The following is a 57671-nucleotide window of genomic DNA, read 5'->3' on the forward strand; positions in this document are numbered from 1 at the left end:
CGATTGTCCTTGAAGCCTTCCCTGGAGCTTTGGCCCATGCGTATCCGACTATCGACCTGTTTCGCCGTGCTTGCACTGGCGTTGTCCGCGATTCCCGCGGGCGCCGAGACGGTGCTGCGCTACGGCATCTCGATGGCGGACATCCCGCTGACGACCGGCCAGCCCGATCGAGGCGCCGGCGCCTATCAGTTCACGGCCTACACCATCTACGATCCGCTCGTGGCGTGGGAGATGGACGTCGCCGACCGCCCGGGAAAGCTGGTGCCGGGACTGGCCACCGAGTGGAAAGTCGATGACGAGAACAAGACCAAATGGCGCTTCACCTTGCGCAAGGGCGTGAAGTTTCACGACGGCAGCGAGTTCAACGCCGATGCCGTGATCTGGAATCTGGACAAGGTGCTCAACGACAAGGCGCCGCAATTCGACAAGCGCCAGAGTGCGCAGGTCAAGACCCGCCTGCCTTCGGTCGCGAGCTACGCCAAGATCGACGACTCCACGGTGGAGATCACCACCAAGACGGTCGATTCCTTCTTTCCCTATCAGATGTTGTGGTTCCTGGTCTCGAGCCCGACGCAGTACGAAAAGCTCGGCAAGGATTGGGACAAGTTCGCGAGCCAGCCTTCGGGGACCGGTCCTTTCAAATTGACCAAACTGGTGCCGCGCGAGCTCGCCGAGCTCACGAAGAATCCGGATTACTGGAACAAGAAGCGCATTCCCAAGGTCGACAAGCTCGTGCTGGTGCCGATGCCGGAAGCGCTGACGCGCACCAATGCGCTGCTCGCCGGACAAGTCGATCTGATCGAGACGCCGGCGCCGGATGCCGTGCCGCAGCTCAAGGCCGCCGGCATGAAGCTCGTCGACAACGTCACGCCGCATGTCTGGAATTATCATCTGAGCGTGCTGCCGGGTTCGCCCTGGACCGACATCCGTCTGCGCAAGGCGCTGAACCTCGCGATCGATCGTGAAGCCGTGGTGGGCCTGATGAACGGCCTCGCAAAACCCGCCAAGGGACAGGTCGATCCATCGAGCCCGTGGTTCGGCAAGCCGAGCTTCGAGCTGAAATACGATGTCGCCGCGGCGAAGAAGCTGGTCGAGGAAGCCGGCTACTCCAAGGCGAAGCCGCTGAAGGCGACCTTCATCATCGCGCAGGGCGGCACCGGCCAGATGCTGTCGCTGCCGATGAACGAATTCTTGCAGCAGAGCTTCAAGGAGATCGGCATCGACATCGATTTCAAGGTCGTCGAGCTCGAGACCCTCTACACGCATTGGCGCAAGGGCGCGGCCGACGAGATGAACGCCGGCATCACCGCCAACAACATCGCCTACGTCACTTCCGACCCGCTCTACGCCATCGTCCGCTTCTTCCATTCGAGCCAGATCGCGCCGGTCGGCGTCAACTGGGGTGGCTACAAGAATCCGAAGGTCGACGCGCTGATCGACGAGGCCAAGCAGACCTTCGACAGCACCAAGCAGGACGAGCTGCTGGCGCAGGCGCACGCGCTGATCGTCGACGACGCCACGCTGGTGTGGGTGGTGCACGACACCAACCCGCATGCGCTGTCGCCCAAGGTCAAGCAGTTCGTGCAGGCGCAGCACTGGTTCCAGGACCTCACGACGATCGGGGCGGAGTGAGGGTTGCGGCTCAACGCTCAGCGTCCGCAAACACCACTGTCGTCCTGGCGAAAGCCAGGACCCATAGCCACCGAATTTCGTTTGGCGAAGATTGGTGGTTGGCCGCTCGCCATAACAACTTCTCCCTGGGGTAATGGGTCCTGGCTTTCGCCAGGACGACAGCGAGAGTGTGGTTACGTTCAAACTGCGCATCTGCTCCGCTACTTCGTCAGCAGTGCATAGGCCCCGGTCCAGCCTTCCGGCGGCGGGTTGACCTGGAATTCCTTGATGCGCACTTCGTAGAGCTTGAACAGCTTTTCCAGCGTGTCGGCATCCTCGCTCCTGCGGCCGCGTTCGATCGCGTCCAGCGCGCCATGCCAGTCGCGGCTGCGATAGCAGGCGAGCATTTCGATGGTGACGTTGCGCAGGCGCTGGAACGCGCCCGAATGCATCACGTCCGCGCGGCCGGCGATCGCGTAGATCACTTCCGGCTCAGTCTTGCCCTTGACCATGATGAAGTCGAGCTCGAGAATCGCGAACTTGTCCTTGGCGGCGAGCGCGGTCCGGGAGCCAACGATGATGGGAAAGCCGTACTCCTTCGACTGGCCTTCCAGGCGCGACGCCAGGTTGACGCTGTCGCCGAGCACCGAATAGTTCTTCTTCAGGTCGGAGCCCATGTTGCCGACGACGCCGATGCCGGTGTTGAGACCGATACCGACGTTGAGCGGGATGTAGACGTGGCCGCCATCGACGGCTTCCTGCTCGCGCTCCTTATTAACGGCGTCGATCCTCTCCAGCATCTGGATCGCGGCCTCACAGGCGTTGACCTCGTGCTCGGCATCGTCGAGCGGCGCGTTCCAGAACGCCATGATGGCGTCGCCCATATATTTGTCGATATAGCCCTTCTGATCGATGATCACGTCGGTCAGCGGAGTCAGGAAACGGTTCATCAGCGCGATCAGGCCCTGCGGATCGTGCTTGTAGGTTTCCGAGATGGTGGTGAAGCCCCGCACGTCGGAGAACATGATCGTCATCTCGCGCTCCTCGCCGCCGAGGACGAGCTTTTCCGGTGACTGCGCGAGCTGCTCGACCAGCACCGGCGACATGTATTGCGCGAACATGCCGCGGATCTGCACGCGCTGCCGCTGCTCGCGCACGAAGCTGGCAAAGATCAGCGTCAGATAGATCGCGGTGGTCGACAGCAGCGGATAGGTGAAGTCGATGAGATAGCGGTGCTGCGCATAGAAGAACCAGGATACTCCGATCAGGATCGCGGCGAAGGTCGCGCCGGCAAGCACGAGACGGACCGGTCCAAGGTTCGGCGTGAAGATGATGACGAGCAGGCCGATGACAAGAGCTGCGAGCAGCTCGACGCCGAGTGCGTAGTTCGGCTGGGAGATCACCGCGCCGCTCAACACGCTCTCCAGCACCTGGGCGTGGATCTCGACGCCGGGCATGGTCGAGGACACCGGCGTGGTCTTGATGTCGTTGAGCCCAACAGCGGAGGTGCCGATCAGCACCAGCTTGCCGGCGATCTTGTTCGGCGGCACGGTGTTGTCGAGCACGTCGGCGGCCGAGACGTAGATCGAGGGATCCTGGCGGGCGTAATGCACCCAGAGCTGACCGTTCCTGTCGGTAGGGATCTCCACGCCCTTGAGACGCACGGCCCGCACGCCAGTCTTGTCGGTCCGAACCAGCAAGGTCGGCGTGCCCGTGACGACGCGCAAAATCTCGAGGCTGAGCGAGGGCATGACCATGCCCTGGGCGCGCATGATCATCGGTACGCGCCGGATCAGGCCGTCGCGCTCGGTCTTGATCGAGAACAGGCCGCGGCCGGCCGCGACCTTCTCGATCTCTGGCACGTTGCGCAACAGCCCGGGAAATTCGAACAGGAAGCGCTCAGCACCCTCCTCGCCGACCGTCGCGACGCCGGTAAAGGGCAGCGACTTGTCGACCTCGGACGAAATCGCCCGCTGCCCGGTCTCGCCCAGGATCACGCGCGAGCGCTTGATCGCTTCGGAGAGGATCTGGTCGTTGCTCGGCAGCTCGCGCAGCTTGGCGCGGGTGGCATCGTCGAGGTAACGCATCTGGCTCGCGACCAGATCCGGATTGAGCCGATCAGCCTCCGAGAACACCACGTCGAAGCCGATTGCGACCGCGCCGTGACTGGTGAGGTTCTGGATCAGGTCGGCGATCCGCGTCCGCGGCCACGGCCATTGGCCGAGCTTGGCGAGGCTCTTGTCGTCGATGTCGACGATCGTAACCGGCCGCGCCGCCTTGTGGCGCGGATCGATCAACTGAAACATGTCGAAGGTGCGCAGCCGCAGTTCCTGGATCGGCGGCGGATCCCAGAGGCGAGCGCCGGCAAACACGACCAGCAGCGCAAGGCACATCAGCCGCGCAAACCCCAACTTCCGCGCAAACCACCGCCGCAGGATCTTGAGACGTTTCATTCGGATCGGACTTCCTGCAAACCCGCTTCGGCCCGATCTTGGATCGCCATAGCGCAAATGGCCACTGCTTTGACGGCAAAGGACGGGGATTTTTCGCCGCGGTCAAAGCGAATTGAGAGCCGATTGCCCGACGGGCCGTCTAGCTCACATGGAGAATGAAGTCGCCGGCGTGGAGATTGCCGGCAATCGTGTTTTTCAGGAGGATCTTGTCGTTGGTATCGAGATTGAGCAGGGTATCGGCGCCCTGCTGCTCTGCGAGCCCGGATACCTGCGTCCACGACGTGATGCTGCCGAACTGTCGCAGGTCAATCTTGTCGAGGTTGATCTCGAAATCGTTCACGGTGTGCAGGACCGGATCCAGCGACGACGTCGGCGCGAACACGAATTGGTCCTTGGCGCCGCCGCCGACGAGCGTGTCACTCGACTCGCTCGCGAAGATGACGTCCTTGCCGGCTGCACCTGACAGGGTGATGCCCTGGCCGTCGGCACCTTCGACGAAGATGAAATTGACGGTGTCGAACAGGCCCGTGGTCTTGTCCGTCACCGTCAGTGTGATCTGGTCAGTCGCGGGCGGGGTGGCTCCTGGACTGTAGGTGACGCCGTCGGCGAGGACCGAGTTGATATCGTCGAGGTTGCCGCAAGCGGTCGCCGGATCGACGCTACTGTCCGGATCTTGCCCGGTTACGGCCGTCATCTTGAAGTCGTCCGTCGCGGCACCGGAATCGGTATCAACGACCGAGAGACCGGTGATGGAGTCGGTATTCGGCTCGTTGGTGTGCCAGACCTGGAAGTGATCGGTGTTGATGACAGGGCCGCTGGCGGGGGGCGCCGTCACTTTCGTATCGATAGTGGTGAGGTCGTGCGAGACAGGCGTCGTGCCGCCGGTGCCCGTCGCCGTAAGATCGATCGTCGCGGGCGACGAGGAATCGGTGATTGCACCGATATAGGTGTCGTCGAGGGCATGCACGCCCAACGCATCCGGCGTCCCGGTGAAGCCATCGGCCGGCACGAACCTGATCAGCGTATCCGTGCTCAGCACCAGCGCACTCGTGTTGCTGACCGCCCCGACATCAACCCATTGATCGGTGCCGACGAGCTCGTACTGCCAGACGCCCTGATCCGAGGTGGCACTATCCGCGCTAACCGCGATGGCCTGGAAGCTCGCGCCGTCGTCGGCGTCGTGGAACTTGCCGGCAAAGAGATGGCTGACTGTGGAGCCAGCTGGATCGCTGTTATCTCCACTGACCGAGGCCAGCGTCGCGTCATCCAGAGTCGGTGCATCGTTGCTGCCGGCGATGTTGATGGCGATCACGCCGTTACCGGCTCCGGTCGGCGTGTGGCCGTCGTTGGGCACGATCGTGTACTGCAGCGACAGCGTGTGGCCGGCGGCAAGGAAGTCGAAGGCCTCGCTGCCTGAATTGAAGTCCCACGTAAACGTGGCGTGGGTGGCGGAGCCATTGAGAATGTCCCCGGGCTGCACGGCCAGATAGTTGAGCAGCGTCGCGCTCGAGGGCTCGCCGACATAGCCGGTCTGGAGCACATCGTCCAAATAGATATCGAGATGACCGACCGCGACCGTCACGTGATCGGTAGTATCGGCATCCGAAACCGTCAGCGTACCATGCTTCACCAGTTGCGTATTCGTCTCGAGCAGGTCCGCGCCGGAATGGTCGTTCGTTTCCGCCGTGATCGCGGGTGCATCGTTCTTGCCCGTGATCGTGATCGTGACGTCGGTTGTGGCGGTATTGCCCTGGTGGTCATCAAGGGTGACGGTGGAGACTACCTTGGCGCTCTGGTTCTCGCCGAGGAAATCCAACGCGCCGTCGGCGATCGAATAGCTCCAGGTGGCCGTGCCGTTGTTCTTGCCGGTCTGCGGCAGAAGGGTCAGGGCGTGTTCGAGCGCAGCTTCCTGGCCCGTCAGCGTCAATGGAGTCGTGCCGTCGGTGTCGAGCCAGGTTACGGATTGGCTCGTGATCTCCGCGGTCGGTCGGTCGGTCAGGTCGACGTCCTTGAAATCGATCGAGCCGGTCGCGGCAGTGGGCGTGGGGTCGAGTGCCGAAGAGCCGGTGGTGCTCTCGCGTTCCGAGACCGTCGCGGTCAGCGTTGCCGTTGCCGTATCGAACAGCGGCTTGTCGTCATTCGGACTGATCGTGATCAGCGTGCCGCCATGGCCGTCGTCGCTGCCGGCGAAATGATAATTGCTGTAGTCGACGCCGGGGGCGAGTTTCAGCGTAATCGTATGATTGTGGGCGTCGCTCACGACGAGCTCGCCCGTCGCGGCGTTATAGGTCGCCGACGTGCCGTCGTCATAAACAATGCTCGACAGATCGATCGTATCGTGCGCGGACAACGCCGCGATCGATCCGCCGAAGGTCGACGCATCGATCTGAAGATGGGCGCCGTCGCCGTCGAGCGTGATCGTTTGCGTGGCCGTCACCGTGCCCTCGAGCTTCAGCAACGCGCCGGCGTCGACGGTGACCGAGCCCGAGCCCGAGCCCGACACCGAGCCGAACAGCGTCAGCGCCCCGTCATGGACCTCGATGCTGCCGGCATTGGCGATGGTACCCGTGATCGACGCTGTGCCCCAGCTGTCGATGGTCGCGTAATTCTCGACGCTCAGCCCGGTCCCGGAGATCGACGCGCCATGCAGGTCGATGGCACCGTGGTTGACGATGGACGACGCGTTGCCGAAGACGCCCGAGCCGGCGACCGTCCAGGTGCCGCCGGACTCGTTGTTGAACGTCGCGGTAGCAACCGAGATATTGCCGTTGATGTGGCCGGCATTGTTGATCGTGATGGCGCCGCCGGTCTCGACGATGGCGTAGGTCGCGGCGGTCACGGTCGAGGCGAGGGCAGGTCCTATCGTTCCGGTGGTGGAATTATCGATCTGCGCGGTGCCGGTCGCGTTCTCCTGGATGAAGATCGCCGCATGGGCGCTCGGGGCCACGATCGATCCGGTATTGGTGATATGGGTCGAGCCTGTCGCGCCCACTTCGTTCTGCGTCACGCTGATGCCGGCGAGGCTCGTGCTGGTGATACCACCGTGATTGACGATAGTGACGTCGCCGCTGCCGTTGGCGACGGCAGACACGCCTACTGCGCCGGTAGCGGAGCCATTATTGGTGACGCTGACGTCGCCGCCACCGTGATCGAAGGCGCCGATAGCGGTACCGGCGGCCGTAATCGAGGAGGTCGCCCCGGTCGTGACTGTGAGGTTGCCGACACCCCAGGTGAACGCCTCGATGCCGTAGCCCGCATCGGCGATAATCGTTGCATCGCTCGTGACGGTGACGTCGCCCTTGACTGCATTCGAGAACGTTCCGGCCCCGCCGGGCTTATAGCCGGCGATGATCCCGCCGGGAGTGGTGCCGTCGTTATTCGAGGTCGAGCCGGAGTGGATCGTGCCATGGGCCTCGACCGAGATCGTGCTGCCGACGCCATCAGCGATCGCAGTGGCGTAGTTGACCGCCACGATGCCGGTGCTGCCAGACGTGATGCTGTCGCCGTTCGCCATGGTAACGCTGACGTCGCCCGCATCGATGCTGTAAGCCCTGATGCCGTAGCTCGTCGCACCCGAGATCGTAACATTTGCGCCAAGCGTGACCGTCACGTGGCCAGTGCCGCCGCTCAATGCCGAGGCGTTGATACCGACGCTTTGGGTCCCGGAGACCGAAATCGTGGTGCCGGCGAAGCTGGTCACCCTGACGTCGCCATTGCCGTAATTGTAGGCGTCGATACCATAGCCCGCCGCGGCGTTGATGTTGGCGTGATTGCTGATGGTGACGGTGCCGTTAACGTTGGTATTGGCGGTCGATCCGGTCGTGGCACCGGTGTAACCGGCCTGGATGCCCGCCGGCGTGTTACCGCTCTGGTTTAGGCTGCTGCCGGAATTGATCGTGCCGTAGGTCGTGACGGTGATGGTGCTGCCGTCCGACGCGTCGATCGAATCTGCTCGATTGACCGCGATGATGGCCGAACTGCCCGACGTGACGACGCTGCCGGCCTCGGTCGTGACGGTCTCGCTGCCACTGCCGTAGCTGCGCGCACGGATACCGTAGACGGAGCTGCCGGTGATGGTACCGCCGGCGTCAATGGCAATGTCGCCGTCGCCCTGCGTGGTCGCGTCGATTCCGTATGCGCCACCAACAGCGCCGCCGAGCTGGGTGATCGAGATGCCGCCGGCGCTGGCGCTGTTCAAATTCTCGACAAGAACGCCGACCGAATTCGCGCCGGTGCCGGTCGCCTTGCCGGTGAGATTGTTGACAGTGATATCGCCAGCGCCGGTCGCGCTGTCGCGCAGCCAGATGCCGTGGCCAGCGAGGCCCTTGATGTCGCCGGTCGCCGTGAACGAGATATCGCCGGTACCGTTCTGAGTGACCGCGACGCCGTTGGCCGCGCCCGTCAGCGCACCGGTGGGCGTGAGAACGATGTTGGCGGGCGCTGCAGATGTGCCGCCCGATGCGGTGAAGTCGAGCGCATCGCCGCTCGATGTCGTGATATCGGCCGCGCCCTTGATCGTGAACGTGCCGGCTTTCGTCGACTGACCGGCAATGGTGCCGGTGAAGCTCTGGCCCGCCACCTTGTCGAGCTGGAGCGTATCGGCGCCGCCGGCAAAGGCAATGGTCTGCGCCGTCGCCCCGGCGAGTTCGAGCGTCGCGCCGTCGTCGATGATGACCGAGCCGACACCGCTGAGGCCGCCGGCGAGGTTGAGCGTGCCGGCCTGCACCTCGATGGTGCCGGTGTTCGTGACCATCGCCGAAACGGTGCTGGAGCCGGATACGCCGTAGAGATTGCCGGCATTGCTCAGGCTGCCGCCGTTGATCGAGACGTCGGTCAGATAGAGCTTGGAACTTGCGTCGACCGTGATCGTCCCGCCGGAATTGGTGACGATGACGGTCGCAAGCTTCAGCGTGCCGCCGTGGACCGCCTTGATATCGGCGGAGTTGACGATCAGGTCACCGGAAATATCGAGTTCACCACCATTCGCCTGAATCAGATTGTGGTTGGTGAGGGTGTGGAGGATGGCGGGATCAATCGTCAGCGTGCCGCTGGTCACCGTGATCGTGCCGGTGTTGGTGATGTCTGCGTTGTTGATGGCACTGGTGCCGGTCGATTCCAGCGTACCGGCAATCGTCACCGTACCGCCAACGATGGTCGCGCCCTGGAGATCGAGTGTCGAGCCGGACTCGACCGAGACATGACCGCTGCCGGTGTCGGTCACCGTCATGCCGATCAGCTTCAGTGTCCCGTGATTGATCGCCGCCAACGTGCCGGTGTTTGCGATGGCTTCGCCGTTGATGTCGAGCTCGGCGCCATTGGCCCGGAGGATGCCGTCATTCGCGATCGAGGTTGCGGAGCTCGTCGCCAGCAGCGTCAACGCGCCGAGAGTTGCCTCGATCAGATAGTTGTTCGAGATGTTGGCGTCGGTAATCGCAGTTGTGCCGGTCGAATTCAGCGTACCCGAAACAATGAGCGCACCGCCAGTCAGGCTTGCACCGTTCAATGTCAGCTTGCTGCTTGCATCGACCTTGACCGTGCCATGATTGGCTATTGCGGTGCCCGCAACAGTCACGTCATCCAGCGTCAGTATGACGCCGCTCTCAACCGTCACGGCAGAGCTGCTCAGCGTCGCGCCGCCATCGATCTTGCTGGCGCCGGTGACGTCGATCGTGCCGGGACCGTCGATCGTACCCCCGCTGATCGTCGCGCCGTTCACTGTCAGCTTGCCGTTGGCATCGATCGTGACGTTGCCGGCATTCGCAACCGTCGAGCCCTGGTCGATCGTCAGCGCGCCGTTCGCCAACACTTCGATCGTGCCGGTGCTCGCATTCGTGACCGTCTCGTGCTCGAGCGCATTGCCGGTGCCGCTGACCTTAAAGGCCGCGTTGTTGTTCAGGATGCCGCCGCTCAGCACCGCAGCGCCGGTCAGGTCGATCTCGCCGCTGCCCGTAACCGTACCGGTGCCGCTGATCGTAGCCCCGTTCACCGTCAGCTTGCCGGTGGCATCGACCGTGACGTTGCCGGTGTTGGCGACGGTTGAACCCTGGTCGATCGTCAGCGCGCCGTTCGCCAGCACTTCGATCGTGCCGGTGCTCGCGTTCGTGACCGTCTCGTGGTCGAGCGCATTGCCGGTGCCGCTGACCTTGAAGGCCGCGTTGTTGTTCAGGATGCCGCCGCTCAGCACCGCAGCGCCGGTCAGGTCGATCTCGCCGCTGCCCGTAACCGTACCGGTGCCGCTGATCGTGGCCCCGTTCACCGTCAGCTTGCCGGTGGCGTCCACCGTGACGTTGCCGGCATTCGCAACCGTCGAGCCCTGGTCGATCGTCAGCGCGCCGTTCGCCAGCACTTCGATCGTGCCGGTGCTCGCATTCGTGATCGTCTCGTGGTCCAGCGCGTTGCCGGCGCCGCTGACCTTGAAGGCCGCATTGTTGTCCAGGATGCCGCCGCTTAGCACCGCAGCGCCGGTCAGGTCGATCTCGCCGTTGTCCGTGACAGTGCCGGCACCATTGATTGTGGCGCCATTGACCGTCAGCTTGCCGGTGGCGTCCACCGTGACGTTGCCGGCATTCGCAACCGTCGAGCCCTGGTCGATCGTCAGCGCGCCGTTCGCCAGCACTTCGATCGTGCCGGTGCTCGCATTCGTGACCGTCTCGTGGTCCAGCGCATTGCCGGTGCCGCTGACCTTGAAGGCCGCATTGTTGTTCAGGATGCCGCCGCTCAGCACCGCAGCGCCGGTCAGGTCGATCTCGCCGTTGCCCGTAACCGTACCGGTGCCGCTAATCGTGGCCCCGTTCACTGTCAGCTTGCCAGCGGCATCGATCGTGACGTTGCCGGTATTGGCAACGGTCGAGCCCTGGTCGATCGTCAGCCAGCCATTCGCCAGCACCTTGATTGTGCCGCCGGACGTGTTTGCGACGGTCTCGTGGGCGAACTCCGCGGTGCCCTTGACGTTGACCGCTCCTGAATTGTTCAGCGTGCCGCCTTTGAGGACGCTGGTGCCGTCGAGCTCCAACGTGCCCAGAATGGTCACGGTGCCGCCATCGACCGTCGCGGTGTCGACGATCAGCGTCGTGCCGGCATCGGCCTTCAGCGTGCCACCGGCATTGTCAATTCCGGCCAACGTCGTCAGCGTGCCGCCGAACAGCTCGATCGTGCCGGAATTGGTGATCGTGGTGCTCTTGGCGAAATCGCCGCCGCCCTTGAGCGTCAGGTAGCCGGCGTTGGTGAGGACGCTACTGTCCAGGAACTCAGCCTTGCCACCAACCGAGATCGTGCTGGCCGTGAAATTGGTGAGCTTCGAATCGGCCTTGAGGCTAACCTCGCCCGCAATCATCAACGCACTCTTGTTGATGACTTCCGGTGCCGTGTGGCCGACCGTGGTGTCGTAGTCGTTCATCGTGATCGACTTGGCATAAGCAGCCGCGTCGATCGTCACCGGATAGGACGGCGTCAGCCCGTGCAATTGATCCGTGATGACGATGACGTCGTCATTGATGGTCGGGACCGTGCCGGTTTCCCAGTTGGCCGCGTCCTTCCAGAAGCCGCCGGAGGGCGCGCCGGCATGGTCGGTCGCGATCCACACCACGGCGGGAGCGTCGGTGCCGGTGATCGTGACGGTGATGGTCTGCTGCGAGGTGGCGCCTTGCGCGTCCCTGAGCGTCACGGTGTAGACCAGCGTCAGCACCTCACCCTTGGGGATGAAGTCGGCGAGATAGACCGGCAGGTCGGCCAGCGACCAGTTGATGGTGCCGGTGCCGTCCCCGGTGCTATCGGCGCCCGCCGCGATCGCGACCGACATCGCGCTCTGGAACGCAGCTAGCGGGCCCGGCGGAACGGTACCATCAGGCAGGGTCGCGCTGGTCAGCTTGACAGCGACCGTGTGGGTGTCGGTGAGGTCGACATCATTGAAGGTCAGCGTGCCCGAAGTCGGCACCTCGCTGGTGAGCGGGCCACCCGGCACGCTGGTGCCGCCTTCGAAGACGATGACCGGAACGCTGGTGGTGATCACCGGCTTGTCGTTGGTGCCGGTGATCGTGATGGTGATGTCGATGGTCGACGCTTCGGCATTGACCGAGAAATTATTGTTGACGCGGACCTTGTAGGTCAGCGTCAGCGTCTCACCCGCCGCGAGAAAGTCGAAGACGTGGTCGGGAATCGTGTAGGTCCAGACCGCCGAGCCGTGGTTGGTGTTGCCGCCATTGGCGACCACGTCGATGTTGATCAGCGTCGCAGCAATGTCCTGCTTCTGGAGCGCGGTGAGCGATCCGGTGACATCGTGCAGCCCGGCGTCCTTGTAGACGTAGTTGGGCGCGTCGGCGACGCTCATGCTCACAGTCGGCCGGTCGCCCAGGTTCTGGTCGTCGAAGGTGATCAGGCCGGAGATCGTGTCGGAATGCGTCGTGTCGCCGGTCGTATCCGCGCGCTCGGTCAGCGCGAACGCCTTCTGCACATTGCCGTTGAGATCAAGACTGCGCGCAAGGGGCGGGCCGGGAATGCGGGTGCTGGTCGCCGGATCATGGCCGGGCCCCGGCGATGTCGGCTCAGTGAGATGCGTGAAGGTCGCGGTCGCGGTGGCACCGGTATCCGTCTTGATGAAGACAATGTTGCCGGTCTGCGTGATCGAGTCGGTGAAGTTCTGGGTCAGCTTGGTGTTGCTGTTGTTGTCCGTGAACTTCAGCGTGAACACGTCCGTGATCAGCTTCTGGATGTCCGGCGACATCAGGGCATTGGAGATCGAGACGTTGCCGCCGCTGATCTGGATCATCTGGCCGGCCTGGTTGACCGTGGCGATCGGCAGCAGCGTGACCTTGTCGAACAGGATGTAGGAGCCCGTCGTGCCGTTCGGCTCGACCAGCACCTGGAAGCTCGCCTGCGGCTGCGGATCGCCGCCGCCGGCGGGAACGACGAAGTTGATCTGGCTCAGCACCGCCGTGCCGCGGATGCCCATGGTGGCGACCGGCGTGTCGACCTTCATGTCGCCGTGCTTGGCGGTCTCGCCGGCGACGAAGGTGATGGTGCCCGCGACCAGACTGAGCAGCGAGGAATTGTTCGACCCGTTGGGGTCGTAGACCATCTCGTTCAGCACCATCCGCGCATTGGAGGACAGGCCGAACACCGTGCCGTCGATGAACGTGATGCCGAGCGTCGAGTCGCCGCCGGTCGAGACCACGTCGCCCTTCTCGACATTGTCGCCGTTGTTCAGGATGACGGAGACGCCGTTACGGACCGCGGTCGCGCTGCCGGAAAGCTTGGTGACGTGGCCGATGACCTGGGCGGCTGCAATGCCGGAGGCGGCCTGCGCATATTGCACATGGCCGGTGAGTGCGTTGACGACGTCGCCGGTGAGGTGCGCGCCGTCGGGCGAGGCGATCGCCGCGCGCTTGTCGCCCCTGAAATAATCGTGAACGACGAAATCGTGCCCATCATGGGACAGCACGAGGTCGAGGCCGGCGCGCTTGAAATCGCCGTTGAAGATCAGATTCGGGTCGGGAACGACGAACGCGCCATCAGGCACGTGACCGTGCGCCTTGGCGGTAAAGGAATCGACATGGCCATCGGCGGGCGATCGGGAACCCAAGCCGTCCAAGGAAATCGCGGCGTCAAATTTGCCAGCGTAATTCAATCCGGGCACCAAAAAAGGGAGTTAAAATCTAAGTAAGTATCGCTCGCCTAAACTTGCATATCATTACCAAGTCCTTAGCGAAACCACCTATTGCTTGTGTGATTTGGCATCACCAAGCGGTCGATGCTCTCAGGCGGCTGGGCGTCCGCAGAGAAGCCAAAGTAATTTTTGAAATACTCATAAGTAAAGTAGCGCTTATTTTCGCGCATTTCCAGTAACCCCATGTATTCTATTGTAGAAATCATACAATAGATACTTATGTCATCTTTTGTTCGTGGATCCCCGCACCACCCTGCGGCAAATACGGGGCCAAATCTGTGATCCAACTAACAGAAGCTGTGAAATAGCGAGCCGTTAGCCATAAGGTGCAGAATCAGTTCCACGACAACTTGTGACTGCAATTGGTCGTTCTTCGCGGCAACTGCCGCCCTCCTAGCCGGCGAATCGTAAAATTTTACGCAATTTGAGCAGGCCCGTTTCAGCCTGTTGCCCGGTTTTGGGACCCCAGCCGGGCGCGTTAAGCAGAACAAAACCGGCCGCCTCGCACTATCTCCCCGAAAGCAACAAAGCCCGGCACGTGCAGGTCGAGGGGGACCTGGCGAAGCCGGAAGGGGATGTCAGATGGAGACCGCTGCTCGCTCGCGCGCTTGGCGCGTAATCGTTGTGCTGTGCGGATTGATCCTGCTCGGATCGGCCGCCGAGCTTCGCGCTGGAACGCTACTGTCGCCGGGGGCCGGCGTCCTCGTGCGCAAATCTGCCGAGCCGTTCGGCGTGTTCGCCTTCGCTATCTCCGCCGGCAGCCTGCAACAGAAATGGCTCGCGCTGAGGTCCAGGCTCGACGATGACATGGTGCAGCTCGCGCTGTGCGACGGCGACCGGGACAATTGCGCGTCGCCTGCTGCGCTGAAACTGCTCGCCATCGTCGACCAGGCCCGCAGCCGTGACGGCCGCGCTCTGCTGGGCGAAACCAATCGCGCCATCAACCTCGCCATCCGTGCCGCCGATGACGGTTCTGAGGACGTCTGGAGCTCGCCGCTCGCGACTTTCGCGCGTGGCGCCGGGGATTGCGAGGACTATGCCATTGCCAAGCTCGCCGCCCTTAAGCTTGCGGGCGTCGCCGCCGAAGATCTCCGCATCGTCGTCGTGCGCGACATCCGCGCCGGCGAAGAGCATACGGTTGCCGCTGCACGGCTCGACGGCCACTGGCTGATGCTCGACAACCGCCGCATGGCAATGGTCGAGGACGACGCTGCGCGGAGCTACCAGCCGTTGTTCGTCCTCTACCGGTCGGCCGTGCTGAAATATGTCGACGAACCCGTGCGGTTCTCGATGGTCGCCGCCGAGGCGCGTTGATTTTCTTGTAGCCGGGATGGAGCCACCGGGTCGGCGCACAGCGCCGCCCGATGACGGGCTCCGCGCAATCCGGGGCCGCTGCCGCCTGCCGCACGAATCCCGGATTGCGCTGCGCTCCATCCGGGCTACCAGCACAATGCGCGCTTACCCACAAACCCATTCCACAGTGCGATCCCGGACGCTAGCATGGCCGCGGCTATGCGGGGGCGACTGGAATGCGGTTCATCGTGCTGACTTTGCTTGCGCTGCTGGCCTTGCCGGCGGCTCCAGGCTTCGCGCAATCCAGCCCGACTGTCCGCTCCGTCGCCGACAGGCTGCCGCTGTTCGCCAGGAACAACTGCCAGCAGATCCGCGATCCCGGCAATCAATTGTTCTGCGGTGATGCCGAGCTTGCCGCCGCCGCCGAGAAGCTGAGCACGGGAATCGAGGCGCGGCTTGCCCGCCTGCCCGATCGCCTGCCCGGGATCGAGGAGAACGCGATCTGGATTCGCCAGCGCAATCTCGGCTGCGGCATCGTCGGCCAGACCGCGATCCGCACCGACGATTTTGACCGGGTGAAGGCATGTCTTCTGAAGGTGACCGATGAGCGCGCCGCGATCGTGCGCGATCCGGATTTCGACTGTCTCGCAGCCAACACCGCCGCGGGCGCGCTGATCTGCGCAGACCCGTCGCTGGCGCTTGCCGAGACCGAGTTGAACAGCCAGGTTCTCGGCCTGATCGGCAAGCTCGATCCGACCGCGGCCCGCTTTGCCTTCGCCGAATATGGCCGGTGGACGCGGGAGCGCGATCGCAAATGCAATCTGGTCGGCAAGGAGAATGTGCCGCTCGGGGAGCTCGAGTCCGCGGAGGACTGTCTCGCCGGCTATCTGAAGCACAAGGCCGACGAGATTGGCGCGGCGAAAGGCGATCCGAAGAAGGTGTTCGGCCGGCAGGTCGCAGCCCGGGCGCCCGACACCGATGCCGTCGACTTCTGCGCCGCGCGAATCCACGCGGCCAATTCCTGCGGCAACTTCCTCCGCATCAACCGCGTCTACGCACTCGACAGCCAGGTGGGCGAGCAGGAGGCGCAGGTCACGGGCGAGATCGAGATGGCCGTGCTGGCGCCCTTCGCCACCTGTAGCAAGATCGCCACGACGTGCACGGGCACCTGCTGGAACGCCACAACGGGTCGTCCGCAGCCTGGCGTCAGCAACAAGGAGCGCTCCGCAGACGCCTTCAACGTCACGCGCCGCCTCAGGATCCAGCGCACCTTTGCGTTCGTGAAGGCCGCCGACGGGTGGCGCTGCCGGGAAGACGAGTTGGCCCCGGTGAATTCAGGCACCGCGGGTGGGGGATCGTAGGGCTGTGTGCTCTCCCTCGCCCCGTTCTTACGGGGTCGCGACGAGCTTCGCTCGCGCTGAGAGGGTTGGGGTGAGGGGCTGCTTCAGCGAATCCCGTGACAGTTCGACTCGCGGAGAGCCCCTCACCCGGGATTTGCTGCGCAAATTCCGGCCTCTCCCCGCGTGCGGGGAGAGGCGAAGAAATCAAAACATCAGATTGTCCTTCACCAGAACCCAGCGGCCGCCCTTGACCTGCTGCACCTGGGTGATGGTGTTGGCGAGGTGGTCGGTCTTGGAGAATTTGGTCGGCGGCGAGTTGAAGATGTCGAGGAATTTGTCGCCCGATTCCAGCGCGTCCAGCATCTTCTGGCCGGTCAGATCCTTGCCTGCCTTGTTGGCGTAGAACGCAAACGTCGTGACCGCGTTATAGCCGATGATCGCCTGGGTGTTGGCATCGGTGTTGAACATCTTCTTGTAATTGATGAGCCAGTCGTGGACCTTGCCCTTGGCGGTGTCCTCATAGGGGATCTCGAAGCCGCTCGCCGCATAGAGGCCCTCGACGGCGTCCTTGCCGAGCGCCGGCACTTCCAGCACGTTGGTCGGCGTCGCCCCCAGGAAGGTGACGTCCCAGCCGAGCTTCTTCGCCTCCGTCATCGCGCCGATGGTCTCGCGGATCACGGTGCCGAGCACGACGAGATCGCAGCCGTCGGACTTCATTTTGGCGATCTGCGCGCTGAAATCGGAGGCGCCGCGCTTGTAGCTCGTCACCGACGCCGGCTGCAGCTTCATGGCCGTCAATTGCTGGGTGAAGCCGTCGAGCACGTTCTTTCCATACTCGTCATCCTGATGCATGATGCAGGGCTTCTGAAAGTTCTTCCACTCCACCATGTATTTCAGCGCGGCCCGTGTGCTCTCGACATAGGGCAAGAGGTTGTTGAACTTCAGCCGCTCCTGCGGCTTGGCCGGGTCGAATTTGAAGGTGAACTCGGCGGCGGTCAGCGGGAAGAGCTGGAGCACGCCGGCATCAAACAGGATGTCCTGCGCGGCGAGCGTCGGCGCTGATCCCATCGAGCCGATCATTGCAAATATCTTGTCGCGCTCGACCATCTTCTGGGACGCCAACACGCCCTTCTTCGGATCGTAGCCGTTATCCTCGAGGATCATCCTGATCTTGCGGCCATTGATGCCGCCGGCCGCGTTGATTTCCTCGACCGCCATCTTCATGCCGTTGGAGACCGGCACGCCCCAGACCTTGATCGGCCCCGACAGATCCTGATGGGTGCCGATGACGATCTCGGAGGCCGAGATGCCTTCATTGGTGACCTTGGTCTGCGCCGCGGCAGGCAAACAGGTAAGCACCACCGCGCCTGCCGCAAAGCCGAACGTTCTCAACGATCTCGACATTGACGTCTCCTCTCCTTGGGGCCCTTGTGATGCGAAGGGTGGGGCCATCACTCCTTCGCTGCTATTCAAACAGGATTGTTCAAGCCACCGCCCGCGTCGGATACATTGCGTCGATCTCGGCGGCATAGCGCTTGTTCACGAAGCCGCGCTTCAGCTTCATGGTCGGCGTCAGCTCCTCGTCCTCCGGAGTGAGTTGCCGTTCGATCAGATAGAATCTCTTGATGGTCTCGACGCGGGCGAAATTGGCATTGACCGCTTCGATCTCGCGCCAGATCAGGTCCTGGATCTCCGCCGCGCGGCACAGGCTGGCATAATTGGTGAAGGGGATGTCGTGGTCCTGCGCGAACTTCTCGACATTCTCCTGGTCGATCATCACGAGGCAGGTGAGGTATGGCCGCTTGTCGCCGATCACCACGGAATCCGAGATGTAGGGCGAGAATTTCAGCTGATTCTCGATCTCGGACGGCGTGATGTTCTTGCCGCCCGAGGTGATGATGATGTCCTTCATCCGGTCGGTGATGCGGACGAAGCCCTCATTGTCGATGGTGCCGACGTCGCCGGTATGCAGCCAGCCGCGATGGTCGATGGTCTCAGCTGTCCTCTCCGGCTGGTTCAGATAGCCCATGAACAGGAAGTCGCCCCTGATCAGGATCTCCCCGTCGGGCGACAGCGCCACTTCACCCCACGACACCGCCTTGCCGACCGAGCCGAGCTTGATCCGCTCCGCCGGCATCATGGTGGCGACCCCGCAATTCTCGGTCTGGCCGTAGAGCTCGTGGATATCGATGCCGAGCGCGAGATACCAGCGGATCAGCTCCGGTGCGATCGGCGCCGCGCCGGTGAAGGCGATGCGGCAACGGTCGAGCCCGATCATGCGCCGGATGTTGCGGAATGCGAGCCGGTAAGCGATGCCGTTCGCGATACGCAACGACAGCGGCGGCGGCTTCCCTTCGATCCTGCAATCGACCATGCGATAACCGGTATCGATGGCGCGGCGGTAGACCCATTGCTGCAGCGGCGTCGCGTCCTTTAGGGCGATAGTGATCGCGGAATAGAATTTCTCCCAGATGCGCGGCACCGCGAGGAAGATGGTCGGCTGCACCTCGCGCAGATTATCCGGCACGGTCTCCGGGCTCTCGGCAAAATTCATCACCGAGCCGAGCGCGACCGAGATGTAGTAGCCGCCGATCCGTTCGGCGACGTGGCAGAGCGGCAGGAAGATCAGCCGGTCCTCGTTCTCGCGCGCCGGAATGAAATCGTTGGCGTGCCGCATCTGGTGCGTGACGCTGCGGTTGGCGTGCATGGCGCCCTTGGGCGGGCCCGTAGTGCCGGATGTATAGACGAGGACCGCGAGATCGCTCGCGCTGCGACTGTCGATCATCTCCTGCCACAGCGCCTCACGGCCGGCCATGTGGTTGCGCCCGAGCGCACGGAACTCGTCGAGGGACATCACCATCTCATCGGAGAAGCCGCTGAGGCCCTCCATGTCGAACACGATGATCTTTCGCAGAGACGGACAGCGTGCGCGGCAGGCCAGGATCTTGTCGAGCTGCTCCTCGTCCTCGGCGAAGATCACTTTCGTCCGGGAATCGTTGACGAGATATTCGACCTGGGATGAGGCATCGGTCGGATAGATCCCGGAAGAGACGCCGCCGGCGCACAGAATGCCCATGTCGACATGGACCCATTCCGGCACGGCGTTGGCGATGATGGAAGCAACGTCGCCGGGCCTGAAGTCGATGGCGTGCAGCGCGTAGGCGATCTCCTTCGAGATCTCCAACCATTCGCGCCAGCTGGTCGGCTGCCAAATCCCGAATTTCTTCTCGCGTATAGCCGGCCTGTCGCCCCGCGTCTCCGCGGCGCGCAAAAAGCTCTTCGCGATCGTGTCAGCGACCGTCAGCTCCGCCGGTCGGGCCATGCACGTCTCCTCCTTGTCGCGTTCCCCTCCGCTGCCTGCCTTGCCGGCGGTCTATTGTTTCGGACGGTTCTCCCGATCTAACGCCAATTCTTCCTTCAATGCCAAGTCTTGCTTCAACGCCAAGTCTTCTTCTTTTTCCAGCGCCGCTCGCCTCGTGCGCCCGCTTCCTTGGCGCCAAGATAGAATTCCTGGATGTCCTTCGAATGCATCAAACGGTCGCAGCTGTCGTTCATCACGATCCGGCCGATCTCCAGCACATAGCCATAATGCGCCGTCTCCAGCGCCACCTTGGCGTTCTGCTCGACCAGCAGGATCGACATGCCCTGCTCCTCGTTGACGCGACGGATGATGGCGAAGATCTCCTTCACCAGCAGCGGCGACAGCCCGAGCGAGGGCTCGTCGAGCAGCAACAGCGTCGGCCGGTTCATCAGTGCGCGGCCGATTGCGAGCATCTGCTGCTCGCCGCCGGAGAGCTGTCCGGCCGGCTGGTTGATGCGCTCCTTCAGCCGCGGGAAATAGCCGTAGACGCGCTCCAGATCGTCGGCAACGCCGTTACGATCGTTGCGCGGATAGGCCCCCATCATCAGGTTTTCGCGCACGGAGAGGAACGGAAACACCTCGCGGCCCTCCGGCACGTGGCTGAGGCCGAGCCGCACGATCCTGTCCGCCTCCATGCGCTGAATCGACCTGCCCATGAACTCGATGGCGCCCTTCTGCGGATCGAGAATGCCCGAGATCGTCTTGAGCACCGTGGTCTTGCCGGCGCCGTTGGCACCCAGCAGCGTGACGATGCGGCCGCGCGGCACTTCGAGCGAGATGCCGCGGATCGCCATGATCGGCCCGTAATAGCTCTCGATGTTGGAGAGTTTCAGGATGATGTCTGGTGTCACCACGGCATCCATCGCGTCAGGCTCCCAGATAGGCGGCGACGACATCGGGGTGCTGCTGCACTTCGGCCGGCGAGCCCATCGCCAGCACCCTGCCGTAGTTCAGCGCGATGACGCGGTCGGAGACGCGGTTAACCAGTGACATGTCGTGCTCGACCATGAGCACGGTGACGCCGAGCTCGCTCTTCAGGTCTCGGATCCAAAACGACATGTCGTCGGTCTCCTCCACGTTGAGGCCGGAGGACGGCTCGTCGAGCAGGATCAGCTTCGGCTCCGAGCATAGTGCGCGCGCCAGCTCGATCACCTTGCGCACGCCGTAAGGCAGACCCGAGATCAGCTTGTCGCGGTAGGGTTCGAGATCGAGGAATTCGATGACCTGCTCGACCCTGCGGCGATGCACCTTCTCGTCGGCCCGTACGCCCGGCAGGAACAACAGCTCCTGCCAAAGCTGCGTGGTCGAATGCCGGTGGCGTCCGACCAGCAGGTTCGACAACACCGTCGCGTTCTCGAACAGCTCGATGTTCTGGAACGTGCGGGCGATGCCGAGCCTTGCGATGTCGTGGGGCGGCTGCTCCGTGATGTCCTGATCCTCGAAGAAAATGCGGCCGGAGGTCGGCCGGTAGATCCGCGAAATCAGGTTGAAAATCGAGCTCTTGCCGGCGCCGTTCGGCCCGATGATCGAGAGGATCTCGCCCCTCTCGACCGCGAACGACACCGCATCGACGGCCTTCAGCCCGCCGAAATGCAGCGACAAGCTCTCGGCGCGAAAATAGCTCATCGGTTGCGCTCCGACTTCACGTAGATCTTCTGCCGCTTGAAGGTGGCGCGCTTGTAGAGCGGGAACAGCTGGAAGAAGAGTTTGATCTTCAGCCAGCGGCCGTAAAGCCCGAGCGGCTCGAACAGCACGAACAATACGATGATGATGCCGTAGATCGCGCCTTTCAGGCCGTTGAGCGAGGCAAAGGCCGCGACCTTGGACTGGACGTTGGCGGCGGCTTGCGTGCCCGCTCCGAAGGTCGCGGCGATGCCGGCGATGATGCCGGGCATGTCGTCCTTGAGGTAGGTCAGGAACGGATCGATCATCACGATGAAGATCGCCCCCAGCACCGCGCCGTGCAGGCTGAAGGTGCCGCCGATCAGGATGACGATGATGAACTCGATCGAGAGTTGGAGCGTGAACATCTCCGGCGAGATGAAGGAGAGTTTGTGCGCGAACAGGACACCGGCGAAGCCGGTGATCGCCGCGGAGATCGCAAAGGACTTCACTTTGTACAGCGCGACATTGATGCCCATGCTGCGCGCCGCGGTCTCGCTGTCGCGGATCGCGACGAAGGCGCGCCCGGTCGGCGAACGCAGCAGATTGAGCGTACCGACGATGGTCAGCACCAGCACGGCGAGGCAGAGGAAATAGAAAGTGGGGCTGTCGCGCGAGACTGCGACCCCAAACAGCGACACCGCCTTGATCCGCATGCCCTCGTTGCCGTTGGTGACGCTCTCCCAACGCGCCAGAATCTCCTCGACGATGAAGGCGAAGGAGATGGTGGCGATGACGAGATAAATGCCTTGCAGCCGCAGCGCGGGGAAGCCGACCAAGGCACCGATCAGCCCGGTCAGGAGCCCGGCGGCGAGAAAGTAGACCGGGAACGGCACACCATATTTCTGCAAATAGGCCGCCGTATACGCACCGATCGCGAGAAATGCCGCATGCCCGAGCGAGGCCTGCCCGGTGAAACCCGTCAAGATCAGCAGCGCCACGCCGACGGTCGCATAGATGCAGACGAAGACGAGCTGGCTCATCAGATAGCTGGAGAGCACATAGGGCGCGATCAGCAGCACGGCCAGCAGGAGACCGTACGAGACGTAATAGCCCGAATGCGGAAACAGCCTGATGTCGTCCTCGTAGTCGGTCTTGAACAGGAAGCGCATGCGCTCAGACCTTCTTGCGGACGTGAAGGCCGAACAGGCCTTCGGGCTTGAGCAAGAGCACGGCGAGCAGCACGATGTAGGGCGCGACGTCCTTCCAGCCCTCGGCCAGATAGAAGCCGGCCATGCTCTCGATGACGCCGATCAGGACGCCGCCGACGACGGCGCCGGGGATCGAGCCGAAGCCGCCGAGCACGGCGGCCGGAAACGCTTTCAGGCCCAGCACGAGACCGACATTGGAATGGATGAAGGTGATCGGCGCCAGCAGCACGCCGGCACAGGTCGCAACCGCCGCGCTGATCGCCCAGACGATCGACACCACGCGCTTGACCGGGATGCCCATGTAATAGGCCGCCAGCATGTTCTCGGAACTGGCGCGCATCGCGGTGCCGAGCGTGGTCTTGTTGAAGAACAGCCAGAGCAGCGCGCAGAGGATGACCGTCGCCGCAATCACCGAGAGCTTGTCATGGGCGAGCACCAGCGAACCGATCCGCAGCACGCCCTGGCTGAACGGCGTGTCGATCTTGAAATCGTCGGTGCCCCAGATCATGCCGGACACCGAGCGCAGGAAATAGCCGAGCCCGATGGTGGCCATGATGATGGAGAATTGCGGATAGCCGAGGATCGGCCGCACCACCACGCGCTCGGCCAACATGCCGAACAGCGCCATCGCCGCCACCGCGCCGGCAAAGCCGATCCAGTAGTTCAGCCCCATCATGCCGATGAAGGTGAAGGCAAAGAAGCCGCCCAGCATCATCAGATCGCCTTGGGCGAAATTGACGACCTCGGTGGCCTTGTAGACGAGCACGAAGCCAAGCGCGATCAGGCCGTAGACGCAGCCGAGCGCAACACCGCTGACCAGCTGCTGAACGAAATCCAGCATCGTCGCGCATCCTCCCGATACAACCGGCGGTTCTTCCCGACCGCCTTGCCGCATCTTGTGTTCAGTCGCTACGCAGTCGTTTCGCTGCGTTCGCGCCATTCGTCCCTTCGCCAATTCAGCCTGAACCGCCAAGCGCTGTCAACAAACGGTGACTTGCCATTAGTCCAATCCGGATGACGGAATTTGCGGCAGCGCGATTCACGGTGCCGAAACATCTTCGGGGCATGGTCGCGAGCGATGCAAAACCGCAAGGTGTGGCCGTGATGAAGCGGGACGATTCGGCGCTCGAAGTCATGGGGTTAACGAAGCGTTTTGACCGTCTGGCGGTCGATAACCTCGATCTCACCATCCATGCCGGCGAATTCTATGCGCTGGTCGGCCCCAACGGCGCCGGCAAGACCACCACTTTGCGCATGGTTGCAGGCCTTTTGCGGCCCGATGCGGGCGCAGTCTCCATCTTCGGCATCGATGCGCTCCAGAACCCCGTCGCCGCCAAGCAGGTGATGGCGTGGGTCTCCGACGAGCCCAGGATCTACGACAAGCTCACGCCGCTCGAATATCTCGAATTCGTGGCCGGTCTGTGGGGCATCGCACCATCGGCCTCGGAACCGGTCGCCGCGGGGCTCCTGACCTCGCTCGGGCTCGAACCGCACCGGCACGAACGCTGCGAGGGCTTTTCCAAGGGCATGCGCCAGAAGGTCGCCCTCGCCGGCGCACTGGTGCACGATCCCCGCCTCATCATCCTCGACGAGCCGCTGACGGGACTGGACGCCGTCTCCGCCCGCCACGTGAAGGGATTGCTGAGCGATCGCGTCCGCGCCGGCTGCACCGTCATCATGACCACGCATATCCTCGAGGTCGCCGAACGCATGGCCGACCGCATCGGCGTGATCGCAGCCGGCCGCCTGGTTGCCGAGGGCACGCTGACCGAGCTGCGCCAGCAAAACGGGCACGCCGATACCAGTCTGGAAGATCTCTTCATCGCACTGGTGACGCTCCAGGACGCCGCATGAGCTCGGCCACCGCGCTGTCCTGGTTCGCCCGCCACGAGCTCCGGCTCGCCTGGCGCGAATGGCTCGCGATGATGACCGGGGGGCGGCGCAAAAGAACGCGTGCCGCGGTGATCGGACTGCTGTTCTTCGCGGCGCTGCTGCACGTGCCGGCCTGGGCGGTGATCGGCCGCTTCGCCGACCTGCAATTGCCGCTCGACAAATCCTCGCTGATCGTGATTTCGGCGACGATTTTTCTCGCCTGGACGCTGATGCTGTCGCAGGCAATCGAATCGGTGACGCGGGTGTTTTACGCCCGCGCCGATCTCGACCTCATCATGTCCTCACCCGCGACGCTGGCCAATCTGTTCTCGGTGCGCATCGCCGCGATCGCGCTCACCGTCACGGTGATCGCGCTGCTGTTCTCGACTCCCTTCATCGACGTGCTGGTGTTCGGGGGCGGCGCGCGCTGGCTCGCAGCGTTCGGCGTTGTCGTCGCGATGGGCCTGTCGGCCGCAGCGGTCGCGATCGCCGTCACCATCCTGCTGTTCCGCCTGATCGGTCCGGCGCGGACACGGTTCGTCGCCCAGATCCTCGCCGCGATCATCGGCGCCGGCTTCGTGATCGCGCTCCAGGTCGCGGCGATCATGTCCTACGGCACGCTGTCGCGCTTCACCATCCTGACCTCGGGTAGCTTGGCCGCTTACGCGCCCGATGCCGACAGCATCTGGTGGTGGCCGGCGCGGGCGGCGATGGGGGACCCCGAAGCGCTGCTGCTGCTCCTGGCGCTCGGGCTCGTGCTGCTCGGAAGCGTCATGGCGATCTTCTCGGGCCGCTTCGCAGACACGGCGATCGATGCCGCCGCCTACGGCGCGTCCGGCCGTCGCAGCGCGAAGGAGCGCCCGTTCCGCGGCGGATCGCGGCAGCATGCCCTGCGGCGCAAGGAATTTTTGCTGCTCTGGCGCGATCCCTGGCTGATCTCGCAGACGCTGATGCAGCTGCTCTATCTGGTGCCGCCGGCGCTGCTGCTCTGGCGCAACTTTGCTGACAGCTCCGCGGCGCTGACGCTGATCACGCCCGTCATCGTCATGGCGGCGGGACAACTCGCCGGCGGGCTTGCCTGGCTGACGATCTCGGGCGAGGACGCGCCCGACCTGGTTGCAACCGCGCCATTGACGCCGTCCAGCGTCATCCGCGCCAAGATCGAGGTCGTGCTGATCGCGATCGCCATCATCTTCTGCCCGTTGATCGCGGCGCTCGCTTTCGCCTCGCCGTTCCAGGCCGCGGTCAGCGCCGGTGCGGTCATCGTCAGCGCGGCCTCCGCCACCGCAATCCAGCTCTGGTTCCGGGTGCAGGCCCGGCGCAGCCAATTTCGCCGCCGCCAGACCTCGTCGCGGCTTGCGACCTTTGCCGAAGCGTTCTCCTCGATCGGCTGGGCTGCCAGCGCCGCGTTGGTGCTCACGCTGCCCATCGTCGGTCTCGTCAGCGGCCTGATCACCGCGGGCCTCGTCGCCATCACCTGGAAGTTCAGCCCAAGGCGGGAATGAAGGCTGCCTGCCTTGAAAGTAAGGATAAATTGCCTTACCTATCAAGGTCTCAGTATTGAGGGATCCCCATGAGCACGCTCACGGTCACGGCAAAGGGGCAGGTTACGCTACGGAAAGACCTCCTGGAGCACCTCGGTGTACATCCGGGCGACAAGATTTCGATAGAAAAGCTTCCTGGCGGGCGAGTTGAGGTGAGAGCAGTTCGGCCCACCGGAGAGATTTCGGATGCCTTCGGCTTTCTGAAGGGAAAGACGAACGGTCGATCGCTCTCGATCGAGGAGATGAACGCGGTGATTGCTGGCGGCTGGGCCAGCAAGCGATGAAGATAACACCCGACACCAACGTCCTGGTACGGGTGCTGGTCGAAGATGATGCCGAACAGAGCAAGGTGGCCGAAGCCCTTCTCGAGAACGCGGACCTCATAGCCATCTCGATCCCCGCATTGTGTGAGTTAGCTTGGGTCCTCTCACGAGGCTACAAAACCTCTGCTGGAGATGTCGCGGCTTCGATCCGGCACTTGATCAATGCATCCAATGTCGTCGTCAACCGGCCCATAGCTGAGGCTGGATTAGCGCTCCTCGAGGCCGGGGGTGACTTTGCCGATGGCGTTATCGCCCACGAAGGCAGGTGGCTTGGGGCCGATACTTTCGTGTCGTTCGACAAAACGGCCGTGAAACTGATCAAAGCAAGCGGTGGAATGGCGCGGCTCGCCGGCACCACATGACGCGAGGATAATTCGTAGATACACTCATCAGATCGTCGATAAGCGCCGGACGGTTCCTGATGTCTCGATTATTGCTGACGGTCTGTGCGCTTCTCGGTTGGCTGGTAACATCTGCCTTCGCGCAGCAATCACCTCAGCGCAGCGAATGCCTGGCGATGGCGAATGCGGCGCCGCGTGTCATGTCGGTCGCCTTCAGGCAGGCGGCGACCGCAGCCGAGGTCGAGATCACCTATGCCGGCCATTCCACCTATTTCATCGACACGCCCGGCGGCTTGCGCATCGCCACCGACTATAGCGGGGCCTACCAGGTGGGCCGGCTGCCCGATGTCGTCACCATGAACCGGGCCCACAGCACGCACTACTCTCTATACCCCGACACGCGCATTCCTCGCGTGCTGCATGGCTGGGGCGAGGACGGCAAGCCGGCCATCGTGTCGGAGCGCATCGGCGACACCTTGATCCGCAACGTCACCACCGACATCCGCCGCTATTTCGGCGACGATTCCGGCGCCGACATGATCCGCGACGGCAACTCCATCTTCATCTTCGAGGTCGCGGGCCTCTGCATCGGCCATCTCGGCCATCTTCACCACAAGCTCGACGACAGCCATTTTGCCCAAATCGGGCGGCTCGACATCGTCATGGTGCCGATCGACGGCACCTACACCATGTCGCTCGACGGCGTCTCCGAGATCACCAAGCGGCTGCGCGCCTCGGTCGTGCTGCCGATGCACCGCTTCGCCACCCCGCTCGACGATTTCATGCAACGCATCGGCCAGCAGTTCGAGATCGACCGGCGCATGGAACGAAGTTTCCGGACGTCCCGGGATGCATTGCCGTCGAAGCCGACGGTGATCATCCTCGACGGGGTGTGACGCACAATTTTCTCCAAGTCGGCTGCCGGCCGGTCGTGCTGATCTCCTCGCAACAGGAGATCGACATGACCGACTTTGCGAGATTATTGCACGCGGACGGACCGAACCCCGAGCACGCGGCGGCGCTGCGGCTTTACGGCCGTTTCGTCGGCGATTGGGACGCCGAGATCACCGCCCATGGACCCGATGGAACGAAACACACCGCGCCCGGCGAAATCCATTTCGGCTGGGTGCTGGAGGGCCGCGCCGTGCAGGACGTCTGGATCATTCCGCACCCGGCCGGCAGCCCGGCCTTGCCGATCGCCGGCAATTGGTACGGCACGACGCTGCGGGTCTACGATCCGACCATCGATGGATGGCGGATTTCCTGGTTCGATCCCGGTCGCTGCATATTCCGCCAGCAGATCGGCCGTCCACGCGATCCCGACATCGTGCAGGAAGGCACGACCGAAGCCGGCGACCTGACGCGCTGGAGTTTTACGGAGATCACCGAGGATTTCTTCCATTGGCTCGGCGAGGTGAAGCCGGCCACCGCGACCGATTGGCGGCTGGTGGTCGATGTGAGGGCGAAGCGGCGCAAGGGTTGACGACGGCGCCGCTGTGCCCGCGATGCCGGGTGCGGTTGCGCAACGCGCGCTGCTGCGTGCGAAAACGAGGTGTTAGGCTTCCCGGACAAGAAGCATACATCAAGGGAGCGAACACCGATGGCAGCAAGCGGTCTGCCCGCCAACACGAGCGGGCTATTCGTCGAGCCGCGCGAGGACTGGCTCGCGCTGCATCGGGAGGAGATCATCGATCCCTCGCGGCCGATCGTCGATCCCCATCACCATCTCTGGAATCGCGGGCACCGCTATCTGATCGAGGAGATGGCTGATGACATCGCCTCTGGCCACAACGTCATCGCCACGGTCTATGTCGACTGCCGCTCGATGTATCGTGCGCACGGGCCCGAGGCGTTCCGGCCGGTCGGCGAAGTCGAGTTCGCCAATGGCGTCGCCGCGATGAGCGCCAGCGGCGGTTACGGCAAGGCCGCGATTTGCGCCGGCATCGTCAGCCACGTCAATCTGCTGCTCGGCGATGCCGCACAACCGGTGTTGGAGGCCGAGATCGCGGCGGGCAACGGTCGCTTCCGCGGCATCCGGCATTCCTCGGCCTGGGACCCGGATCCTGCTGTTGCCGGCATGTATGCGAACCGGCCGCAGGGATTGCTGCAGGACCCGACCTTCCGCAGGGGGTTCGCCTGTCTCGCGCCGCTGAACCTGAGCTTCGATGCCTGGCTGTTCCATCCGCAGATCGGCGAGCTGACCGAGCTCGCCCGTGCATTTCCCGACACCAGGATCGTGCTCGACCATTGCGGCGGTCCCGCCGGAACCGGCCGCTTTGCCGGGCGACGCGAGGAGGTGTTTGCGCAATGGCGGGCGTCGATCCAGGAGATCGCCAAATGCGAGAACGTGGCGGTGAAGCTCGGCGGGCTCGCGATGTGCCTGCTCGGCTACGACTTCCATTTGCGCGAGAGACCGCCGTCATCCGAGGAGCTTGCCGCGGCGTGGCGGCCTTACATTGAGGCCTGCATCGAGGCGTTTGGACCCAAGCGCGCAATGTTCGAGAGCAATTTCCCACCGGACAAGGGCCAGTGCAGCTACCAGGTGATCTTCAACACCTTCAAGCGTATCGCCGCACCCTTGAGCGAGACAGAGAAGACGGCGTTATTCTCGCAGACCGCGAGCAATTTCTACCGGCTCGATTTGCCTTGAAAGGGATTGGCGCCATGACGAGAACAGGGGCCGGGATGTTGATCCCGGCCCCTGTTCCGTCGTGACCGCTGGGAAGCGTCCTTGAAACTGGTTGAACTCTAACCGGCGCCCATCAGCGAGGCCGGGCGGCGCTCGCCGGTGGAGACGAGCATCTTCTTGAGCTTGTTGACGACGCGGATCAGGAAGCCGATCATCACGGGATTGGTCTTGCGGCAGAAGGCGATCTTCTTGACGTGGCCTTCGACATGCCATTTGGCGTGCGCGCCGTTACGGAAGAAAACGACGTCGCCCGGGCCGTAGCGCTTCGGCGGCATGCCGTCGCTTTCGAGCACGATCGATCCTTCCATGATCATGATCGTCTCATCGATATCGTAGTACCAGTTGAAGCGCCCTTCGGTGCAGGCCCAGATGATGGTCGAAGCGGTGCCGTCGGCGCTGGTGGAGAGGATGTGCGAGCGCGACACCGGATTGCCTTCGATGATCCAGGAAGGCTCGATCGGCCGCAGCTCAAGCTCTACATTGCAACTACTGATTTCAATCAATGTGCGCGACATCTGTTCCCCCAGGGGATAAAATATGATCCGCCGGGTCTCGGCCCGGATTGTTCAAAGATGGCGGGAACGCTAGTAGCCGGTTTTTAATTCTTTCTTACGCAGGGCCCGACAATCAGCCGCAAGTTGCAGACGCGAAACGGTTAACGTCCCAATTTCCCTGCAATTTCGCGCACATGAACCCCTCTTTCCCGGGGTGCGACAAAGTGCGCGGAGCTATCTGAAAGGAGCCATACCGATGCCCCTCACCCCGGAGGTTCTCGCAGCTCAAGGCGAGGTCGTCGCCTGGCTCGGCAGCCTTGATGTCTCCTTCGCAACCGACGAGGAGCCCTGGTTCACCGTCGACGGCATCGAAAGCCCCTGGCAGATCGGCAGTGACGGCTCCGGCGGCGCGTTCGTGCTGCTGCCGTCTCAGAACGTGCTCTACGCCTCGTCGGAAGGCCGCGCGGGAATCATCGCGGAGAGTTTCGAGGCTTTCGTCCAGCTCGTTGTGGCGCGCCCCTATTGGCTCGACATCCTCAAATTTTCCGCCGGCGGTGACCTCCATGAGATGCGGCGGGCGGCGGACGCGCTGGAGGCGACACTCGACGACGAGGACGACGTCAACGAGGCCCGCGAGCAAATCCGCGGGGGTCTCGACCTGCCCGAGGCGAATGATCCGGTCGGTGCGCTCTACGACGCGGTGGCGGCCTCCGACGCCGTCGTGCGGGCCACCGACGGCAGCCCGTTCACGACGCTGTTCAACCGCTTCAGCATCGACAACAGCCCGATGCTGCGCAACGCGGCGGCGTAAGGCGGGCTTTGAGAATAGGAACGTGCTCGGCCTTCATGGTTCGAGACGCGCCGTGAACGGCGCTCCTCACCATGACGGTCTAATATCTCACCGCAAGACGAAACCTCATCCTGAGGAGCCCGCGAAGCGCGGCGTCTCGAAGGATGGACAGCAAGACGCGTTACTTCGCCCATTCGCCCTTGCGAAACACCGGCACTTTGCTGCCGTCGGCGAGAATGCCGTCGATATCGGTCTCGGCCGAGCCGATCATCCAGTCGATATGGATCAGGCTCTGGTTGCCGCCTTGCGCCGCGATCTGCTGCGGCGTGAGCTGGGCGCCGTTGACGAAGCACTTCGAGTAGCATTGGCCGAGCGCGATGTGCGAGGCCGCGTTCTCGTCGAACAGCGTGTTGTAGAACAACAGCCCGCTCTGCGAGATCGGCGAGGAATGCGGCACCAGGGCCACTTCGCCGAGACGGCGCGCGCCCTCGTCGGTGTCGAGCACCTTGTTCAGTACCTCCTCGCCGCGCGAAGCCTTGGCGTCGACGATCCTGCCGTCCTCGAAGCGCACCGCGATGTTGTCGATCAGCGTGCCCTGGTAGGACAGCGGCTTCGAGCTCACGACATGGCCGTAGACGCGCCGGCAATGCGGCGTGGTGAAGACCTCTTCGGTCGGGATGTTGGCGTTGCAGCTGATGCCGTTCTTGGAGAGCGAAGCGCCGCCCTCCCATTCATGGCCGTCGGCGAGGCCGATCGTGAGGTCGGTGCCCGGTCCCGAGTACTGGAGCGCGCGGAAACGCTGGCCGTTGAGCCAGTTGGTGCGCTCGCGCAGCACCGCGTTGTGGCTCGCCCAATTGGCCGGCGCATCGTCGCGATCGACCCGGGACGCCGCGAAGATCGCGTCTGCGAGCTTGCCGATGGCAATTTCCTCGGGTTCATTGGGGAACACCTGCCGGGCCCAGGACGGGCTCGGATAGGCAATGATGTTCCAGTTGGTGTCGAAATTGACAATCTTCTCCAGCGCCGGCTGATAGGCCATGGAATTGGCCTTGCTGGCGCGCGCGACCTTGGATGCATCTTCGCCCGACAGCAGCATCGGATTGTCGCCGACGATGGCGAGACGCGCGGTGTTGTTCGAGAACGCCTTGGCCATGCCCTCGTAGAGCCAGTTGGCGGCGCGATCGAAGCTGTCGTCGTGGCCGTGGCGGTAGCGCGCCAGCGTCATCTCTTCGTCCGAGAGAATAGGCGTCACGATGCCGGCGCCCGCCTTGTAGGCATGCACGGCGATCCGCCGCACCAGCGGCAACGCGATCGCAGGCGCCGTCAAGAGCAGATCCTGGCCGGGCCGCAAGCCCAGGCCCACCTTCACCGCAACCTCGGCCAGCCGGTCGAGCTTCACGGGATCGATGGGAGTGGAGGTGATGCGTTGATCAGTCATGCCGAATCCTCTGCCGAACGTCTCTCGCTCAATCTAAGTCTAGCATCGCGAGACACAAGTGCGCGAGTGCCTTGCGACACCCCAAAGATACGCAGTTTCGCGCATTTTGGTTTTCAGCGCGTTGCCGATTTCAGCACCCGATCGACCATGGCGGGAGCAAGGCCGAGGTAATTTTTCGGTGATGTCAGCGCCTCGATCGTGGCACGATCGATTCTGACGGAGACGCGGGAATCGGACGACAGTGCGTCCGCCAATGTAAGACCTTTCTCATTGGCGAGCCGGCAGGCGTCATAGACCACGTCATGGGCCTCCTGCCGCCCGATCTGCGGCGCGAGCCCCATCATGACGGCCTCGGCCACGATCAGACCGCGGCTGACGGCAAGATTCTCGTTCATCTTGCTTTCATCCACGATGAGGCCGGCGAGCGCGAACCTCGCCTGGTGCAACGCGCCGGCGGTCAGCACAAAGCTCTCGGGGATCGCCATCCATTCGGCGTGCCAGGGCCCGGTGGCACGCTCGAAATCCTGCACCATGGCATCCAGCATGAGGCCGGCGTGCTGGCGCACCGCCTTGGACGCCGCAAGCATCAGTTCCGAGGAGATCGGGTTGCGCTTCTGAGGCATGGTCGAGGAAGCGCCGCGTCCCTTGACGAAGGGCTCGTAGACCTCCGCGAATTCGGTCGAGGCCATGATCATGATGTCGAGCGCGATCTTGCCGAGCGAGCCGGTGACGAGCGCCAGGAAATTCACCGCCTCGGCAAAACCGTCGCGTGCGACGTGCCAGGTCGAGGCGGGGACGCCGAGCCTCAGTTCGGCGCAGAGCGCTTCCTGCACCTCGAACCCCTTGTCGCCGAGCGAGGCCAGCGTGCCGGCGGCGCCGGCGAACTGGCCGACCAGAACGCGCGGCTTCAATTCACTGAGGCGCTCGGCGTGGCGGTCGAACATCGCGAGCCAGATCGCGGTCTTGTAACCGAAGGTGACCGGCAGCGCCTGCTGGAGATGGGTGCGGCCCGCCATCGGCGTGTCGCGGTAGCGCTTCGAGAGGTCGGCGAGGATTGTGCGCAGTGCGGCGATGTCCTGCTCGACGATCTCGAGGCCGGCGCGCAGTTGCAGCACCACGGCGGTGTCCATGATGTCCTGCGTGGTCGCGCCCCAATGCACATAGCGGCCGGCATCGCCGCATTGCTTCACCATCTGATGCACGAGCGGCAGGATCGGATAGCCGACGACATCGGTCTCCTGCCGCAACAGATCGAAATCCAGCGCGGCAACGTCGGTCCGCGCCGCGATCTGGTCGGCCGCGTCCTGCGGAATCACCCCGCATCTCGCTTCCGCCTTCGCCAGCGCCACCTCGACCTCGGCATAGCGCGCGACCGTCGCAATATCGGAAAACACCTCCCGCATCTGCGGTGTGCCGAAGGCATCGCGGAACAGCATGGAATCGAGCACGGTGGTCGAGGCATGAAAAGCGGGCATGGACGTTTCTTCGTTGCTTGGGTTGTGTGAGGGCACCTTACGCACACGGAACTGTTCGGCAATGGACATTCACCGTTCGTCAAGTTTTCAGACGTCTAAACTGTCGCCTCCGTCATCCTGACGTGCGAGGCTTCGCTACGGCGCCTCAGGGTGACGGTGATAAACTGTGCGCTCAGCAAGATCAGGTCCAGCGAGGAGACCGGGACAATCCGGCCGAACCGGCCACGTTCTAACCCAGGTTGCATTCCTCCCCGTAAATCGCATGGCTGCCATCACGCGATCGTGGTGAACCGGACAGGCCCCTTGGCGGACTCACAGACATCAGCCGAAATCCGTTTTGCTTTCATCATTGCCCGATGTTGCCTTGAGGTCTGAGTTTTCGACGTGCAGTTTCTGTTCCGGGATCACCTGCTCGATACCGACTTGCGCGAGCTGAGCCGCGAGCAGGTTCCCGTTGCCGTGGAGCCGCAGGTCTTCGATCTCGTTGTCCACCTCATGGAGAACCGCGATCGGGTGGTCAGCAAGGACGAGCTGATCGACAAGATCTGGCACGGGCGCAGCGTCTCCGAATCCACGCTGACCAGCCGGATCAATGCGGCACGCAAGGCGGTCGGCGACACCGGCGCGAGCCAGGCAGTGATCCGTACCATCTCGCGCAAGGGTTTTCGTTTCGTCGGCGACGTCGAGACCAAGCGTGGAGCAACCGCGCCGGAGTCCGATTTCGGAGCGAAGCTTCTGCAGGCCCCGCTGCCTCTACCGGACCGGCCGGCGATCGCGGTGCTGCCCTTCACCAACATGAGCGGCGACCTCGATCAGGATTATTTCTCCGACGGAATCAGCGAGGACATCATCACCGCGCTGTCGAAGCTGCGCTGGTTCTTCGTCATCGCGCGCAACTCCTCCTTCGTTTACAAGGGCCGCGCGGTGCACATGAACGAGGTCGCGCGCGAGCTCGGCGTGCGCTACGTGCTCGAAGGCAGCGTGCGGCGGAGCGGCGATCGCGTGCGTATCTCCGCGCAGCTCAACGACGTCTCGACCGGCAGCCATCTCTGGGCCGAACGCTACGACCGCGAGCTTGCCGACATCTTCGCCGTGCAGGACGAGATCACCGAGGCGATCGTCGCCGCGATCGAGCCGCAGCTCTATACCGCCGAGAGTTTTCGCGCCCAGCAGAAGCCGCCGGGAAGCCTGGATGCCTGGGACCTCGTGATGCGCGCATTGTCGCATTACTGGCGCATCACCCGCGAGGACAATGCCGCCGCGCAAGGACTGCTCGAAAAGGCCGTCGCGCTCGATCCCGCCTATGGCAAGGCACTCGGCCTGCTCGCGACCAGCCACATCTTCGGCGCGCATATGGGCTGGTCCGACATGGCCGCGACCGTGCCGGTGGCCGAGCGCGCCGCGCTCGCGGCGGTGGAGGCCGATCGCGAGGATGCCTGGGCCCATCATGGTCTGGCTTATACTTATCTATTCCGCCGCCGCTTCGATGACGCGCTGGCGGAATTCGAGCTCGCGCTGAACCTCAATCCGAATTTTGCGATGGCGCACGCCTTCTACGGCGTGACGCTGTGTTACGCGGGACGATGGCAGAACGGCGATGTCGCCGCGCGCCGCGCGCTGCGGCTGAGCCCGCGCGACCCGCTCGCGGCGATCTATTGTGGCGTCGCGGCCTATGCCCGGTTCATCGGCCGCGATTACGAAGGCGCCGCACAGATGGCGCGCGAGTCGATGCGGCAGCGCGCCGATTTCGTCGGCGCGCATCGCGTGCTGACGGCCGCCACCGGAATGTCGGGAGATCCCGCGCGCGCGGCTTCCGCCCTGGAGGGCTTGCGCCGCGCCCAACCGGGCATCTCGCTCGCCTGGATCACGCGCGAGCTACCGATGCTGCGGGACGAGGATCGCGAGCATTATCTCGAGGGATTGCGGCGCGCGGGGATGACATAGCGAATCTCTCCTCTCTCCGCTTGCGGGGAGAGGAGAGAAGAAAGCGCATCACTCCTGCATCATCTCGCCGCTGCCGCCGAATTCGGCCGGGAAATCCTTGAGCTTGGGCAGGCCGTCGCGCATTGGCAGCACCGTCTCGGCGTAATTGACGTGGACGCCGGGCGCGAAGGCGAGCGTGGGGATGGTGGCGGTGAAGACGTCGACCAGGCCGAGCGGCGGATGGTTGGTCATGAGATGGCCGCCGCACTTCTTGCAATATTTGCGTTGGCTGAGCGGCGTCTTGGTAAAAGTCTCGACATTCTGAGCACCTTCTGTGATGCGCACGGCTTCGGGCTTCCAAAGGCTGAAGGCGTTCACCGGACCGCCCGACCACGAGCGGCACGAGCTGCAATGGCAATAGCCCATAGCCTCCGGCGCGCCTGTAACCTCGATCGTGACCGCGCCACAGAAGCAGTTTCCAACATGTTTCATTAGGTCGTCTCCGTTGATGATTGTTCAGATTCCTCTCCCCGCTCCTGTTTGCCGATAACTCGGCAAAAACGAACGCGGGAGTCGCGACGAGCTTCGCTCGCGCAGGTAACGTCGGGGTGAGGGAGATCACCCCGAGAAGCGTTGAAGGTTGCGTCCGGCAGGATCCGTTACGCGCCTCGGCGCCGCCGCGCATCCTCCTTTCGGCGGACGCCGCCGACGACGCGCAAGCTATACTGACTTGCGCCAGGGAATAAGCATCGACACCCGTTGTTTGTACTGCCGGTACTCGTCGCCGAAGAGATCGATGAGGTCGTGCTCCTCCAGCGCGATGCCGACGAAGATGTAGAGCGTGGTCACGGCGGCGAACAGCAGATGGCCCGCGGTCATGACCGGCGCCGCCCAGAACGCGATGATGAAGCCGAGATAGATCGGATGACGGACGAACTTGTAGAGCAGCGGCGTCTTGAAGCGCGGCGGCGACGCCTCCTTGCCGACGAGATGATTGGTCACCTGATGCAAGCCGAACAACTCGAAATGATTGATGATGAAGGTCGAGGTGAACACCAGCACCCAGCCCACCAGCGACAGCGTGACGATCGTCACAGCAAGATCCGGATTCGCAACGTCCCATATGACCGTGGGCAGCGGACGCCACTGCCAGAACAGGAGCAGCAATGACAGGCTCGCAAACAGCACGTAGGTGCTGCGCTCGACCGGCTTGGGGACGTACTGCGTCCACCACGCCTTGAATTGCCGGCGCGCCATGACGCTGTGCTGGACCGCGAACAGGGCCATCAGGAGCAGATTGATGATGACGGCCTCGGCCACGGGCGTGTCGGTCCCGGTGTCGATGGTCTTCGGCACCACCAGCCCCATGACGAAGCCGATGGCGTAGAGAATGGTGACGAAAAACACGAGATACGCCGCAATTCCGTACAGAAATGCGATGAACTTGAAAATGCGTGAGCCCGCAACCGGGCCGATAGGGTGAACCTGATGATCAATTTGGGTCATAAACAGCTCCGTTGTGCCAAAACGCCGGCACTTCATTGGTCGCTGCACCATGCCGCACCGGAGGTCGCAAGACTTTGGCGGACGGTTGATTTTCGCCTGAGACGACTTTGATTTTTGCTTGAGACGACAGAAACGTGCGATTTTGCTTTGAAAACAACGTGCTCGACGGCGACCTGCGGGAACTCACCTGCAGCGGCGCCGCCGTGCCGTTGCAGCCGCAGGTGTTCGATCTCCTGCTCTATCTGGTGGCGCAGCGCACCCGTGTGGTCAGCAAGGATGACCTGATCAGCCAGATCTGGAGCGACCGGATCATCTCGGATTCCGCCCTGAACAGCCGGATCAACGCCGCGCGCAAGGCGCTCGGCGACGACGGTGCGAGCCAGCGGCTGATCAAGACCATTCCGCGCAAGGGCTTTCGTTTCGTCGGCGAAGTCCGGGAAGAAGTGGCAGCCGCAACGGCGCCCGCGCAACCCGTCGCTGTCCTGCCGCGCGCCTTGGCGGACCGCCCGGCGGTCGCGGTGCTCGCTTTCGAGAACATGAGCGGCGATCCCGCACAGGACTATTTCGGCGACGGCATCAGCGAGGACATCCTCACCGCGCTGTCGAAGCAGCGCTGGTTCATGGTGATCGCCCGCAACTCGTCCTTCACCTACAAGGGCCGCGCGGTCCACATCCGGCAGATCGCCGAGGAACTGGGCGTCCGCTACGTCGTCGAAGGCAGCGTGCGCAAGTCGGACAACCGGGTGCGCATCACCGCGCAGCTCAACGACGCCACGACGGGCAGCCATCTCTGGGCCGAGCGCTACGACCGCGAGCTGGTCGACGTATTCGCCGTGCAGGACGAGATCACCAACGCGATCGCCGCGGCGATCGAGCCGCAGATCCATGCGGCAGAAAGTTTTCGCGCCCATCGCAAGCCCCCCGCGAGCCTGGATGCCTGGGATCTCCTGATGCGGGCGCTGTCGCATTACTGGCGCGTGACGCGGCGGGATCACGAGACCGCACGGGTGCTGCTGGAACGCGCGGTCGGAATCGACCCGAACTACGGCCAGGCGCTGTCGGTGCTCGCGGCGAACCACATGTTCGGCGTGCATCTCGGCTGGGCCGAGCTTGCGCTGGTGGCGCCGGTGGCGGAAGCCGCCGCGCTCGCCGCGGTGCGCTGCGACCACGAGGATGCCTGGGCGCACGCCGCGCTCGGCAGCGTCTGCTTCTCGACGCGAAGGCTTGCAGACGCGCTGTCCGAGTTCGAGCAGGCGCTCGCGCTCAATCCGAACTTCTCGCTGGCGCAGGGCTATTACGCACTGGCGCTGTCCTATGCCGGACGACCGAAGGATTCATTCGAGGCCGCGCAGAGGGCAATGCGGCTCTCGCCGCGCGATCCATCCCTGGCGATCTATCACGGCATCGCCGGCTATGCCCGCTTCACCGAGCGGCGCTATGGCGAGGCCATCGCGCTCGCGCGGGAGGCGATCCGCCACCGCGGTGACCTCACCGGCGCCTACCGCGTGCTGGCGGTTTCTGCCGGCATGACCGGCGACGGCATGCTTGCGGAGATGGCGCTGGGCGAGCTCCGCCGCACCCAGCCCAACATCTCGTTGCACTGGATCGCGACGCAATTGCCGTGGGCCAACGAGGCCGACCGCGAGCACTATCTGGAAGGATTCCGGCGGGCGGGCTTGCGCTAGACGATCATCATGCCGGGTCTGCGTCGCGCTTCCGGCGCAGATGGACGACGACGTCGAGCCGCGCGATCTCGTGGCCCGGAAGCGCCTCGGGTATCCTGGTGAAGATCAGGCCGTCGGTGACGTCGACCAGCACATCCTCGCCTTCGAGGTAGAAATGCGGATGCACGGACGTATCGGTGTCGAAGAACGACTTGATGCCGTCGGCCGCGATCCGGCGCAACAGGCCGGCTTCGGTGAACTGGTTCAGCGTGTTGTAGACGGTCGCAAGCGACAGCCGCAGATTGGCGGCCGTGGCTTCTTCGTAGAGCCCCTCCGCTGTCACATGACGATGGGGGCCGAGGAACAGCATTTGACCGAGCGCCAGACGGTGGCGCGTCAGCCTGAGGCCGGCATCGCCGAGCAATTGCGCGCAACGTGCCGACGCCTCGTCCGCGAAGGAGGTGGCGATATCGTCTGAATCCGCTTCGGGTGGGGTGGAATGGACGTTCATCGCCGATGCACTCGCAGTTGACCGGGCACGCGGGGCTTCACGCGTCCTGCCATCAGATCGCAGAAGCGGAAGCCCGGCTTTGATCCCGATCAAATCCGGAACGAGCCCGCCTCTGACCTATCGCAAGGCGGACCAGTTTATTCCCGGCCAGAATAGCCTGACATCAATGAGACTCACATGTCCAAGCCGGTTCCCGACAAGGCAGAGATCGCGCTCGAATATCCCGACAAGTTCTATGTCGGCACCTTCGGGCATTCATCGCGGTTCGAGGCACGTCTCGACGGCAGCGGCGTTGCGCTGGTGCTGCAGCATCCGGGCACGGCGGAGGAAGCAAATCGGTGCACCTGCACCTCAATTTCGGCCTGCTCGCCGGAATCCTGCGCGAGCTCGCGGGCAGTGTCGCGGCCATCCCCAAGGACGACATCGCGCACCGGGAGCAACTCGCGGATGCGCTTGCCGAGTTGCAACGGGTGCTGCGGCCCTCCTGAAGCCGGGCGGCGCGGCGGCGCCGGTTTGGCCGTCAAACGCCATAACAGGACGCGCTGTACATTTTTTGTGCGAACACTGTCGAGACTTTCATCTTGCGGCGCCGAACGAGACTGTGTGAGCCTCGATCCCGGATGGGGACTGGGATGGGCCGGGCATAGCTTTGCGCGCCATGACGTGCGAAGCGTTTGCGGCTGGTCTCGCTTGAGAAAGATACGACATGTCAAAACGAGTGTTGCTTGGTGTCCTCCTGGCTTGCGGTCTCGCGGCCCCGGCGCTGGCGCAAGAGCCGAAAGCGGGTGGAGCGATCAATGCCGTGATTCAGCCCGAGCCGCCCGGCCTGATGCTGGCGATGGTCCAGAACGGCCCGGTGCAGATGGTGTCGGGCAACATTTTCGAAGGCCTGCTTCGCTACAGCCCCAAGCTCGAACCGCAGCCAGAGCTCGCCGAGAGCTGGAGTGTCAGCGAGGACGCAAAAACCTACACGTTCAAGCTCAGGAAGGGCGTGACCTGGCATGACGGCAAGCCCTTCACCGCCGCCGACGTGCTGTTCTCGCTCGAGATGCTGAAACAGACGCATGCGCGCGCCCGCAACAATCTCGCGCAGGTCGACAAGGTCGAGGCTCCCGATGACTACACGGTGGTGTTCACGCTGAAGCAGCCGTTCGGTCCGTTCCTCGGCATCTTCGAGGTCGGCTCGATGCCGATGGTGCCGAAGCATCTCTATGAGGGCACCGACTGGAAGACCAATCCCTACAATAACGCCCCTGTCGGCACCGGCCCCTTCATGTTCAAGGAATGGCAGAAGGGCTCTTTCATCCGCCTGGTCAAGAACCCGAACTATTACGAGAAGGGCAAGCCTTATCTCGACGAGATCTACTGGCAGATCATTCCCGACGCTGCGGCGCGCTCGGTGGCGTATGAGACCGGCAAGGTCGACGTGCTGCCCGGCGGCTCGGTCGAGAATTTCGACGTGCCGCGGCTGTCCAAGCTGAAGGACACCTGCGTCACCGGCGCCGGCTGGGAGTTCTTCTCGCCGCTGGCCTGGCTGTGGCTCAACAACCGCCAGGGTCCGCTCGCCGACAAGCGGGTGCGGCAGGCGGTCATGTTTGCGATCGACCGCGAGTTCGCCAAGGACGTGATCTGGAACGGGCTCGGCAAGGTCGCGACCGGCCCGTCGGCCTCGACCATCAAATACTACACCGGCGACGTGCCGAAATACCCTTACGATCCCGCCAAGGCCAAGGCGCTGCTGAAAGAAGCCGGCTACAAGGGCGAGAAGATCCGCCTTCTGCCGCTCGCCTATGGCGAGACCTGGCAGCGCTGGGGTGAAGCCGTGAAGCAAAACCTCCAGGACGTCGGCATGAACATCGAGACCATCGCCACCGACGTTGCCGGCGGCAACCAGAAGATCGGCGACTGGGACTACGACATCGCTTTCACCTATCTCTACCAGTACGGCGATCCGGCCCTCGGCGTCGGCCGCAACTACGTCTCCAGCGCCATCGCCAAGGGCCAGGTGTTCAACAACGTCGAGGGTTACTCCAACCCTGAGATCGACAAGCTGTTCGCCGACGGCGCGGTGGCGACGCCCGACTCCAAGCGCAAGGAGATCTACGAGAAGGCGCAGAAGATCCTGGTCGAGGACGTGCCGGTGGCCTGGATGCTCGAGCTGCAATTTCCGACCATCATGCGCTGCAAGGTCAAGAACCTGATCACCACCGGGATCGGGGTCAATGACGGCTTCAAGGACGCATGGCTCGACAAGTGAGGGTGTGGCTTCCTTCACCTCTCCCCGCCTGCGGGGAGAGGTCGACGCGCTCGCAGAGCGCGGCGGGTGAGGGGGTACAGATCCATCGACATTCTCGCACGTCGAGAGAGGCCCCTCACCCCAACCCTCTCCCCGCAAGAGCGGGGCGAGGGAGCGCACTGCCCCGGCGGCTTCAGGTCACGCTCCAAGATATGATCCTCTAGATGCTCTCCTTTGTCGCTCAGCGTATCGCGAAGGGCGTGATCGTCCTGCTCGCGATCGTCGTCCTCAATTTCTTCCTGATCCGGCTCGCGCCCGGCGATCCCGCCGTCGTAATGGCGGGCGAGGCCGGGGCGAGCGACCAGATCTTCGTCCAGCAGCTCAGGGAGAAGTTCGGCCTGGACAAGCCGCTGCCTGAGCAGCTCTTCATCTACGTCAAAGGCATTGCTACCCTCGACCTCGGCTTCTCCTTTCGCCAGCAGGCACCGGTCGCGAAGCTGATCGGCGAGCGGCTGCCCGCGACATTGCTGCTGACGCTGACGGCGTTCGCGATCTCGCTCGTGCTCGGCGTTCTCTTCGGCACCTTCGCCGCGCGCTTTGCCGGAACCTTTCTCGACACCGCGATCACCGTCTTCGCCCTGATATTCTACGCAATGCCGATCTTCTGGGTGGCGCTGATGGGCATCCTGCTGTTTTCGGTCACCATGGATTGGCTGCCGAGCTTCGGCTACGAGACCGTCGGCGCCAACCTCACCGGCTTCGCTCATGCCGTCGATGTGGCAAAGCACCTGATCATGCCGGCAATGACGCTTGGCCTGTTCTTCATGGCTACCTACACCCGCATGACGCGCGCCTCGATGCTGGAGGTGAAGCGTCTCGACTTCGTCAAGACCGCGCGCGCCAAAGGCCTCTCCGATGCCGTGATCCAGCGTCGCCACGTCCTGCGCAACGCGCTGCTCCCCGTCGTGACGCTCGCCGGCGTCCACTCCGGCACCCTGATCGGCGGCGCCGTCATCACCGAGACCGTGTTCGCCTGGCCCGGCATCGGACGCCTGATGTACGACGCCCTGCTCCAGCGCGACTACAATCTGTTGCTCGGCGTCTTCGTGATCTGCTCCGCCATGGTCCTGATCTTCAACCTCATCACCGACCTGGTCTATCGCCTGGTCGACCCGCGCATCGAATTCACCACATGAAACAGTTCTGGAAATCGATGCTGAGGAGCCCGAGCGGCGTTATCGGGCTCATCATCCTGCTCCTTGCGATCTCGGTCGCCTTGTTCGGTCCGATGCTGTTCCCGAACTCGCCCTGGCGCATGGTGCAGCGGCCCTTCCTGCCGCCGTTCACGCTCGCGACCGTGCCGCTCGGCACCGACGCGCTCGGCCGCGACGTGTTCGCGGGCATGATCTTTGGCGCACGCGTGTCGCTGCTCGTCGGCATGGTCTCCACCCTGGTGGCGCTGGTCGTCGGCGTTCCCATCGGCGCCATGGCCGGCTATTTCGGCGGCAGGGTCGACGACGCCCTGATGCGCTTCACCGAGTTCTTCCAGACCATTCCGAGCTTTGCGCTCGCGATCGTGCTGGTCGCGATCCTGCAGCCCTCGATCTATTCGATCGTCGCCTCGATCGCGCTGGTAAGCTGGCCGCCGGTCGCGCGCCTCGTCCGCGGCGAGGTGCTGTCGCTGCGCACGCGGGAGTACGTCCAGGCCGCGGTGGTCACGGGCCAGAGCAACACCTGGATCATCCTGCGCGAAATCCTGCCGAACACGTTGTCGCCGGTGATCGTGCTGGCCTCGCTGATGGTGGCGACCGCGATCCTGCTGGAATCCTCGCTGGCGTTCCTCGGCCTCGGCGATCCCAATCTGATCTCCTGGGGCTACATGGTCGGTGCCGGCCGTACCGTGATCCGCCAGGCCTGGTGGATCACCGTGTTTCCCGGCGTCGCGATCCTGATCTCGGTGCTCGGCCTCAATTTGATCGGCGAAGGCCTCAACGACGCGCTCAATCCGCGCCTGTCGCGGGAGGGCCGCTGATCATGACCGCACCGCCCGCCATCTCCATCAAGAACTTGCGGATCGCGCTGCCCAAGGGCGCGGAACGGCCGTTCGCGGTCGACGGCGTCTCGCTTGATCTGAGACCCGGCAAGATCGTCTGCGTCGTCGGCGAATCCGGCTCCGGCAAATCGATGTGCGCGCATGCGCTGATGGGCCTGTTGCCTGACACGGTCACCGTCACCTCCGGCGAGATCCAGTTCGAAGGCCGCGACCTGCTCAAGCTCGACGACGACGGCTGGCGCGATCTGCGCGGCCGCCGGCTGGCGATGATCTTTCAGGAGCCGATGACCGCGCTCAATCCGTTGATGCGGATCGGCGACCAGATGGCGGAGATGTTCGAGGCGCACGGGCTGCTCACGCCGAGGGAGCGGCGCGCCAAGGCGCTGGCGCTGGCGCGCGAGGTCGGTCTCCCCGACCCCGAGCGCATCGTACGCGCCTATCCGCACCAGCTCTCCGGCGGCCAGCGCCAGCGCGCCATGATCGCGATGGCGCTCGCGCTCGAACCGGCGGTGCTGGTCGCGGACGAGCCGACAACCGCGCTCGACGTCACCACGCAAGCACAGATCCTGAAACTGATCCGCAACCTCCAGCGCAATCGCAACATGGCGGTGATGTTCATCACCCATGATTTCGGCGTGGTCGCCGACATCGCCGACCAGGTCGTCGTGTTGCGCCATGGCAAGGTGGTCGAGGAAGGCCCCGCCTCGGCGGTCTTCAACGCGCCGCAGCACGACTACACCAAGGCGCTGCTCGCCGCCGTGCCTTCGATGGACCCGCCCGCCCGCAGCCCCCTCGACGACCAGGCCAAGGCGGTCGAGGTGATCGGACTGGACAAGACCTACGTCACCTCGGGCGGCTGGTTTCGCGAGGACCGCCGCGTCGATGCCGCGCGGGAAGTCAACTTCACGATTCTCAAGGGCGAGACGCTCGGCCTGGTCGGCGAATCCGGTTCCGGCAAATCGTCGGTGGCCCGGCTGGTGATGCGGCTGATCGAGGCCGACCGGGGCACCGTGCGGATCGGCGAGACCGATCTCACAAAGCTCGCGGGCAAGGCGCTACGCGCCGAGCGTCATCGCATCCAGATGATCTTCCAGGATCCGTTCGCTTCGCTCAATCCGCGCCGCAAGGTCGGTCATATCATCGCCGACGGCCCGATCGCGGCCGGCACCGATCCGAAAGTCGCGTTCGACCGCGCCCGCGATCTCCTCAAGATGGTCGGGCTCGATGCCGGCGCGCTCGAGCGCTATCCGCATGAATTCTCCGGAGGCCAACGCCAGCGCATCGGCATTGCGCGTGCGCTCGCGCTCGAGCCCGAGATCATCGTCGCGGACGAGGCCGTCTCCGCGCTCGACGTCTCCGTGCAGGCGCAGGTCCTGCGGCTGCTCGAAGACCTCAAGGCCCGCCTCGGCCTCTCGATGCTGTTCATCACCCACGATCTACGCGTTGCGGCGCAAATCTGCGACCGCATCGCCGTGATGCAGCGCGGCGTCATCGTCGAGCTGAAGCCGACCGCGCAGCTGTTCGCAGCGCCCGAACATCCCTATACGCGCGAGCTGCTCGGGGCAGTGCCGGGGCGCAAGGAGCGCGCGCCGGCAGCGTAAGTCAGCCGATTGCGGCTACTTCGGTCGAGGATTGGTGTTGTTCCAGGTGGGGACTGAGTTTGTTACGCCGACGGAGGGCTGGTTGGACGTTCCGACCGACGGCGCTGTCACGGTCCCGACAGTCTGCCCGGAACTTCCGATAGTCCCTTGCTGTACCGGCGCTCCGGTGCGTCCGCTCGTGCTGCCTGGTGTACCTGTCGCCGACGTCTGTGCGTTGACAGCGAGTGGCGCTGCGGCCAATCCGAGAGCAATGAGTGCAGCAATCGAGTGTTTCGTTGTTGTCATGGCTGATCCTTTCGGGCGGTCTCTCAATCGCAATGCCGTTTGTCAGGCGCCCGTGCATTGAGTGATCTTACAACTCCGCGCGCGAGGAAATGTGCCGCAAGGCGCTCACACGGCAGGGCTCAACTCGTCATCACGATGCTGCGAAGCGGTCACGGCCCGAACAGATGCGCCGCGAGACCGGCGCATCGCTGAAGGTATCGCGCTCCCCCTCAGGAACGGAATACTCACGGGCTTTTTATCCCTCGTGACCGCCCGCACGGCTGCAAAGCCGAAGCCGGCACCCCACATCTGGATGAAATGATTTCCATCATGTGATGATGGATTGAGAATCGATTGGAGCCGATATGGGCCAGGTTATTGAGTTTGTCTCGAAATCCGAGCGCGAGCGCATTCGCCTCATCCAGGAAGCGCGCGCGATCTACGACAGCATCTTCCCGCCGGCTGATCCGGTAGGCGAACGATCTAGCGGAGCCTCCGCGCGTCGCAGCGACGGAGGCAACCTCGCGTGATCAAGATCATCGCCGTGCTCTGCAACCTCGCCTCTCCAGCGAACTGTCATGAGCAAACCGTCACCACGTCCGACTTCGCCGACGTCTCGATGCAATCGTGCCTGATGGGTGCGCCACAGCTCGCCGAATGGATGAACCAGCATCCGGCCGAGCGTCTCGCCGGATGGCGCTGCGTGATCGGCCAACAGGTCGGCCGGGGAATTTAGGATCGGGCGCGCCTATCGGATGGGCGGGTTGGTGTTGTTCCAGGTCGGGACTGCGTTGGTCACGCCGACCGACGGCCAATTATACGTGCCGATCGACGGCGCCGTGACCGTCCCGACCGACTGTCCGCTCGACCCGTAGGCTCTGGGCTGTGCTGCCAACGATCCGGCGCTCCCATAGCCCGGAGCCACCACGCCGGTGCTGTAAGATCGGCTTGACCGGTGCTTCTTGGCTTCAGCCGCGAGCGGCGCGGCAAGCAGCCCGATGGTGACGAGGGCGGCAATGGCGGATTTGATGCTTGTCATGGCTGATCACTTCATTCTGCGGCCCCCTGGGCATCTGTTCATTCAGCGGCGGATTTCCATGGGCACCCCATTCATAACTTCGTGCGCGGGCGAAGGTGCCGCGGGCCGGTCGCACGGCATGATCAGCGCCGCCGCGGACGACAGGCCTTGCGGTTGTGGCGCTCCTTGACGGTCGCAACCGAGTGCATCAGCTCCTTGAAAGCCGCGACTGCCTTGTCATCGCCGAGTGCACTGTCACCGAGCGCTTCCAGATGCTCAATGACCACGAGCAGCGCATCCGCGACCTGACCGATCTGCTTGCCGTAACTGCCGACATCCGACAGCAGGTCCTTCTCGACATCGGGCGCCGAAGATTGGCCCACCGTGATGTTCACGAGACCGAACTGGCCGCCGGCCGGGCTGAAGAACGACGTGATCGGGTTGATGGATTGAACGACGTCCCCCGACAGAGGCAGCTTGAACACCGGCATGCGGTTTTCCTTTCCTGGCTGAGCCCGGCGGGGGGGAGACTAGCACGCCCGCCCGCTCGCATGCCCCGCCTTCGGATGGACCCGAATCAGCGCTAGTGCATTCACCTCATCGACTTCGCGTATTGAGGCAATATGACCGGTCCCGAACTGAAGCAACTCCGCAACGATCTCTCGGAGGTCCTCGAGCGCAAGCTCACCGCGGCCGACATGGCCCGGCTTTGCGGATTGCCGGAGAAGGGCGGCGCCGACACCATCCGACGCTGGGAAGTGAGCGGCCCGACACCGTCGGCGACCAAGGTGTTGCGCGTGCTCGCGATGGCGAGCGAGCGCTATCCGATCCTGGAGAAGTTCGACGTCTTCGATCGTCATGACGTACGCGAGGAAGACCGGCCCGCAAAGCGCGCTGCATTCCGCGAACAGATGCGCGATGAGGCGCGGCGCCGTCTTGGTTAACGAGATGCGCGCGCAAGTTACCTTGATAGCGCCGAGTTAAGCCTTCCTTCACCACTTCTTAAGCGGCCATTAAGCACGAAAATCATTTACAGCCCAATAAGTTAGGTTGGCTGCGGCTGTGCCACGGATGTGACAGCATTTTCGTCAAAAGCGAGCTATCTGCAGAACCAACGACGGCGCGGAAAGCGCGCCTGCCGGGGACCTAAGTGTTGGAGTTTGGACGATGAAGAAGATTCTGTTTGCAACCGTTGCGCTGCTCGTGGTGGGCGCTGCCGCACCGGCAGTCGGTGCCGATCTCGGTAACCGCAACTACTATAAGGCGCCCGCGCCCGCCTATGCCTCACCGATCTACAACTGGACCGGCTTCTATATCGGCGGCCATGTCGGCGGCGCGTTCTCCAGCGACAACAATTTCAGCGGCCTCTCCACCGGCAACAACGGCAACGGCCGTTTCCTCGGCGGTCTGCAGGCCGGCGCGGACTGGCAGTTCAACCCGAACTTCGTTGTCGGCGTCGAAGGCCAGTATTCCTGGCTCTCCGGCAGCGTCGGCGCGGTGTTCCCGGGCGGCGTCGCCTACACCAACGACCAGCGTGGTCTCGGCTCGATCACCGGCCGCGTCGGCTACACCTGGGGCCCGGGCCTGCTCTATGTGAAGGGCGGCTACGCTTATTCGGACAACAACGAGAAGGTCACTGTCGGCGGCGTGCCGGCGGCCTTCGTCATCACGGGCGATCACCGCAACGGCTACACCGTCGGCGCCGGCCTCGAATACATGTTCGCCCCGAACTGGTCGGCCAAGGCCGAGTACCAGTACTACAATTTCGGCGACGCGCACTTCACAGGTGGTCCGCTGGCGGGCACCGGCAACTTCACCACCGACGACCACACCATCAAGGCGGGCGTCAATTACCGCTTCAACTGGGCCAACTCGGCGGTCGCGCGCTACTGAACGGTTATCAAAACCTTATCATGATGAAGGGCCGGCATCGTTGCCGGCCCTTCTTTTTTTCGCTGTGCGGAACGTACGCAACCAATTGAGCGACTTGCGATTTTTTAACCTGACCCGAGGATACTCCGCGGCGAAAATATAAAGATCACGCGTGGGGGAATTTCGATGGCGATCCGTCTGGGCCTTGGCCGTTTGCTTGGTCGTATCCGGCCTCGTTTCAAAATGCCGACATGGGGCGTGCGCGGCAGCCTGTTCACGGCCTTCGCGGTGATCGCGGGCATGGGCCTCGTGATTGCAGCCGGCGCCGGCTTCGTCTTCAACCATCTCGGCAGCACTATGATGGACCTGAGCGGCCGCGACATCCCGCGCCTCTCCGCCAGCCTTCAACTCGCATCGCAAAGCGCAACGCTCGCGGCACAGGGGCCGGGCCTCCTGGCGTCGCCGTCCGATGAGGCGCTGAACGAACGCACTAAGAAGGTGCAGGAGATCCAGCAGCTCGCCATGGCCAAGCTTGGCGAGATCATCGAGCTCGGCGCCGACAAGCAGATCGCAACCGCGCTGCGCGAGACCGCCAAGAGCATCGACGAGGCGACCCAGAGCCTGGTATCGGCCGCGCGCGAGCGGCTCGATGCCGGCGCGGTGCATGACAAGCAGTATGAAGCGCTCCGCAAGGCGCAGCTCACCTTCGTCGGTGCGGCCGGTCCTGCCATGCTGGATGCGCAAACGCGCCTGAACGCGATCCTCGGCGCGGCGGAAGTTTCCGCCGACGATGCCACCGAAGCCGCCCGCACCGTCTCCCAGGTCGCGACCATCTCCGCCAACGGCAATCTGATGGCCGCCGACATGATGGCGGCGCTGTCGGCCAACAACAGCGATACGCTGGAGGCGATCGAGAAGGAGTTCAAGGCGACGCGCGACCGCGTCAAGTCGAATCTCGAGGACCTTCCGAACATGGCCTCGATGCAAGCGGTGCGCGACACCGTGCAAAAGCTGTTCGCCTTCGGCGAAGGCAAGTCCGGCGTGTTCAAGATCCGCCAGAAGGAGCTCGACGCCATCGACTACGGCCAGACCATTCTGGACGAGACCCGCAAGCTCAATGTCGGCCTCGGCATCAGCGTGCAGCAGCTGGTCGAGGGCGTGCAGAAGGAGACCAACGCGTCGACCTTCCAGGCGCGGCATGAGATCTCGCTCGCGACCACCGCGATGCTGGCACTCGGCGCTCTGACGCTGGTCGGCTCGGCGCTGTTCGTCTGGCTCTATGTCGGCCGCAACATCCTGCGCCGCATTCGCGAGCTTCAACGCGCCATGCAGTTGCTCTCTGCAGGCGACCTCGACACCGAGATCGTCCGCTCCCGGCAGAACGACGAGATCGGCGCGATGAAGGAAACGCTGACGGTGTTCCGCGACAGCATGATCGAAGCTCGCGCGCTTGCCAGCGAGCAAGACAGGGATCGCGTCGCCAAGGCCGAGCGTGCGGCGCAGATGGAGGCGAAGATTGCAGAATTCGAGGGCGCGGTCCGCACCGCACTCGACAATCTCGCGCAGTCGGCCAATTCTATGCAATCGACCGCGCAGAGCATGTCGACCACGGCAGACCAGTCCAATGCACTGGTGAACGCGGTTGCCTCCGCAGCCGAAGAGACCTCGGTCAACGTACAGACCGTATCGTCAGGCACCGAGCAGCTCTCATCCTCGATCGAGGAGATCAGCAAGCAGGTCGTGACCTCGGCCGCGATCGCCAGGAAGGCGGTCGACGAAGCCGGCGCGACCGATGCCACGGTGCAGAGCCTCGCCGACAGCGCGAGCCGCATCAGCGTGGTGGTCGACCTGATCCAGACCATTGCCTCGCAGACCAATCTGCTGGCGCTCAACGCCACCATCGAGGCGGCGCGCGCGGGCGAAGCCGGTCGTGGCTTCGCGGTGGTCGCCTCCGAGGTGAAGAGCCTCGCGAGCCAGACCGCGAAAGCGACGGAGGAGATCCGCAGCCAGATCGCCAGCATGCAGTCAGTGACGACTTCGGCCGTCGGCGCCATCCAGGGCATCGGCCGGATCATCGGCGAGATCAACGACGTCACCACGACGATCGCCGCTGCGGTCGAGGAACAGGGCGCGGCGACACGCGAGATCGCCCGCAACATTCAGCATGCGGCCGGTGGCACCAGCGAGGTTTCCAGCAACATCGTCGGCGTCTCCACGGCTTCGGCGGAAGCCGGCGCAGCGGCCAACGAAGTGCTCGGCGCCTCCGACGCGCTCCGCCGCGAAGCCGACATGCTGCGCGGAGAGATCGACGCGTTCCTCAACAACATGCGGGCGGCGTAGGGGCCGTTCCGTAACCCGGAATGACCGCTATGCGGGCCGCGCCAGCGTCCTTTTTCGGCTGGCGCGCCGTGACGAGCGGGTTTAAGCCGGTAGCATGAACGCAAAGACCGACACCGTGCAGTCCTCCGCCGACGCCCTGCGCTATCCCTGGGAACAGCATCCCGGCCCCGAACAGGTCGTCGAGGTGAAGCCCGGCGTGTTGTGGGCGCGGCTGAAGCTGCCGTTCCGCCTCAACCATGTGAACATCTACCTGCTCGCCGACGGTGACGGCTATGCCATGATCGATGCCGGCTTCGGCAATGAGGAGACGATCGAAGCCTGGACGAAGCTGTTCGACGGGCCGCTGAAGGGCGTCAACATCACGCGCCTGATCGTGACCCATTCCCATCCCGATCACGTCGGTCTCGCCGGGTGGATCGTCGAGCGGTTCAACTGCCCGCTGGTGATGTCGCAGGTCGAATATCTGCAATCGGTCTATCACCAGAACCGCGGCACCGAGGAGCGGCAGGAAGCGCAGCGGCTGTTCTTCCGCCGCCACGGCATGGACGAGTCACTCACCGAAAAACTGCTCGGCCGCGGCCAGGACTATCTCAAGCGCGTCTCGGTGCTGCCGCCGTCCTACCGCCGCATCTCGCATGGCGAGGACGTCGTGATCGGCACGCGCCGCTTCAAGGTGATCACCGGCGGCGGACACGCGCTCGACCAGGTGATGCTATATTGCGCCGACGACAAGCTGTTCCTCTCGGCCGACCAGGTGCTGAGCAAGATCTCGCCGAACGTCAGTGTGTGGGCGGTCGAACCCGACCAGAATTCGCTCGGCGAATATCTGGCCTCGCTCGCCAGCCTCACCACGACGCTGCCCTATGACGTGCTGGTGCTGCCCGGCCACGGCGTGCCGTTCTACGGGCTGAAGACCCGCATCAAGCAGCTCGCCGATCACCACGAGGAGCGCTGCCGCCTGATCGCGGAAGCCTGCCACGAGGTGCCGCAGACCTCGCGCGCCCTGGTGCCCGTGGTGTTCAACAAGCACGTGCTGGACGAACACCAGATGGGTTTCGCCGCCGGCGAACTGGTCGCGCACGTCAACTACATGATCGTCGAGGGCCGGCTGACGGCGGAGATGAAAGACGGCGTGTTGCAGTTCAGGACGACCTGAGGGCTGCGCTCAATGCACCGGATGGTGCAGAGCAACATCGCATCTCGCGCGAACTTGATCCGGATCAAGTTTCAAATCGCACGATAGGGCATTTTGCCCAAATGCCCCGCAGGTCCAAATGTGGGATAGCGCATAGACATTGGAGCTGGAAAAGCTCTAAGGATATGCGGGTCTTTGGTCGGTTCCGCTGCAGGTTTGACGATGGATTACGCCCAGTTCTTCACTTCCGCCCTTGATCGTCTCCACACCGAGCGGCGCTACCGCGTGTTCGCCGATCTCGAGCGCATTGCCGGCCGGTTCCCGCATGCGCTGTGGCACTCGCCGAAGGGCAAGCGCGACGTCGTGATCTGGTGCTCCAACGATTATCTCGGCATGGGCCAGCACCCGAAGGTGGTGGGCGCGATGGTCGAGACCGCGACCCGCGTCGGCACCGGCGCCGGCGGCACCCGCAACATCGCCGGCACGCATCATCCGCTGGTGCAGCTCGAGGCCGAGCTCGCCGATCTCCACGGCAAGGAAGCCTCGCTGCTCTTCACGTCCGGCTACGTCTCGAACCAGACCGGCATCGCGACCATCGCAAAGCTCATTCCGAACTGCCTGATCCTGTCCGACGAGCTCAACCACAATTCGATGATCGAGGGCATCCGCCAGTCCGGCTGCGAACGAGTCGTGTTCCGCCACAACGACCTCGCCGATCTCGAAGCGCTGTTGCAGGCGGCGGGCCCGAGCCGACCCAAGCTGATCGCCTGCGAGAGCCTTTATTCGATGGACGGCGACATCGCCCCGCTCGCCAAGATCTGCGACCTCGCCGAGAAGTACGGCGCGATGACCTATGTCGACGAGGTCCATGCGGTGGGCATGTATGGCCCGCGCGGCGGCGGCATCGCCGAGCGCGACGGCGTGATGCATCGCATCGACATTCTCGAGGGCACGCTCGCCAAGGCGTTCGGCTGCCTCGGCGGCTACATCGCCGCCAACGGCCAGATCATCGACGCCGTGCGCTCCTATGCGCCCGGCTTCATCTTCACCACCGCGCTGCCGCCGGCGATCTGCTCGGCCGCGACCGCCGCGATCAAGCATCTGAAGACTTCGAGCTGGGAGCGCGAGCGTCACCAGGATCGCGCCGCCCGGGTCAAGGCGATCCTCAACGCCGCCGGGCTGCCGGTGATGTCGAGCGACACCCACATCGTCCCGCTGTTCATCGGCGATGCCGAGAAGTGCAAGCAGGCTTCCGACCTCCTGCTCGAACAGCACGGCATCTACATCCAGCCGATCAACTATCCGACGGTCGCCAAGGGCTCCGAACGCCTGCGCATCACGCCCTCGCCCTATCACGACGACGGCCTGATCGACCAGCTCGCCGAAGCCCTGCTGCAGGTGTGGGACCGCCTGGGTCTGCCGCTTCGCGAGAAGTCGCTGGCGGCGGAGTAGATCCGGGTCGTCCTGGCGAAAGCCAGGACCCATTACCCCGACTGTGAATTGTTGCGGCTTGCTGGGGCCATTGGGGTGCCCATAACCGTGTCCTGTGGTTATGGGTCCTGGCTTTCGCCAGGACGACGCTGGGGGTTTGCACCTTAACGACACCCCCAGTTCCCGCGCCCCCACGACATTTCGCTGTCGCCTCCACCGGCCCAACGCGCTAGATTTACGGGGAAAATGAGATCGGGCGCGGCCAGCGCGCGCGCCCCGGGAGAAGCACGCTCGCCATGCTGCACGATTGGGGCGTGATCGCCGCCGCCTTCGGCTATATCGGCTTTCTGTTCCTGGTGGCGAGCCATGGCGACCGCCGCTCGCGGGCCGGGCGCGGCCGCGCCTCGGGGCTAATCTATCCGCTGTCGCTGGCGATCTACTGCACCTCCTGGACCTTCTTCGGCTCAGTCGGCTTCGCCACCCGCACCTCCACCGACTTCCTCGCGATCTATGTCGGCCCGATCCTGATGATCGGGTTAGGGGCCGGCGTGCTCCGCCGCGTGATCCAGCTCGCGAAAGCTCACAACATCACCTCGATCGCCGACTTCATCGGCGCGCGCTATGGCAAGAGCCAGGCGGTGGCGGCTACGGTCGCGCTGATCGCGATCATCGGCTCGGTGCCCTACATCGCGCTCCAGCTCAAGGCGGTCGCCTCCTCGCTCGAAACCATCCTGAGCGAAGACCAGGCCTTCTCCCACATCCCGATCGTCGGCGACGTGGCGCTGATGGTGACGCTGGCGATGGCGGCCTTCGCAGTGCTGTTCGGCACGCGGCAGACCGATGCCACCGAACACCAGCACGGCCTGATGCTGGCGGTCGCGACCGAATCCATCATCAAGCTGGTCGCCTTCCTCGCCGCGGGCATCTTCGTCACGTTCTGGATGTTCTCGCCGCACGAGCTGATCGAGCGCGCGATGAAGACGCCGGAGGCGGTGCGCGTCATCAACTATTCGCCGTCGATCGGCAACTTCCTGACCATGACGCTGCTGTCGCTGTGCGCGATCATGCTGCTGCCGCGCCAGTTCCACGTCAGCGTCGTCGAGAATTCCTCGGACGCCGAGGTCGGACGCGCGCGCTGGCTGTTTCCGCTCTATCTCGTCGCCATCAATCTGTTCGTGATCCCGATCGCGTTCGCAGGCCTCGTCAGCTTCCCGTTCGGCGCCGCCGATCCTGACATGTACGTGCTGGCGCTGCCGATGGAGGGCGGCGCGGATCTGCTCAGCGTCGCCGTCTTCGTCGGCGGCCTGTCGGCGGCGACCGCGATGGTGATCGTCGAATGCGTCGCGCTCTCCATCATGGTTTCGAACGACCTCGTGGTGCCCCTGGTGCTGCAACGACGGCCCGAGGGGCGCACCGGCGGCGCCGATTTCAGCGACTTCCTGTTGCGCTCGCGCCGGCTCGCGATCTTCGCCATCATGGTGATGGCGTATTTCTACTATCGCGCGCTCGGCAACACCCAGCTCGCGGCGATCGGGCTGCTGTCTTTTGCCGCCATCGCCCAGCTTGCACCAAGCTTCTTCGGCGGATTGCTGTGGCGGCGCGCGACCGCGCGCGGCGCGATCGGCGGCATGCTGGTCGGCTTCGCGGTGTGGCTCTACACGCTGTTCATCCCGAGCTTCATGGATACGTCGACGGCGGGCATCCTGCTGCTCCAGCACGGCCCGTTCGGGATCGAGGCGTTGCGGCCGCAGGCGCTGTTCGGCGCCGATTTGCCGCCGCTGATGCACGGCGTGGTCTGGTCGCTGTCGCTCAACATCCTCACCTACGTGCTGTTGTCGCTGGCGCGCCGGCCGTCTTCGATCGAGCTGGTGCAGGCCGATCTGTTCGTCCCCAACACCCTCGCGCCGATCTCCCCGAACTTCCGGCGCTGGCGCACCACCGTCACGGTGCAGGACATCCAGACCACGGTGGCGCAATATCTCGGGCCCGACCGGGCGCGGCATTCGTTCGAGGCCTTCTCCGCGCGGCGCAATGTGCGGCTGGAGTCCGGGGCACCGGCCGATTTCGAGCTGCTGCAGCACGCCGAGCACCTGATCGCCTCCTCGATCGGTGCGGCCTCATCGCGTCTGGTGATGTCGCTGCTGCTGCGCAAGCGGACGGTCTCCGCCAAGGCTGCGCTCAAGCTGCTCGACGATTCCCATGCGGCGCTTCATTTCAACCGCGAGATCCTCCAGACCGCGCTCAACCATGTGCGCCAGGGCATCGCGGTGTTCGATGCCGATCTGCAACTGATCTGCTCCAACCGGCAGTTCGGCGATCTCCTCAACGTTCCCCCGCATTTCATCCAGTTCGGCACGCCGTTGCGTGAAATCCTGGAATTCATGGGCGTGAGCGAGCCGGCCGATCCGATCGAGCGCGAGGCCATGCTGGAGCGCCGGCTGGTGGCTTACACCACCGACGGCGAGCCTTATCTCGAGCGTCTGCCCGACCGCCACATGGTGATCGAGATCTTGACGAACCGCATGCCCGGCGGCGGCTTCGTCATCACCTTCACCGACGTCACGCCCACGTTCGAGGCGGCGGAAGCGCTCGAGCGCGCCAATGCGACGCTGGAAAAGCGGGTGCGCGACCGCACCGAGGAGCTGACCCGGCTGAATTCCGAGCTGGCTCTGGCCAAGAGCGCGGCCGAAGACGCCAGCATCTCCAAGACGCGCTTTCTCGCCGCCGCCAGCCACGACATTCTCCAGCCGCTGAACGCGGCGCGGCTCTATGTCACGAGCCTGGTTGAGCGCCAGCACAGCGGCGAGGAGACGCGGCTGGTCGAGAACATCGACGAATCGCTCCAGGCGATCGAGGAGATCCTCGGCGCGCTGCTCGACATCTCCAGGCTCGACGCCGGCGCGATGACGACCTCGATCTCGAGCTTCAAGATGGCCGATCTGATGCGCTCGCTGGAGATCGAGTTCGCGCCGATCGCACGCGCCAAGAATCTGGCGCTCGTCTTCGTGCCGTGCTCGCTGCCCGTCGAGTCAGATCGTCTCCTGCTGCGGCGGCTGCTCCAGAACCTGATCTCCAACGCGATCAAATATACCCCGCGCGGGCGCGTGCTGGTCGGCTGCCGCCGCCGCGGCGCCTCGCTGAAGATCTGCGTCTACGACACCGGTGTCGGCATCCCGACGGTCAAGCGCAGCGAGATCTTCAAGGAATTCCACCGCCTCGAGCAGGGCGCGCGGATCGCCCGCGGCCTCGGCCTTGGCCTGTCGATCGTCGAGCGGTTGGCGCGCGTGCTCAAGCACGACATCGCCATCGATTCCAATGTGGGCGGCGGCTCGGTTTTTTCCGTGACGGTGCCGACGGCCAAGGCGATCACCCACACCGCGGCCGTGACCAGCGCGACGCCGCTCGCACGCACCTCGATCTCGGGGACCCTGATCGTCTGCATCGAGAACGACGCCGCGATCCTCGACGGCATGCGCACGCTGCTGAAGGCCTGGGACGCCGAAGTGATCGCGGTCGCCGATCCCGAGGGCGCGATCGCCGCGATCGAAGCCGCCGGCCGTCGCGTGACCGGCCTGCTGGTCGACTACCATCTCGACCGCGGCAACGGCATCGCCGCGATCCGCGACATCCGCCGCCGCTTCGGTGACGGCATTCCCGCGATCCTGATCACCGCCGACCGCAGCCCCGCCGTACAAATGGCGGCGCGCGACGAAAAGGTCGCGGTGCTCAACAAGCCGGTCAAGCCGGCTTCGCTCCGCGCCCTGCTCGGCCAATGGCGCACGCAGCAGATGGTGGCGGCGGAGTGAAACTCCGCGCTCAAGGCGCAAGCCTCGTAAACACGTAGTCGCGACTCTTCACACGAGCTTCGTGGCACGCGAAGCAGGTGCGATGCTGGGCCTCGTCGACCGGCTTGCCGTTCACAAAGCGACCAAATCCCCAGCCGCCGGTCGAGGCATATTTTTTGGAATCCTTAACCATCACCTGGACGGTGGTGGCCTCACCAGGAATCGTCGCCGACGAAAATTCGGGCGACTGTTTCCGCTTCCAGGCACGCTTCACCAGAATTGTGCCATCCGGGAACGGAAGCTTGCCGCCTTGATAGGCATCAATCGCGGTCCTGTTGCCGATGACGGCACGCAGCTCGTCCAAGGGAGCCGCCTCCTCGGCCGGCGCGATCAGCTCCCACCGCTTGTAGCCTTCCGGGACAGTGACGCCGAAGATCGGCGAGGCCTCCGCCGGGCCCTGCGCGAATGCGATCGTGACCAGATACGGCACGCAGGTCAGGACAACGACGAGGAGGAGCACGGCCAGCACGATCATCGCCGTAGAGGATGGAAATTTTGACTTCTCGGATTTCATTTTCGCTGATGCTTCATTGAACTGCGATCGCATGTCAGGCCTCGGTCCAGCCTTTCCGGCCCCTTGCCGGACCGAGGTGCTGCCAAAATCCTCAGGCGCCGCCGTCGGCGTCGATGACGGCCTTGGCAAAGGCTTGCGGTGCTTCCTGCGGCAGATTGTGGCCGATGCCGCCGGTAATCAGGCGATAGTCGTAGCGGCCCGAGAACTTCTTGGCGTAGGCGCTTGGATCGGGATGCGGCGCGCCGTTGGCGTCGCCTTCC

Annotated in this window: 44 protein-coding genes and 1 pseudogene (1 of these 45 cut by a window edge); 26 read left to right on the forward strand and 19 right to left on the reverse strand. The window is 63.9% G+C overall.

All coding sequences use genetic code 11. The features are described 5' to 3' along the window. Window positions 1-36: 36 nt before the first annotated feature. Window positions 37-1632 (forward strand): ABC transporter substrate-binding protein, encoded by a 1596-nt coding sequence (locus AC0L3J_RS30355; protein ID WP_473349472.1) that lies wholly within the window; start codon window positions 37-39, stop codon window positions 1630-1632. A 200-nt stretch (window positions 1633-1832) separates the two neighbouring features. Here the strand turns inward: AC0L3J_RS30355 and AC0L3J_RS30360 are convergent, their stop codons facing one another. Beyond that, entirely contained in the window at window positions 1833-4064 is a 2232-nt protein-coding gene (locus tag AC0L3J_RS30360; RefSeq protein WP_473349473.1) for a CHASE2 domain-containing protein, read from the reverse strand. Window positions 4065-4203: 139 nt separating this feature from the next. After that, window positions 4204-13641, reverse strand: coding sequence for a VCBS domain-containing protein (locus AC0L3J_RS30365; protein WP_473349474.1), 9438 nt, complete (start codon window positions 13639-13641; stop codon window positions 4204-4206). A gap of 666 nt (window positions 13642-14307) precedes the next feature. Between AC0L3J_RS30365 and AC0L3J_RS30370 the strand changes: the two genes are divergently transcribed. After that, window positions 14308-15039 carry a transglutaminase-like cysteine peptidase gene (locus AC0L3J_RS30370; RefSeq protein ID WP_473349475.1) on the forward strand — a complete coding sequence of 244 codons (732 nt, stop codon included), beginning with the start codon at window positions 14308-14310 and terminating at the stop codon, window positions 15037-15039. Between the two features lie 215 nt (window positions 15040-15254). Further along, the gene (locus AC0L3J_RS30375; RefSeq protein ID WP_473349476.1) at window positions 15255-16379 is read left to right on the forward strand and encodes a lysozyme inhibitor LprI family protein; all 1125 of its coding nucleotides are present in this window, start codon (window positions 15255-15257) and stop codon (window positions 16377-16379) included. 183 nt (window positions 16380-16562) lie between these two features. Here AC0L3J_RS30375 and AC0L3J_RS30380 read toward each other — a convergent pair whose 3' ends face one another. From AC0L3J_RS30380 to AC0L3J_RS30405, 6 genes are all read right to left on the reverse strand, one after another. Next, window positions 16563-17762 (reverse strand): ABC transporter substrate-binding protein, encoded by a 1200-nt coding sequence (locus AC0L3J_RS30380; protein ID WP_027570084.1) that lies wholly within the window; start codon window positions 17760-17762, stop codon window positions 16563-16565. 79 nt (window positions 17763-17841) lie between these two features. After that, window positions 17842-19680, reverse strand: a complete 1839-nt coding sequence (locus AC0L3J_RS30385; RefSeq protein WP_473349477.1) for an AMP-dependent synthetase/ligase — start codon at window positions 19678-19680, stop codon at window positions 17842-17844. Window positions 19681-19793: 113 nt separating this feature from the next. Next, window positions 19794-20582, reverse strand: coding sequence for an ABC transporter ATP-binding protein (locus tag AC0L3J_RS30390; protein WP_473349498.1), 789 nt, complete (start codon window positions 20580-20582; stop codon window positions 19794-19796). Window positions 20583-20586: 4 nt separating this feature from the next. Further along, window positions 20587-21345, reverse strand: coding sequence for an ABC transporter ATP-binding protein (locus tag AC0L3J_RS30395; protein WP_027515318.1), 759 nt, complete (start codon window positions 21343-21345; stop codon window positions 20587-20589). Then, on the reverse strand, window positions 21342-22493 hold the full coding sequence (locus tag AC0L3J_RS30400; RefSeq protein WP_473349478.1) for a branched-chain amino acid ABC transporter permease: 1152 nt from the start codon (window positions 22491-22493) through the stop codon (window positions 21342-21344). The genes AC0L3J_RS30395 and AC0L3J_RS30400 overlap by 4 nt, the downstream gene beginning before the upstream one ends. Window positions 22494-22497: 4 nt before the next feature. Continuing rightward, window positions 22498-23373 carry a branched-chain amino acid ABC transporter permease gene (locus tag AC0L3J_RS30405; protein WP_027570079.1) on the reverse strand — a complete coding sequence of 292 codons (876 nt, stop codon included), beginning with the start codon at window positions 23371-23373 and terminating at the stop codon, window positions 22498-22500. A gap of 263 nt (window positions 23374-23636) precedes the next feature. On the opposite strand from AC0L3J_RS30405, the gene AC0L3J_RS30410 reads away from it, so the two are divergent. The 7 genes from AC0L3J_RS30410 (at window position 23637) to AC0L3J_RS30440 (ending at window position 29262) form a co-directional block, all read left to right on the forward strand. After that, window positions 23637-24386 carry an ABC transporter ATP-binding protein gene (locus tag AC0L3J_RS30410; RefSeq protein ID WP_473349499.1) on the forward strand — a complete coding sequence of 250 codons (750 nt, stop codon included), beginning with the start codon at window positions 23637-23639 and terminating at the stop codon, window positions 24384-24386. Further along, window positions 24383-25909 (forward strand): permease, encoded by a 1527-nt coding sequence (locus tag AC0L3J_RS30415; protein WP_473349479.1) that lies wholly within the window; start codon window positions 24383-24385, stop codon window positions 25907-25909. The genes AC0L3J_RS30410 and AC0L3J_RS30415 overlap by 4 nt, the downstream gene beginning before the upstream one ends. Window positions 25910-25977: 68 nt before the next feature. Continuing rightward, window positions 25978-26232 (forward strand): AbrB/MazE/SpoVT family DNA-binding domain-containing protein, encoded by a 255-nt coding sequence (locus AC0L3J_RS30420; RefSeq protein WP_473349480.1) that lies wholly within the window; start codon window positions 25978-25980, stop codon window positions 26230-26232. Beyond that, complete coding sequence (locus AC0L3J_RS30425) at window positions 26229-26633, forward strand: type II toxin-antitoxin system VapC family toxin (protein WP_473349481.1); 405 nt, start codon at window positions 26229-26231, stop codon at window positions 26631-26633. Before AC0L3J_RS30420 ends, AC0L3J_RS30425 begins: the two co-directional genes overlap by 4 nt. A 59-nt stretch (window positions 26634-26692) precedes the next feature. After that, entirely contained in the window at window positions 26693-27508 is an 816-nt protein-coding gene (locus AC0L3J_RS30430) for an MBL fold metallo-hydrolase (RefSeq protein ID WP_473349482.1), read from the forward strand. 65 nt (window positions 27509-27573) lie between these two features. Continuing rightward, window positions 27574-28095, forward strand: a complete 522-nt coding sequence (locus AC0L3J_RS30435; RefSeq protein WP_473349483.1) for a hypothetical protein — start codon at window positions 27574-27576, stop codon at window positions 28093-28095. 117 nt (window positions 28096-28212) lie between these two features. Continuing rightward, a complete protein-coding gene (locus AC0L3J_RS30440) occupies window positions 28213-29262 on the forward strand; it encodes an amidohydrolase family protein (RefSeq protein WP_473349484.1) in 1050 nt (349 codons plus the stop codon). A gap of 98 nt (window positions 29263-29360) precedes the next feature. Here the strand turns inward: AC0L3J_RS30440 and AC0L3J_RS30445 are convergent, their stop codons facing one another. Then, window positions 29361-29816, reverse strand: coding sequence for a cupin domain-containing protein (locus tag AC0L3J_RS30445; RefSeq protein WP_456766439.1), 456 nt, complete (start codon window positions 29814-29816; stop codon window positions 29361-29363). Between the two features lie 235 nt (window positions 29817-30051). On the opposite strand from AC0L3J_RS30445, the gene AC0L3J_RS30450 reads away from it, so the two are divergent. Further along, complete coding sequence (locus AC0L3J_RS30450; protein ID WP_456766440.1) at window positions 30052-30606, forward strand: hypothetical protein; 555 nt, start codon at window positions 30052-30054, stop codon at window positions 30604-30606. Window positions 30607-30766: 160 nt separating this feature from the next. On the opposite strand, the gene AC0L3J_RS30455 is transcribed toward AC0L3J_RS30450, so the two are convergent. Next, complete coding sequence (locus AC0L3J_RS30455; RefSeq protein WP_027515308.1) at window positions 30767-32023, reverse strand: aminopeptidase; 1257 nt, start codon at window positions 32021-32023, stop codon at window positions 30767-30769. Window positions 32024-32136: 113 nt separating this feature from the next. Continuing rightward, window positions 32137-33498, reverse strand: coding sequence for a 3-carboxy-cis,cis-muconate cycloisomerase (gene pcaB / locus AC0L3J_RS30460; protein ID WP_473349485.1), 1362 nt, complete (start codon window positions 33496-33498; stop codon window positions 32137-32139). A gap of 384 nt (window positions 33499-33882) precedes the next feature. On the opposite strand from pcaB, the gene AC0L3J_RS30465 reads away from it, so the two are divergent. Continuing rightward, entirely contained in the window at window positions 33883-35442 is a 1560-nt protein-coding gene (locus AC0L3J_RS30465) for a winged helix-turn-helix domain-containing tetratricopeptide repeat protein (protein WP_473349486.1), read from the forward strand. Window positions 35443-35490: 48 nt separating this feature from the next. Here the strand turns inward: AC0L3J_RS30465 and AC0L3J_RS30470 are convergent, their stop codons facing one another. Both AC0L3J_RS30470 and mddA read right to left on the reverse strand, forming a co-directional pair. Further along, a complete protein-coding gene (locus tag AC0L3J_RS30470; protein ID WP_473349487.1) occupies window positions 35491-35913 on the reverse strand; it encodes a GFA family protein in 423 nt (140 codons plus the stop codon). 228 nt (window positions 35914-36141) lie between these two features. Further along, the gene (gene mddA, locus AC0L3J_RS30475) at window positions 36142-36927 is read right to left on the reverse strand and encodes a methanethiol S-methyltransferase (RefSeq protein ID WP_473349488.1); all 786 of its coding nucleotides are present in this window, start codon (window positions 36925-36927) and stop codon (window positions 36142-36144) included. A gap of 134 nt (window positions 36928-37061) precedes the next feature. On the opposite strand from mddA, the gene AC0L3J_RS30480 reads away from it, so the two are divergent. Then, on the forward strand, window positions 37062-38612 hold the full coding sequence (locus tag AC0L3J_RS30480; RefSeq protein ID WP_473349489.1) for a winged helix-turn-helix domain-containing protein: 1551 nt from the start codon (window positions 37062-37064) through the stop codon (window positions 38610-38612). 7 nt (window positions 38613-38619) lie between these two features. On the opposite strand, the gene irr is transcribed toward AC0L3J_RS30480, so the two are convergent. Further along, the gene (gene irr / locus AC0L3J_RS30485) at window positions 38620-39102 is read right to left on the reverse strand and encodes a Fur family transcriptional regulator Irr (RefSeq protein ID WP_473349490.1); all 483 of its coding nucleotides are present in this window, start codon (window positions 39100-39102) and stop codon (window positions 38620-38622) included. Window positions 39103-39279: 177 nt separating this feature from the next. Here irr and AC0L3J_RS30490 point away from each other — a divergent pair. The 5 genes and pseudogenes from AC0L3J_RS30490 (at window position 39280) to AC0L3J_RS30510 (ending at window position 44992) form a co-directional block, all read left to right on the forward strand. Beyond that, window positions 39280-39590: pseudogene (locus AC0L3J_RS30490) on the forward strand (hypothetical protein). Window positions 39591-39808: 218 nt separating this feature from the next. Further along, window positions 39809-41359, forward strand: a complete 1551-nt coding sequence (locus AC0L3J_RS30495) for an ABC transporter substrate-binding protein (RefSeq protein ID WP_473290067.1) — start codon at window positions 39809-39811, stop codon at window positions 41357-41359. 203 nt (window positions 41360-41562) lie between these two features. After that, window positions 41563-42534, forward strand: coding sequence for an ABC transporter permease (locus AC0L3J_RS30500; protein ID WP_473349491.1), 972 nt, complete (start codon window positions 41563-41565; stop codon window positions 42532-42534). After that, on the forward strand, window positions 42531-43370 hold the full coding sequence (locus tag AC0L3J_RS30505; protein ID WP_018458168.1) for an ABC transporter permease: 840 nt from the start codon (window positions 42531-42533) through the stop codon (window positions 43368-43370). Before AC0L3J_RS30500 ends, AC0L3J_RS30505 begins: the two co-directional genes overlap by 4 nt. A gap of 2 nt (window positions 43371-43372) precedes the next feature. Continuing rightward, a complete protein-coding gene (locus tag AC0L3J_RS30510) occupies window positions 43373-44992 on the forward strand; it encodes an ABC transporter ATP-binding protein (protein WP_473349492.1) in 1620 nt (539 codons plus the stop codon). 15 nt (window positions 44993-45007) lie between these two features. Here AC0L3J_RS30510 and AC0L3J_RS30515 read toward each other — a convergent pair whose 3' ends face one another. Next, a complete protein-coding gene (locus tag AC0L3J_RS30515; protein WP_473290052.1) occupies window positions 45008-45277 on the reverse strand; it encodes a hypothetical protein in 270 nt (89 codons plus the stop codon). A 344-nt stretch (window positions 45278-45621) separates the two neighbouring features. Here AC0L3J_RS30515 and AC0L3J_RS30520 point away from each other — a divergent pair, with 344 nt between their 5' ends. Continuing rightward, complete coding sequence (locus AC0L3J_RS30520) at window positions 45622-45786, forward strand: hypothetical protein (RefSeq protein ID WP_197031214.1); 165 nt, start codon at window positions 45622-45624, stop codon at window positions 45784-45786. Continuing rightward, on the forward strand, window positions 45783-45992 hold the full coding sequence (locus tag AC0L3J_RS30525; RefSeq protein WP_027570060.1) for a hypothetical protein: 210 nt from the start codon (window positions 45783-45785) through the stop codon (window positions 45990-45992). The genes AC0L3J_RS30520 and AC0L3J_RS30525 overlap by 4 nt, the downstream gene beginning before the upstream one ends. A gap of 12 nt (window positions 45993-46004) precedes the next feature. Here AC0L3J_RS30525 and AC0L3J_RS30530 read toward each other — a convergent pair whose 3' ends face one another. Both AC0L3J_RS30530 and AC0L3J_RS30535 read right to left on the reverse strand, forming a co-directional pair. Next, the gene (locus AC0L3J_RS30530; protein WP_473349493.1) at window positions 46005-46295 is read right to left on the reverse strand and encodes a hypothetical protein; all 291 of its coding nucleotides are present in this window, start codon (window positions 46293-46295) and stop codon (window positions 46005-46007) included. A gap of 122 nt (window positions 46296-46417) precedes the next feature. Then, the gene (locus tag AC0L3J_RS30535) at window positions 46418-46765 is read right to left on the reverse strand and encodes a hypothetical protein (protein WP_106941691.1); all 348 of its coding nucleotides are present in this window, start codon (window positions 46763-46765) and stop codon (window positions 46418-46420) included. 132 nt (window positions 46766-46897) lie between these two features. On the opposite strand from AC0L3J_RS30535, the gene AC0L3J_RS30540 reads away from it, so the two are divergent. From AC0L3J_RS30540 to AC0L3J_RS30565, 6 genes are all read left to right on the forward strand, one after another. Next, complete coding sequence (locus tag AC0L3J_RS30540; protein WP_027570057.1) at window positions 46898-47218, forward strand: hypothetical protein; 321 nt, start codon at window positions 46898-46900, stop codon at window positions 47216-47218. Between the two features lie 223 nt (window positions 47219-47441). Continuing rightward, window positions 47442-48167, forward strand: a complete 726-nt coding sequence (locus AC0L3J_RS30545) for an outer membrane protein (protein WP_473349494.1) — start codon at window positions 47442-47444, stop codon at window positions 48165-48167. A 165-nt stretch (window positions 48168-48332) separates the two neighbouring features. Continuing rightward, a complete protein-coding gene (locus tag AC0L3J_RS30550; RefSeq protein WP_473349495.1) occupies window positions 48333-50486 on the forward strand; it encodes a methyl-accepting chemotaxis protein in 2154 nt (717 codons plus the stop codon). Between the two features lie 94 nt (window positions 50487-50580). Further along, entirely contained in the window at window positions 50581-51642 is a 1062-nt protein-coding gene (locus tag AC0L3J_RS30555) for an MBL fold metallo-hydrolase (RefSeq protein WP_456766456.1), read from the forward strand. 201 nt (window positions 51643-51843) lie between these two features. Beyond that, window positions 51844-53073, forward strand: a complete 1230-nt coding sequence (gene hemA, locus AC0L3J_RS30560) for a 5-aminolevulinate synthase (protein ID WP_473290036.1) — start codon at window positions 51844-51846, stop codon at window positions 53071-53073. Window positions 53074-53348: 275 nt separating this feature from the next. After that, entirely contained in the window at window positions 53349-56858 is a 3510-nt protein-coding gene (locus tag AC0L3J_RS30565; RefSeq protein WP_473349496.1) for a PAS domain-containing hybrid sensor histidine kinase/response regulator, read from the forward strand. A 10-nt stretch (window positions 56859-56868) separates the two neighbouring features. Here the strand turns inward: AC0L3J_RS30565 and AC0L3J_RS30570 are convergent, their stop codons facing one another. Both AC0L3J_RS30570 and AC0L3J_RS30575 read right to left on the reverse strand, forming a co-directional pair. Then, entirely contained in the window at window positions 56869-57372 is a 504-nt protein-coding gene (locus tag AC0L3J_RS30570) for a cytochrome P460 family protein (RefSeq protein WP_456766458.1), read from the reverse strand. A 130-nt stretch (window positions 57373-57502) separates the two neighbouring features. After that, on the reverse strand, window positions 57503-57671 hold the final stretch of the coding sequence (locus AC0L3J_RS30575; RefSeq protein WP_473349497.1) for an alpha/beta fold hydrolase. It continues 863 nt past the right edge of the window; the window shows 169 of its 1032 coding nt (coding positions 864-1032); its start codon lies beyond the right edge, outside the window; it ends in the stop codon at window positions 57503-57505.

This window comes from Bradyrhizobium sp. Kon37 (assembly GCF_055807535.1).

Excerpts from the sequence above, each read along its gene's own strand:
- AC0L3J_RS30530 (WP_473349493.1), bottom strand. The coding sequence starts at position 46,295 with ATGACAAGCATCAAATCCGCCATTGCCGCCCTCGTCACCATCGGGCTG.
- AC0L3J_RS30430 (WP_473349482.1), top strand. The coding sequence starts at position 26,693 with ATGTCTCGATTATTGCTGACGGTCTGTGCGCTTCTCGGTTGGCTGGTA.
- AC0L3J_RS30410 (WP_473349499.1), top strand. The coding sequence starts at position 23,637 with ATGAAGCGGGACGATTCGGCGCTCGAAGTCATGGGGTTAACGAAGCGT.
- AC0L3J_RS30450 (WP_456766440.1), top strand. The coding sequence starts at position 30,052 with ATGCCCCTCACCCCGGAGGTTCTCGCAGCTCAAGGCGAGGTCGTCGCC.
- AC0L3J_RS30550 (WP_473349495.1), top strand. The coding sequence starts at position 48,333 with ATGGCGATCCGTCTGGGCCTTGGCCGTTTGCTTGGTCGTATCCGGCCT.
- AC0L3J_RS30540 (WP_027570057.1), top strand. The coding sequence starts at position 46,898 with ATGACCGGTCCCGAACTGAAGCAACTCCGCAACGATCTCTCGGAGGTC.
- AC0L3J_RS30570 (WP_456766458.1), bottom strand. The coding sequence starts at position 57,372 with ATGATCGTGCTGGCCGTGCTCCTCCTCGTCGTTGTCCTGACCTGCGTG.
- AC0L3J_RS30385 (WP_473349477.1), bottom strand. The coding sequence starts at position 19,680 with ATGGCCCGACCGGCGGAGCTGACGGTCGCTGACACGATCGCGAAGAGC.
- AC0L3J_RS30545 (WP_473349494.1), top strand. The coding sequence starts at position 47,442 with ATGAAGAAGATTCTGTTTGCAACCGTTGCGCTGCTCGTGGTGGGCGCT.
- AC0L3J_RS30440 (WP_473349484.1), top strand. The coding sequence starts at position 28,213 with ATGGCAGCAAGCGGTCTGCCCGCCAACACGAGCGGGCTATTCGTCGAG.
- AC0L3J_RS30455 (WP_027515308.1), bottom strand. The coding sequence starts at position 32,023 with ATGACTGATCAACGCATCACCTCCACTCCCATCGATCCCGTGAAGCTC.
- AC0L3J_RS30405 (WP_027570079.1), bottom strand. The coding sequence starts at position 23,373 with ATGCTGGATTTCGTTCAGCAGCTGGTCAGCGGTGTTGCGCTCGGCTGC.
- AC0L3J_RS30495 (WP_473290067.1), top strand. The coding sequence starts at position 39,809 with ATGTCAAAACGAGTGTTGCTTGGTGTCCTCCTGGCTTGCGGTCTCGCG.
- AC0L3J_RS30425 (WP_473349481.1), top strand. The coding sequence starts at position 26,229 with ATGAAGATAACACCCGACACCAACGTCCTGGTACGGGTGCTGGTCGAA.
- AC0L3J_RS30375 (WP_473349476.1), top strand. The coding sequence starts at position 15,255 with ATGCGGTTCATCGTGCTGACTTTGCTTGCGCTGCTGGCCTTGCCGGCG.
- AC0L3J_RS30435 (WP_473349483.1), top strand. The coding sequence starts at position 27,574 with ATGACCGACTTTGCGAGATTATTGCACGCGGACGGACCGAACCCCGAG.
- AC0L3J_RS30520 (WP_197031214.1), top strand. The coding sequence starts at position 45,622 with ATGGGCCAGGTTATTGAGTTTGTCTCGAAATCCGAGCGCGAGCGCATT.
- mddA (WP_473349488.1), bottom strand. The coding sequence starts at position 36,927 with ATGACCCAAATTGATCATCAGGTTCACCCTATCGGCCCGGTTGCGGGC.
- pcaB (WP_473349485.1), bottom strand. The coding sequence starts at position 33,498 with ATGCCCGCTTTTCATGCCTCGACCACCGTGCTCGATTCCATGCTGTTC.
- AC0L3J_RS30510 (WP_473349492.1), top strand. The coding sequence starts at position 43,373 with ATGACCGCACCGCCCGCCATCTCCATCAAGAACTTGCGGATCGCGCTG.
- AC0L3J_RS30505 (WP_018458168.1), top strand. The coding sequence starts at position 42,531 with ATGAAACAGTTCTGGAAATCGATGCTGAGGAGCCCGAGCGGCGTTATC.
- AC0L3J_RS30515 (WP_473290052.1), bottom strand. The coding sequence starts at position 45,277 with ATGACAACAACGAAACACTCGATTGCTGCACTCATTGCTCTCGGATTG.
- AC0L3J_RS30470 (WP_473349487.1), bottom strand. The coding sequence starts at position 35,913 with ATGAAACATGTTGGAAACTGCTTCTGTGGCGCGGTCACGATCGAGGTT.
- AC0L3J_RS30360 (WP_473349473.1), bottom strand. The coding sequence starts at position 4,064 with ATGAAACGTCTCAAGATCCTGCGGCGGTGGTTTGCGCGGAAGTTGGGG.
- AC0L3J_RS30370 (WP_473349475.1), top strand. The coding sequence starts at position 14,308 with ATGGAGACCGCTGCTCGCTCGCGCGCTTGGCGCGTAATCGTTGTGCTG.
- AC0L3J_RS30420 (WP_473349480.1), top strand. The coding sequence starts at position 25,978 with ATGAGCACGCTCACGGTCACGGCAAAGGGGCAGGTTACGCTACGGAAA.
- AC0L3J_RS30395 (WP_027515318.1), bottom strand. The coding sequence starts at position 21,345 with ATGAGCTATTTTCGCGCCGAGAGCTTGTCGCTGCATTTCGGCGGGCTG.
- AC0L3J_RS30415 (WP_473349479.1), top strand. The coding sequence starts at position 24,383 with ATGAGCTCGGCCACCGCGCTGTCCTGGTTCGCCCGCCACGAGCTCCGG.
- AC0L3J_RS30500 (WP_473349491.1), top strand. The coding sequence starts at position 41,563 with ATGCTCTCCTTTGTCGCTCAGCGTATCGCGAAGGGCGTGATCGTCCTG.
- AC0L3J_RS30445 (WP_456766439.1), bottom strand. The coding sequence starts at position 29,816 with ATGTCGCGCACATTGATTGAAATCAGTAGTTGCAATGTAGAGCTTGAG.
- AC0L3J_RS30535 (WP_106941691.1), bottom strand. The coding sequence starts at position 46,765 with ATGCCGGTGTTCAAGCTGCCTCTGTCGGGGGACGTCGTTCAATCCATC.
- AC0L3J_RS30400 (WP_473349478.1), bottom strand. The coding sequence starts at position 22,493 with ATGCGCTTCCTGTTCAAGACCGACTACGAGGACGACATCAGGCTGTTT.
- AC0L3J_RS30555 (WP_456766456.1), top strand. The coding sequence starts at position 50,581 with ATGAACGCAAAGACCGACACCGTGCAGTCCTCCGCCGACGCCCTGCGC.
- AC0L3J_RS30565 (WP_473349496.1), top strand. The coding sequence starts at position 53,349 with ATGCTGCACGATTGGGGCGTGATCGCCGCCGCCTTCGGCTATATCGGC.
- irr (WP_473349490.1), bottom strand. The coding sequence starts at position 39,102 with ATGAACGTCCATTCCACCCCACCCGAAGCGGATTCAGACGATATCGCC.
- AC0L3J_RS30390 (WP_473349498.1), bottom strand. The coding sequence starts at position 20,582 with ATGGATGCCGTGGTGACACCAGACATCATCCTGAAACTCTCCAACATC.
- AC0L3J_RS30380 (WP_027570084.1), bottom strand. The coding sequence starts at position 17,762 with ATGTCGAGATCGTTGAGAACGTTCGGCTTTGCGGCAGGCGCGGTGGTG.
- AC0L3J_RS30355 (WP_473349472.1), top strand. The coding sequence starts at position 37 with ATGCGTATCCGACTATCGACCTGTTTCGCCGTGCTTGCACTGGCGTTG.
- hemA (WP_473290036.1), top strand. The coding sequence starts at position 51,844 with ATGGATTACGCCCAGTTCTTCACTTCCGCCCTTGATCGTCTCCACACC.